The sequence below is a fragment of the Streptomyces sp. NPDC110618 genome (assembly GCF_055657065.1).
The window spans coordinates 109,901-167,571 of record NZ_JBVKBN010000006.1; the positions used below are offsets into that span (position 1 = coordinate 109,901).

At 71.8% G+C, this 57,671-nt stretch carries 35 protein-coding genes (2 of these 35 running past the window's edge); 17 read left to right on the forward strand and 18 right to left on the reverse strand.

The genetic code is table 11. The features are described 5' to 3' along the window. A protein-coding gene (abc-f, locus tag ACZ7L7_RS13770; RefSeq protein WP_285512511.1) for a ribosomal protection-like ABC-F family protein crosses the window boundary here: on the reverse strand, positions 1-392 show its start. 1,282 nt of this gene lie to the left of the window's left edge; the window shows 392 of its 1,674 coding nt (coding positions 1-392); its start codon is at positions 390-392; the stop codon falls past the left edge of the window. 321 nt (positions 393-713) lie between these two features. Here abc-f and ACZ7L7_RS13775 point away from each other — a divergent pair, with 321 nt between their 5' ends. After that, positions 714-3,686 (forward strand): carbohydrate binding domain-containing protein, encoded by a 2,973-nt coding sequence (locus ACZ7L7_RS13775; protein WP_472075882.1) that lies wholly within the window; start codon positions 714-716, stop codon positions 3,684-3,686. 67 nt (positions 3,687-3,753) lie between these two features. On the opposite strand, the gene ACZ7L7_RS13780 is transcribed toward ACZ7L7_RS13775, so the two are convergent. Next, positions 3,754-4,014: a GlsB/YeaQ/YmgE family stress response membrane protein gene (locus ACZ7L7_RS13780; protein ID WP_285512513.1), complete on the reverse strand. Its 261-nt coding sequence runs from the start codon at positions 4,012-4,014 to the stop codon at positions 3,754-3,756. 272 nt (positions 4,015-4,286) lie between these two features. Here ACZ7L7_RS13780 and ACZ7L7_RS13785 point away from each other — a divergent pair, with 272 nt between their 5' ends. The 5 genes from ACZ7L7_RS13785 to ACZ7L7_RS13805 all read left to right on the forward strand — a co-directional run bounded on the left by ACZ7L7_RS13785 (position 4,287) and on the right by ACZ7L7_RS13805 (position 13,811). Further along, the gene (locus ACZ7L7_RS13785) at positions 4,287-5,159 is read left to right on the forward strand and encodes a hypothetical protein (RefSeq protein ID WP_285512514.1); all 873 of its coding nucleotides are present in this window, start codon (positions 4,287-4,289) and stop codon (positions 5,157-5,159) included. Then, entirely contained in the window at positions 5,152-7,347 is a 2,196-nt protein-coding gene (locus ACZ7L7_RS13790) for a bifunctional serine/threonine-protein kinase/ABC transporter substrate-binding protein (RefSeq protein WP_471429734.1), read from the forward strand. Before ACZ7L7_RS13785 ends, ACZ7L7_RS13790 begins: the two co-directional genes overlap by 8 nt. Before the next feature lie 40 nt (positions 7,348-7,387). Beyond that, positions 7,388-9,505 (forward strand): bifunctional serine/threonine-protein kinase/ABC transporter substrate-binding protein, encoded by a 2,118-nt coding sequence (locus ACZ7L7_RS13795; RefSeq protein WP_472075885.1) that lies wholly within the window; start codon positions 7,388-7,390, stop codon positions 9,503-9,505. A 243-nt stretch (positions 9,506-9,748) separates the two neighbouring features. Then, on the forward strand, positions 9,749-13,021 hold the full coding sequence (locus ACZ7L7_RS13800) for a LamG-like jellyroll fold domain-containing protein (RefSeq protein ID WP_285512517.1): 3,273 nt from the start codon (positions 9,749-9,751) through the stop codon (positions 13,019-13,021). 181 nt (positions 13,022-13,202) lie between these two features. After that, positions 13,203-13,811: a rhomboid family intramembrane serine protease gene (locus ACZ7L7_RS13805; RefSeq protein ID WP_285512518.1), complete on the forward strand. Its 609-nt coding sequence runs from the start codon at positions 13,203-13,205 to the stop codon at positions 13,809-13,811. A 337-nt stretch (positions 13,812-14,148) separates the two neighbouring features. Here ACZ7L7_RS13805 and ACZ7L7_RS13810 read toward each other — a convergent pair whose 3' ends face one another. From ACZ7L7_RS13810 to ACZ7L7_RS13830, 5 genes are all read right to left on the reverse strand, one after another. Then, the gene (locus ACZ7L7_RS13810; RefSeq protein ID WP_471429730.1) at positions 14,149-15,183 is read right to left on the reverse strand and encodes an ABC transporter permease; all 1,035 of its coding nucleotides are present in this window, start codon (positions 15,181-15,183) and stop codon (positions 14,149-14,151) included. Further along, complete coding sequence (locus ACZ7L7_RS13815) at positions 15,180-16,142, reverse strand: ABC transporter permease (RefSeq protein WP_285512519.1); 963 nt, start codon at positions 16,140-16,142, stop codon at positions 15,180-15,182. The genes ACZ7L7_RS13810 and ACZ7L7_RS13815 overlap by 4 nt, the downstream gene beginning before the upstream one ends. Continuing rightward, positions 16,135-17,676, reverse strand: a complete 1,542-nt coding sequence (locus ACZ7L7_RS13820; RefSeq protein ID WP_285512520.1) for a sugar ABC transporter ATP-binding protein — start codon at positions 17,674-17,676, stop codon at positions 16,135-16,137. Before ACZ7L7_RS13820 ends, ACZ7L7_RS13815 begins: the two co-directional genes overlap by 8 nt. A gap of 1 nt (position 17,677) precedes the next feature. Continuing rightward, positions 17,678-18,769 carry an ABC transporter substrate-binding protein gene (locus ACZ7L7_RS13825; RefSeq protein ID WP_285512521.1) on the reverse strand — a complete coding sequence of 364 codons (1,092 nt, stop codon included), beginning with the start codon at positions 18,767-18,769 and terminating at the stop codon, positions 17,678-17,680. 301 nt (positions 18,770-19,070) lie between these two features. After that, a complete protein-coding gene (locus tag ACZ7L7_RS13830; RefSeq protein ID WP_471429727.1) occupies positions 19,071-20,105 on the reverse strand; it encodes a LacI family DNA-binding transcriptional regulator in 1,035 nt (344 codons plus the stop codon). A 167-nt stretch (positions 20,106-20,272) separates the two neighbouring features. Here ACZ7L7_RS13830 and ACZ7L7_RS13835 point away from each other — a divergent pair, with 167 nt between their 5' ends. Next, complete coding sequence (locus tag ACZ7L7_RS13835) at positions 20,273-20,500, forward strand: hypothetical protein (protein ID WP_285512523.1); 228 nt, start codon at positions 20,273-20,275, stop codon at positions 20,498-20,500. A 159-nt stretch (positions 20,501-20,659) separates the two neighbouring features. Here the strand turns inward: ACZ7L7_RS13835 and ACZ7L7_RS13840 are convergent, their stop codons facing one another. Next, positions 20,660-21,160: a PaaI family thioesterase gene (locus ACZ7L7_RS13840; RefSeq protein WP_285512524.1), complete on the reverse strand. Its 501-nt coding sequence runs from the start codon at positions 21,158-21,160 to the stop codon at positions 20,660-20,662. 105 nt (positions 21,161-21,265) lie between these two features. Here ACZ7L7_RS13840 and ACZ7L7_RS13845 point away from each other — a divergent pair, with 105 nt between their 5' ends. Beyond that, positions 21,266-21,739 carry a winged helix-turn-helix transcriptional regulator gene (locus ACZ7L7_RS13845; RefSeq protein WP_285512525.1) on the forward strand — a complete coding sequence of 158 codons (474 nt, stop codon included), beginning with the start codon at positions 21,266-21,268 and terminating at the stop codon, positions 21,737-21,739. A 64-nt stretch (positions 21,740-21,803) separates the two neighbouring features. Next, positions 21,804-22,688: a PhzF family phenazine biosynthesis protein gene (locus ACZ7L7_RS13850; protein ID WP_472075889.1), complete on the forward strand. Its 885-nt coding sequence runs from the start codon at positions 21,804-21,806 to the stop codon at positions 22,686-22,688. A 197-nt stretch (positions 22,689-22,885) separates the two neighbouring features. Here ACZ7L7_RS13850 and ACZ7L7_RS13855 read toward each other — a convergent pair whose 3' ends face one another. Continuing rightward, positions 22,886-23,962, reverse strand: a complete 1,077-nt coding sequence (locus ACZ7L7_RS13855) for an ABC transporter substrate-binding protein (RefSeq protein WP_285512527.1) — start codon at positions 23,960-23,962, stop codon at positions 22,886-22,888. A gap of 165 nt (positions 23,963-24,127) precedes the next feature. Here ACZ7L7_RS13855 and ACZ7L7_RS13860 point away from each other — a divergent pair, with 165 nt between their 5' ends. The 6 genes from ACZ7L7_RS13860 to ACZ7L7_RS13885 all read left to right on the forward strand — a co-directional run bounded on the left by ACZ7L7_RS13860 (position 24,128) and on the right by ACZ7L7_RS13885 (position 28,059). Continuing rightward, positions 24,128-24,358 (forward strand): DUF5133 domain-containing protein, encoded by a 231-nt coding sequence (locus tag ACZ7L7_RS13860; RefSeq protein ID WP_285512528.1) that lies wholly within the window; start codon positions 24,128-24,130, stop codon positions 24,356-24,358. Positions 24,359-24,473: 115 nt separating this feature from the next. Continuing rightward, positions 24,474-25,151, forward strand: a complete 678-nt coding sequence (locus ACZ7L7_RS13865) for a hypothetical protein (RefSeq protein WP_285512529.1) — start codon at positions 24,474-24,476, stop codon at positions 25,149-25,151. A 110-nt stretch (positions 25,152-25,261) separates the two neighbouring features. Continuing rightward, a complete protein-coding gene (locus ACZ7L7_RS13870) occupies positions 25,262-25,597 on the forward strand; it encodes an antibiotic biosynthesis monooxygenase family protein (RefSeq protein ID WP_285512530.1) in 336 nt (111 codons plus the stop codon). 79 nt (positions 25,598-25,676) lie between these two features. After that, positions 25,677-26,270 (forward strand): DUF4291 domain-containing protein, encoded by a 594-nt coding sequence (locus ACZ7L7_RS13875; protein WP_285512531.1) that lies wholly within the window; start codon positions 25,677-25,679, stop codon positions 26,268-26,270. Between the two features lie 56 nt (positions 26,271-26,326). Beyond that, positions 26,327-27,172 carry a S1 family peptidase gene (locus tag ACZ7L7_RS13880; RefSeq protein WP_453601547.1) on the forward strand — a complete coding sequence of 282 codons (846 nt, stop codon included), beginning with the start codon at positions 26,327-26,329 and terminating at the stop codon, positions 27,170-27,172. Beyond that, the gene (locus ACZ7L7_RS13885) at positions 27,172-28,059 is read left to right on the forward strand and encodes a GNAT family N-acetyltransferase (RefSeq protein WP_472075891.1); all 888 of its coding nucleotides are present in this window, start codon (positions 27,172-27,174) and stop codon (positions 28,057-28,059) included. The genes ACZ7L7_RS13880 and ACZ7L7_RS13885 overlap by 1 nt, the downstream gene beginning before the upstream one ends. On the opposite strand, the gene ACZ7L7_RS13890 is transcribed toward ACZ7L7_RS13885, so the two are convergent. Next, the gene (locus ACZ7L7_RS13890; RefSeq protein ID WP_472075893.1) at positions 28,037-29,233 is read right to left on the reverse strand and encodes an erythromycin esterase family protein; all 1,197 of its coding nucleotides are present in this window, start codon (positions 29,231-29,233) and stop codon (positions 28,037-28,039) included. The genes ACZ7L7_RS13885 and ACZ7L7_RS13890 overlap by 23 nt on opposite strands. A 59-nt stretch (positions 29,234-29,292) precedes the next feature. On the opposite strand from ACZ7L7_RS13890, the gene ACZ7L7_RS13895 reads away from it, so the two are divergent. Both ACZ7L7_RS13895 and ACZ7L7_RS13900 read left to right on the forward strand, forming a co-directional pair. Continuing rightward, the gene (locus ACZ7L7_RS13895) at positions 29,293-30,006 is read left to right on the forward strand and encodes a TioE family transcriptional regulator (protein ID WP_472075895.1); all 714 of its coding nucleotides are present in this window, start codon (positions 29,293-29,295) and stop codon (positions 30,004-30,006) included. A 97-nt stretch (positions 30,007-30,103) separates the two neighbouring features. Then, positions 30,104-30,748, forward strand: coding sequence for a DNA alkylation repair protein (locus ACZ7L7_RS13900; RefSeq protein ID WP_285512752.1), 645 nt, complete (start codon positions 30,104-30,106; stop codon positions 30,746-30,748). On the opposite strand, the gene ACZ7L7_RS13905 is transcribed toward ACZ7L7_RS13900, so the two are convergent. From ACZ7L7_RS13905 to ACZ7L7_RS13940, 8 genes are all read right to left on the reverse strand, one after another. Next, positions 30,714-31,946, reverse strand: a complete 1,233-nt coding sequence (locus ACZ7L7_RS13905) for an MFS transporter (protein WP_285512536.1) — start codon at positions 31,944-31,946, stop codon at positions 30,714-30,716. The genes ACZ7L7_RS13900 and ACZ7L7_RS13905 overlap by 35 nt on opposite strands. Positions 31,947-31,950: 4 nt before the next feature. Beyond that, entirely contained in the window at positions 31,951-33,141 is a 1,191-nt protein-coding gene (locus ACZ7L7_RS13910; RefSeq protein ID WP_285512537.1) for a cytochrome P450, read from the reverse strand. Between the two features lie 189 nt (positions 33,142-33,330). After that, positions 33,331-42,546 (reverse strand): amino acid adenylation domain-containing protein, encoded by a 9,216-nt coding sequence (locus tag ACZ7L7_RS13915; protein WP_472075898.1) that lies wholly within the window; start codon positions 42,544-42,546, stop codon positions 33,331-33,333. A gap of 82 nt (positions 42,547-42,628) precedes the next feature. Continuing rightward, positions 42,629-43,363 (reverse strand): 3-oxoacyl-ACP reductase FabG, encoded by a 735-nt coding sequence (fabG, locus tag ACZ7L7_RS13920; protein ID WP_285512539.1) that lies wholly within the window; start codon positions 43,361-43,363, stop codon positions 42,629-42,631. Further along, the gene (locus ACZ7L7_RS13925) at positions 43,360-48,828 is read right to left on the reverse strand and encodes a type I polyketide synthase (RefSeq protein ID WP_472075900.1); all 5,469 of its coding nucleotides are present in this window, start codon (positions 48,826-48,828) and stop codon (positions 43,360-43,362) included. Before ACZ7L7_RS13925 ends, fabG begins: the two co-directional genes overlap by 4 nt. Positions 48,829-48,832: 4 nt before the next feature. Then, positions 48,833-52,162, reverse strand: coding sequence for an amino acid adenylation domain-containing protein (locus tag ACZ7L7_RS13930; RefSeq protein ID WP_472075902.1), 3,330 nt, complete (start codon positions 52,160-52,162; stop codon positions 48,833-48,835). Then, positions 52,159-55,428 (reverse strand): type I polyketide synthase, encoded by a 3,270-nt coding sequence (locus ACZ7L7_RS13935; protein ID WP_453607709.1) that lies wholly within the window; start codon positions 55,426-55,428, stop codon positions 52,159-52,161. Before ACZ7L7_RS13935 ends, ACZ7L7_RS13930 begins: the two co-directional genes overlap by 4 nt. Continuing rightward, positions 55,425-57,671: the end of an SDR family NAD(P)-dependent oxidoreductase gene (locus ACZ7L7_RS13940; RefSeq protein WP_472075904.1), read on the reverse strand. The gene runs 6,348 nt beyond the window's last position; the window shows 2,247 of its 8,595 coding nt (coding positions 6,349-8,595); its start codon lies off the right edge, out of view; the stop codon is at positions 55,425-55,427. The genes ACZ7L7_RS13935 and ACZ7L7_RS13940 overlap by 4 nt, the downstream gene beginning before the upstream one ends.

Sequence of the window (57,671 nt, forward strand, 5' to 3'; positions counted from 1 at the left end):
TGTTCGTCGGAGGCGTCCGCGAGGGACTGCTCCGCCGCCCGGAGCCGGCGCTCCATGTCCCGGAGGTCGGCGAGGGCGAGGTCGACGGCGTCCTGCACGGTGCGGGCCGGGTCGAGGTCGAGGGTCTGGGCGAGGTGGCCGACGCCGCCGGGGAACTCGACGGTGATCTCACCGGCGTCGGGCTGTTCGGCGGCGGCCAGCAGCCGCAGCAGGGTGGATTTGCCGCTGCCGTTCTCTCCGATGACGGCGGCCTTCTCGCCCGGCCGGACGGTCAAGGTGGCCTGGTCGAGGACGGTGCGGGTGCCGTAGGACTTGGTGACGTCCTTGACGGACAGCTGGGCCACGGCGGCGGGCGTGACGGTGGGCAGGACGGTTCGGGCGCGGTCGCGCATAGGGCTTTCCCCAGGGCATGCGAAGGGTCGACGGGCGGCGAGGACGGCGCGGGGGCCGTGCCCGGACTCAGACGAAGAAGTAGAGGAAAGCCATGCCTCCACCATAACAAAACGAACCGTCTCGTCTCTACTCCATAAAGCCCCCAGCCCCCTGAGTGGCATGAACCCGCCACAGAAGGCCGTGTCAGATCTCTTTACGCCGACTTCACGCGGCAGTAATTTCCAGCCCCGCAAGGACTTGCAGCAACTTTCTGACGATTCTTGCGCCAGTGTGTGCGGCGGCCTCCGCGGCCTGGCGCGGCCTGCAATCGAGGGAGTCTCATGGAACGCAGTCCCGCCCGGCGGCTGAGACGGCCGCTGACGGCGATGGTGATCACCGGCTCGCTGCTGAGCCTGGTGCATGCCGTGCCCCGACCGGGCGACCTGCCCGCGGAGCAAGTCGCGGAGACGGCCGGCACGGCGACGGTCTTCTACTACACGAAGACCAGGAACTGGTCCCAGTACAACCTCCACTACGCCCCGGACGGCGGCTCCTGGACGTCCGTTCCGGGCGTGGCGATGGAGGCGGCCTGCACGGACTGGGTGAAGAAGACGGTCGACCTGGGTTCGGCCACCGGTCTCCAGGCCACCTTCAACAACGGCAGCGGCACCTGGGACAACAACGCGGGCGCCAACTACGCGCTGGGCACGGGGAACATCACCGTCAAGGACGGTGTCGTCTCGCACTCCGATCCCTGCGCCGATCCGGGGACGCCGTCCGACAACACGGCCACCGTGTACTACTCCACCGAGGCGTTCGGCTGGTCGACGGCGAACATCCACTACCAGCCCGCGGGCGGGAGCTGGACCACCGTCCCCGGGATCGGCATGCAGGCCGCCTGCACCGGGTGGTGGAAGCAGACCGTCGCCCTGGGCTCGGCCACCTCGCTGAAGGCGGCCTTCAACAACGGCAACGGCACCTGGGACAACAACAACGGCGCCGACTACACCATCCCGGCCGGTACCAGCACGGTGAAGAACCGTACGGTCGTCGAGGACGCCGACGACCCCTGCGAGGCCGAGACCCCCGACACCGAGGCTCCCACCGCCCCCACTGCGGTGAGTGCCAGTGCGGACGGTGTCTCGGTCATCCTGACCTGGGAGGCCTCCACGGACAACGAGGGCGTCGCCAAGTACCAGGTCACCCGGAGCGGCGGCGCCGGCTCGACCGTCACGGATGTCTCCTCAACCGTCCTCACCGACACCGGACTTGAGGAGCGGACCGAGTACACCTACACGGTCCGGGCGGTCGACGCGGCCGGGAACGTCTCCCCCGCCTCCGACCCGGTCCGCGTGACCACGGGCGACAAGCCCGACGAACCCGCGCCGGGCACGCCGCTGGGCACCGACCCGCGCAAGGACCCCATCTACTTCGTGCTCACCGCCCGCTTCCACGACGGCGACAGCTCCAACAACCGCGGCGGCAGCCAGCACGTGAAGTCGGGCAACGCCGCCAACGACGACCCCATGTTCCGCGGCGACTTCAAGGGCCTGATCCAGAAGCTCGACTACATCAAGTCCCTCGGCTTCTCCGCCGTGTGGGTCACCCCGGTGGTCCTCAACCGCTCCGACTACGACTACCACGGCTACCACGGCTACGACTTCTACAAGGTCGACCCCCGGCTGGAGTCGGCGGGCGCCTCCTACCAGGACCTGATCAACGCCGCGCACGCCAAGGGCATGAAGATCTACCAGGACGTCGTCTACAACCACTCCTCCCGCTGGGGCGCCAAGGGGCTGTTCACGCCGAAGGTGTACGGCGTCCGGGACGCGCAGTGGAGCTGGTACTACGACGAGAAGAACGACGGCTTCGAGTACGACGGCCTCACCGTCGAGCCCAAGAGCGGCAAGTCGTACTACAACGGCGACCTGTGGTCGACGGCGGAGCCGTCCGGCAACACCTGCGTCAACTGGGGCAAGCCGACCGGCGGGAAGAGCGCCGAGGGGTACACCCTGTACAACTGCCAGTGGCCGAGCCCCACTTCGGGCATGTTCCCCAGCTCCTTCTACCACCGGTGCTGGATCGGCAACTGGGAGGGCGAGGACTCCCGTTCGTGCTGGCTGCACGAGGACCTGGCCGACTTCAACACCGAGAACACGGCCGTGCAGAACTATCTGATCGGCGCCTACAACAAGTACATCGACATGGGCGTCGACGGCTTCCGCGTGGACACCGCCGTGCACATCCCGCGCACCACCTGGAACCGGCGCTTCCTGCCCGCCATCCAGGAGCGGGTCACCCAGCGGTTCGGCGCCGGGGCGGCGAAGAACTTCTTCGTCTTCGGCGAGGTCGCCGCCTTCGTCAACGACAAGTGGAACCGCGGCTCGGTCAACCACTCCGCGCAGTTCTACACCTGGAAGGAGCGCAAGGAGTACGACGCCGACGACGCGAAGGCGGCGCTGGAGATGTACGAGTACGAGCAGCAGTTGGGCACGGCCAACCAGCCGACCTCCACCAACGCCTTCCTCCAGGGCAACAGCTACCACACCCCGGACCACTCGAAGTTCTCCGGCATGAACGTCATCGACATGCGGATGCACATGAACTTCGGTGACGCCCACAACGCCTTCTCCAACGGAAAGGACTCGGACGACAGTTACAACGACGCCACGTACAACGTCGTCTACGTCGACAGTCACGACTACGGCCCCAACAAGTCCAGCGAGCGCTACACGGGCGGCACCGACGCCTGGGCCGAGAACATGTCGCTGATGTGGACCTTCCGTGGCATCCCGACGCTGTACTACGGCTCGGAGATCGAGTTCCAGGCCGGGAAGAAGATCGACTGCGGTCCTTCGTGCCCGCTGGCGTCCACGGGCCGGGCCTACTTCGGCGACCACCTCGCCGGTGAGGTGAAGGCGGCCGACTTCTCGCAGGTGGAGTCCGCCTCCGGGGCCGTCGCCGGCACGCTGGACAAGCCGCTGGTCAAGCATGTGCAGCGGCTGAACCAGATCCGCCGGGCGATACCGGCGCTCCAGATGGGCCAGTACTCCACCGAGAACATCTCCGGCGGCATGGCCTTCAAGCGCCGCTTCACCAGCGGATCGACGGACAGCTTCGCGCTGGTCACCGTGACCGACGGGGCCACCTTCTCCGGTGTCCCCAACGGCCGTTACGTGGACGCCGTCACCGGGGACGTCCGGCAGGTCACCGACGGCACCCTCACGGTGGCCGCGCCCGGCAAGGGCAACCTGCGGGTGTACGTGCTCAACGGCACGGGGCGGATCGGCGCCCCGGGCCCGTACCTGAAGTGACCACGGCTGTCCGAGCAGGCCGTGCGCGCGTGCGACCCGGGTTCCCGGGAAGCCGCGCGCACGGTCGTCAGCGCAGCTTGATCTTGTGGACCGCGGCGACGCCCAGGGCCGCCAGGGCGATCTGGATCAGCCACTCCACCCAGTCGACGCCGTCGGTGTCGGCGACGTCCAGGCCGGAGGCGATGGCGGTGCCCACCAGTGCGGCGACGATGCCGATCGTGATCGTCCACAGGATGCCGATGCGCTGACGCCCCGGGACTGCGAGCCGTCCCAGAACACCGATCACGATGCCGATGACGATCGCGCTGAGGATGCCTGATATCTCCATGTGCGTACACCGCCCCTCACTCGTTGTTGACCAGGCGAGTGCCCGTTCGAATCGGTTTCAGTCGGGCCGCCGGGAACGGGCGGGGTCGCGGATGTGAGAGGGATCATGGCGACATGCCGGAACCGTTCCGCATGCGGCCGGTGGCAATGTGTCAAGTCCGTTCCAGACGAGTCGAGTTGGAGTTCGAACGCCGTACGGTGCGCCACACTTCCTTCACATGCGTGTCGCCATGGGGCGGGCGCGCGCTTCGATACCTGTGAGGGGGGGCTGCGATGACCGAGTGGAGACCGGTCGTGGCAGCGGTGGCGGGGACGCTACTGCTGGCCGGGTGCACCAGTGGGGCGGACGGGACGGACGGCGACAAGAAGCCGACGGCTCCGGCGCGGGACGCGAAACCGTCCGGGAGCGCCGCTCCGTCGGCGCCGGAATCCGCCGAGGAGGTCAACGAGCCGTACACGATGGCCGAGGAGCGGGCGCCGCGTACCCGGGCGGAGGCGGTCGAGTTCGTACGCGGGCTGGATACGCGACCGGACCACTTCGGCACCGGCTTCCGCAAGGCGAGCCCCTACGAGAGCGATCCGGGCGAGTGGGCCGTACTCGACGAGGAGTGTGTGTGGCAGCGGGAAACGCTGCCGAAGACCGTGCTGGCCAGCCTCACCCGGAGGTTCGTCCTCCCGGCCAAGGACGGCAAGGGGGCGGTACAGGTCTCCCTCACGGTCACCGTGCACCGGGACACCAAGGCCGCGCGCCGCGACATGGCCGCCTCCCTGCAGGAGGCGCTGCGCTGCCCGGACCAGCGGCTGAACGCCACCGAGCGGGTGCGCGGGCTGTTCTCACGGGCCGATCCGTTCGCCGAGGGCCGCAACGGCGTCACCGACGACGACCTCGTCGAGACCGGGACGTATCTCGTGGACGGGGTGAAGGGCGAGTTCGTCTTCGACTGGTTCAAGTACCGGCTCGGCCCGGTCACCGTGGCCGCCACCGACCGGATCGGAGCGGGCCACAGCAAGGAGGAGGCGCGGCAGCTCGCCTCGGACGTGGCGCAGGGAGTCACGCATACCGCGGCCGAGATCGACAGCATCGGCGGCAGCGAGGGCAAGGACAGTACCGGCGACAGTGACGGGAAGGGGGCAGGCGATGAGTGAGCCGCTGATTCCCTCCGACCCGTCCCGTATCGCCGCCTTCCGGCTGCTGCGGCGGCTGGGCGCGGGCGGCATGGGTGTGGTCTACCTCGGCCGGGACTCCGACGGCACGCTCGCCGCGGTCAAGGTGATCCGCGGGGAGAGCACGGGCGACGACGAGTTCCGGGCGCGGTTCGCGCGTGAGGTCGAGCTGGCGCGGCGGGTGACCAACCGCTGGGTGGTGCCGGTGCTCGGCGCGGACGCCGAGGCCGCCGAGCCGTGGCTGGCCACCGCGTTCGTACCCGGGCCCTCCCTGGTCGAGGCCGTCGCGGAGCACGGCCCGCTGCCGGTCACGACCGCGCGCTCCCTGGGCCGTCTGCTCGCCGACGCCCTCGTCGACCTGCACGCGGCCGGGCTGGTCCACCGCGACGTAAAGCCCGCAAACGTGCTGCTGGCTCTGGACGGGCCCCGGCTGATCGACTTCGGCGTGGCGCGGGCCGAGGACGACACCGCGCTGACCGCCTCCGGGATGGTCGTCGGCAGCCCCGGCTTCCTCTCCCCCGAACAGGCCCAGGGCCACACCGCGACCTCCGCCAGCGATGTCTTCTCGCTCGGCGGTGTCCTCGCCTACGCCCTGACCGGCCGCCCGCCCTTCGGTACCGGCGCGCCGGAGGCCCTGCTGTACCGCACCGTCCACGACGAGCCCGCGCTCGACGGGATCGAGGACGACGACACACGTGCCCTGGTGGCCCGCTGCCTGTCCAAGGAGCCGGACGAGCGGCCCGGCGCCGAGGAACTCAGGTCGCTGCTGACCGAGGACGGCCAGGACGACGGCCTGCGACTCCCCGACCCGGTCACCCGCATGATCGCCGCGCGCTCCGCCGAGGGCCTGGCGCTGCCCGACATCGAACCCACCGAGGTGGACCAGTCCGCCGCGGTGACCCTGCCCGCCGACCCCCGGGACGAGGAACGGGGCCGCCCGAGCCGGCGCCGACTGCTGCTGGCCGGCGGGGGGCTGCTGCTCGCCGCGTCCGGCGCGGGCGCCGCCGTATGGCTCACGGGCCGCGACGACGATGACGACAAGCCCACCGCCTCCCCTCCGACGTACGTCCTTGGCGTGCACACCTCCGAGTCCGCCGACCTGGTCAGCCGGGTCAGCGAGCGGGCCGCCCGGCTCGCCGTCGCCCGGCACAACGCGACCCGCGGCCGCGCGTACGACCTGAAGGTCCGGGTGCTGCGGGACAAGGGTGACGCGGCCAGTGCCCAGCAGGTGGCGTCCCGGTTCACCGCGGACCGGGACGTGATGGCCGTCCTCGGCCCGGTGACCGAGCTGCCGATGCGGTCGGCGGCGAAGGTGTACGGGCAGGCCGGGCTGGCGCACGCGTCGAGCACGACCGGTCAGCAGGACTACTACGTCACCTCGCCCAAGGTGTCGTTCCAGACCGGAGTCGCGCACGCCTCGCTGGGGGCGTGGATCGCCTTCCACGCCCAGATGACCGGGCGGCTGGGGCGTCTCGGCGTGGTGCTGGACCGCTCCGGCGGCACGACCATCCAGGACCAGGCCACCCTGCTCATCCAGCAGTGGCGGGACGGCTTCGGGGCCGAGGTGGTGCCGCGGGTGGTGGCCGAGGAGACCGGCGACGGCCCGGTCGCGGTACGCGAACTGCTCGCCGCCGACGTGACCGCCTTCGCCTACCTCGGCCCCCTGGACGCCACCGTCACCGCCGCCGAACGACTGGCCGAGGCCGGGTTCGACGGCCCGCGCTGGATGCAGCACCTGCTGCACGGCTCGGACTTCCCCACGTCGGCGGGGGCGGCGGGCGAGGGGTGGTACGTCGTTGACGCCGCCGTCGATCCCTCCGCCCTGACCAGCAAGGAGGCACGGGAGTTCACCACCGCGTGGCGCAAGCGCTACGGGGCCGCTCCGGAGCCCTACGCCGCGGAGGCGTACGACACCGTCCGGCTGCTGCTCGCCGAGTTCGAGCGGACGGTGCCGAAGCGCAAGGGGCGCCGGCCGGCGCGGGCCGAACTCGGTGAGCGGCTGGCCGAGGCAACGTACCAGGGCATCGCCCGGACGTACGCTTTCGGTGACTACCACCAGTTCACCACCGACAACAACGGCTGGCTGAGCGGCACCTACATCCACGAGGTGCGCGACGGGCGGTTCCAGCAGCTCGGGTCGCTGGCGGATCTGAGCTCCGCCCGGGGCTGAGGCGGGGTCGGACGGTTGGGCACACAGAGGGGGGCGTGGCGTGGATCGGCTGCTGCCGTCCGACCCGTCCGCGATCGGTGAGTACCGGCTCGCGGCACGGCTCGGCGCGGGCGGGATGGGCGTGGTGTACCTGGCGCGCTCCCCGCACGGCACCTGGTGTGCGCTGAAGTCGATCCGCGCCGAGCACGCCGACGACCCGGGGTTCCGCGCCCGCTTCCGGCGCGAGACCCAGCTCGCCGAGCGGCTCGGCGGGCGGTGGACCGTGCCGGTGGTGGCGGCCGACGCCGAGGCCCGCTCCCCCTGGCTGGCCACCGCCTATGTGCCGGGGCCCTCTCTCGCCGAGGCCGTCGCCCGGTACGGGCCGTGGCCGGTGGCGCATCTGCGCAGCCTGGGTGCCGCGCTGGCCGAGACGCTGGAGGAGGTGCACGCCGGCGGTCTGGTGCACCGGGACGTGAAGCCGGGCAACATCCTGCTCGCCGCCGACGGCCCGCGTCTGATCGACTTCGGTATCGCGCGGGCGGTCGGGGTGACCGCCCTGACCACCGACGGCTCGGTCATCGGCTCCCCCGGCTACCTCTCACCGGAGCAGGCGCGCGGCCGTACGGTGGGGCCGCCGAGCGACGTGTTCTCGCTGGGCTGTGTCCTGGCCCACGCGGCCACCGGCCGCCCCGTGTTCGGGCACGGCGGTGTGGCGGGCGTGCTGTACCGGACGGTGCACGAGGAGCCCGATCTGGAGGGCGTACCGGAGGCGCTGGACGGGATCGTACGGCGGTGTCTGGCGAAGGAGCCCGAGGAGCGGCCCTCGGTCGGTGAACTCCGGGAGTTCTTCGAGGAGTTCGACGAGCGGACCTGGCTGCCGGAAGGGCTGCCGGCGCTGGTCGCGGCGCGTGCCGCGCGGGTGCTGGACCTGCCGGTGCCGCAGGGCACGGTGCTCGACGCGTCCCCGGTGACGGCCGAGACCGTTGCCCCGGAGGCGGTGCCCGCCACACGGCGCCGGGTACTGGCCATGGGCGGCGCGGCACTGGGCGTCGGCTCGATCGGCGTGGGCAGTTGGTGGCGCTGGGGGCGCTCACAGCCGTCCGGCACGACAGGTTCCGGCACACTGCCGCGCCGCGTCGTCGGGCTGCTCGGCGACAAGGCGGACGACGTGTTCACCGCCCACGAGCGCGGGGCGCGGCTGGCGGTCGGCGAGCACAACGCCCGTGCGGGGCGGGCCTTCGACCTCGTCCTGCGCATCGCCGACGGCGGCGGCACCGCGAAGGGAGCGGTCGCGGCCGTCGGCCGGCTGGTCGAGGACCCGGGGGTGGCCGTCGTGATCGACGCGGGCGGCAACGCCACGGCGCCCGCCGTGGTGCAGCCGTGCGCCCAGGCCGGGGTCGCCCACCTCGTGGTGCGGGCCGACACCAACGAGCTCGACACCATCAACGTCACCTCCACCCTGCTCATGCGGCCCACGAAGACGGCCGGGCCCCCGGCGATCGTGCGCTATCTGAACCGGGTGGTGAAACCGGGCCGCACGGCGGTCGTGCACGATCTCACCGACGCCGACGCGACCCTGCCCACGGTCCGCAGCGTCACCGTGTACCAGAAGCTCACCGGCGAGGTCGCGGTGGAGGAGGTCGCCGAAGGACGGGGCTTCGACGCCGCGGCCCGGCGGATCGCCGACCGGGGCGACGACGCGGTGCTCTTCGCGGGCGCCCACCCCGACCGGGCGGCGGCCTGCGCCCGTGCCCTGCGCAAGGCGGGGTACCGAGGGCCGTGCGTGACGGACGAACACGCGCTCGGCACCCGGTTCCTGGCGGAGGCGGAGGGCTGGCTGATCGGGACGGGGTACACGGACACCAGCGCCGACCCGCGTGGCAAGGCCTTCGCCAAGGCGCACCGCGACCGCTACGGCACCGCCCCCGCACCCTGGGCGGCGGAGGCGTACGACACCGTCCGCTTCGCCGCGTACGGCCTGACCGCCGCGGGCGACGACGCGCGTTCCACCCTGCGCTCCGAACTCCTGCGCAAGCCCTGGCAGGGCATCACACGCCGGGTCAGCTACGACGCCGACGGCGAGTTCTTCGAGGCTCTCGACGACCCCGGCTGGTTCCTGTACCGGGTGAGCGACAACACCCTGCGTTTCGTCTCGGCGGCGGACGACATCGGGCGCTGACGGCGGGCGGGACGGGGTCGGCGTTTCGCCGTGCCGAGGGCCGTCCCCTCGTGGCGGCCGGGGACCCGTCTGTCGCCATGGCCGGGATCGCGCCTTTCGTGATGCCCGTTCAACTGTGTGCTGCGCGAGGTCTGGACAGCCCTGTGAGGCCGTGCTGTCATACCGCTGTCACCGGGTTTCCAACGTTGAAAAGGCGGTGCCGGGCACCCCACCGGTCACGGCCTCTGCACGAGGAAAGGTTCCATGACAGAACACCGCACCCGCCCCAGAGCCATATGGGCGCTGCTCACGGCAGCCGCCCTGACCCTCCCCCCGATGGGCCTGATGCCCAGCGCGGTCGCCGCCGAGCAGTCGGCGGGCACATCCGCAACAGCCGCCGCGCAGGCCGCCGTTCAGACCCACGGTCTGAAGGGCGAGTACTTCCGGATGTCCGCCCCCGGCGCCCGTGACTTCGCCGAACTGGGCGGCACCCTGCTCGATCCGCAGATCAATTTCTCCGGACTGACCAGCACCTTCGAGGAGTTGACCGGCCGGAACGAACACACCACCGCCCGCTGGACCGGCAAGCTGACCGCGCCCACGACCGGCGACTACACCTTCTACGCCATCGGTGACAACGGTTTCCGCCTCTTCATCGACGGCGAGCCTGTCATCGACCACTGGGTCGGCGACTGGGACCGCGAGCAGACCAGCCGGCCCGTGCGGCTGACGGCCGGTGAACCCCACGAGTTCCGGCTGGAGATGTTCCAGGACACCGGCGGCGCCAACATGTTCCTGCGCTGGTCGACCCCGACACTGCCCAAGCAGCTCGTGCCGATGTCGGCGTTCACCCCGCCCGACGACTTCGAGGTCTACCCGGTCGAACCGTCCGTCAAGGAGGACGGCAAGCGGGTGCGCCTGCGCTTCGACGGCCGCGTCGGCGGACTCGCCTCGGTCAAGGAGCACCTGAAGATCGAGGCGGACACCACCGCCATGCCGGTCCGCTCGGTCGCCGCCTACCCCGGGGACCGCGACTCCGTCCTCGTCACCCTCTCCGAGCCGATCCAGACGAACCAGCAGGTCCGCGTCTCCTACGACGGACAGGGCGGCCTGAGCGTCGGCGGCGAGGGCGTGCCCAAGCTCATCCGCTACGCCGAGAACGACTCCGCCCACCGGCTCACCACCCCCTGGGGCGACAAGGTCGACACCAAGCACCCGCTGCCGGAGTACCCGCGCCCCCAGCAGGTGCGGTCCCAGTGGAAGAACCTCAACGGGCCCTGGCAGTTCAGCGGTGCCAAGGAGGGCGAGCAGCCGGTCTTCGGCAAGAACCTCGACGAGAAGATCATCGTCCCGTTCCCGGTCGAGTCCCAGCTCTCGGGCCTGGAGCGGCACGAGGACCACATGTTCTACCGCAAGCTCGTGGACGTACCGGAGAGCTGGAAGGTCGGCAAGGGCGACCGGGACCAACGGCTGAAGCTCAACTTCGGTGCCGTGGACTACAAGTCCCGCGTCTACGTCAACGGCAAGAAGGTCGCCGACCACACCGGCGGCTACAACGCCTTCAGCGTCGACATCACCGACGCGCTCAAGGGCAGCGGCAAGCAGGAGATCGTGGTCGCGGTCACCGACACCGGCGGCGCCGACCAGCCCATGGGCAAGCAGACCAACACCCCGGGCGGCATCTTCTACACGCAGACCTCCGGCATCTGGCAGACCGTGTGGATGGAACCCGTGGCCGCCTCGTCCATCGACGACATCGTTGCCACGCCCGACATCGACACCTCCACGCTCGCCGTGAAGGTCCGCTCCGAGGAGGCCTCGTCCACCGCCCGTGTGGAGGCCGTCGCCCGTGACGCACGCGGCAAGGTCGTCGGCCGGGTGAGCGGCCCGGCCAACAAGGACCTGCAACTGCCGGTGGCGAAGCAGCACTTGTGGACCCCGGACGACCCCTACCTCTACGACCTGGACGTCCGGCTCACCGACGGACGCAGCACCGACCGGATCAGCAGCTACTTCGGCATGCGTGAGGTCGGCATCAAGAAGGTCGGCGGCTTCAACAAGCTCGTCCTGAACGGCAAGCCGATCTTCTCCCTGGCCACCCTCGACCAGGGCTTCTGGCCCGACGGCCTCTACACCGCGCCCAGCGACGAGGCCCTCGCCTTCGACCTCAAGGCGCACAAGAAGCTCGGCTTCAACGCGGTCCGCAAGCACATCAAGGTCGAACCGGACCGCTGGTTCTACCACGCCGACAAGCTGGGCCTGCTGGTCTGGCAGGACTTCGTCTCCGGCAACATCACCAACGAGACCGGTCAGAAGGCCTTCGTCGACCAGGGCCGCGAGATGATGCGGCAGCATCACAACTCCCCGTCCGTCATCGGCTGGATCGTCTTCAACGAGGGCTGGGGCGAGTGGAACCGCGAGGAGACCGGCCGGATCACCGACGCGGTCAAGGAGGCCGACCCGTCCCGCGTCGTCAACGCCCACAGCGGGGTCAACTGCTGCAACTCCAAGGGTGATTCGGGCCGCGGCGACATCATCGACCACCACGACTACAACAACACCGACCCCGCCTTCCCGGACGAGCGGCGGGCCGCCATGGACGGCGAGCACGGCGGCTTCACCCTGCGCACCCCGGGCCACATGTGGCCGGGCGCCCCGACCGTGATCTACAGCGGCGTCACCACCAAGGCGGAGCTGACCCGCAAGTACGTGGAGAACACCGGGCAGTACTACCTCGACCAGGCGGGCGCCGAGCTGTCCGGCTCGGTCTACACCCAGATCACCGACCTGGAGAACGAGCTGAACGGCCTCTACACGTACGACCGGCGCGAGATCAAGGTGGACCCGGATCCGGTACGGGACATCAACCGCAGGATCATCGCGGCCGGCGCCGCCGCGGGCGACAGGAAGCCGCTCACCGGCGGCGGGCACTGGAAGCTCGACGAGAACACCGGCACCACGGCCGCCGACGAGGGCCCGAACGACCGGCCCCTCACCCTGCGCGAGGGCGCGACCTGGACACCCGGCGTCAGCGGCAGCGCGCTGAAGTTCGACGGGCAGAAGCAGTACGCCGAGACCGCCGGCCCGGTGCTGGACACCGCGGGCAGCTACTCGGTGGCCGCCTGGGTCCGCCTGGACCAGCTCCCCGGCAACTACGCCACCGCGGTCAGCCAGGACTCCCGCGCCACCGCCAACTCCTTCTACCTCCAGTACGGACACGGCAACTTCGCCTTCAGCACCCCCGACGAGCGCCGCGCCACGGCTCCGGTCAGTGTGGAGCGGGGCCGCTGGTACCACCTCGTCGGCGTCCGGGACGCCACGACCAACCAGATCCGCCTCTACGTCGACGGTGAGCTCACGGCAACCAACACCGGCGGCGCGGCCCTCCCGAGCACCGGGCCACTGACCGTGGGCCGCGCGCACTGGGACGGCTCGAAGGTCGACTTCTGGAACGGCGCCGTGGACGAGGTCCACGCCTTCGACAAGGCGCTGACCGCCGAGGAGGTGGGCGACCTGTACGCGGACGAGAAGCCCTGATCCGCGGGACCTCTGAAGCGGCCCCGGTGGCGGGAGGTGCACGGCTCCCGCCACCGGGGCCGTTGCCGTCTCTTGTGGCTCGACCGGGTTCGGGGCCCGATCCTGTCCGGCCGCGCGGGGCGGGAACCGGCCAAGGGGTGCCGTGCGTTTCCCCGAGGGACGAGTGATTGCGGGGGTTGCCATGTCCGATGCGCCGGTGCAGTGGTCGCGCGGCGACCGTGTGAGGGTCGCGGCCGGGCTGATGCTGGGCTGGGTCGCGCTGTTGTGGCTGCTCGAAGTGGTGGACGCGGCCACCGGCCATGCCCTCGACGACTTCGGCATCGTCCCCCGGGACCCCGCGGAGCTGACGGATGTCGTCCCGGCCGCGTTCCTGCACTTCGGCTTCGGTCATGTGGCCGCGAACAGCGTGCCCCTGCTGGTTCTCGGCTTCCTGGCGGCGCTCGGCGGGCTGCGCCGGTTCGCCGCGGTGTGCGCGCTGATCATCGTGGCGGACGGGCTGGGGGTGTGGCTGCTCTCCCCGGCACACAGCAATACGGCGGGCGCCTCCGGTCTGGTCTTCGGTCTCTTCGGCTTCCTGCTGGCCACGGGCTTCGTCGAACGGCGGCCGCTCGGGGTGCTGGTCGCCGTGCTGATAGCCGCGGTCTGGGGAGGCTCGATCCTCACCGGGATAGCCCCCACCCAGACCGGTGTCAGCTGGCAGGGCCATCTGGTCGGCCTGATATCGGGCGTGGCGGCGGCGTTCCTGTTCCGCCGCAGGCCGCCCGCCGGGACGGCCACGGCGGGGCTCTGAGCTGCTCGCGGAACACACAGCCCGAACGACGCACAGCGTCGCCCTCCGGCGCCCGCGACGAGCGCGTCGGACCGTTCGAGGCCGGCGACCGCGGTGACAGGGTTTTGGCAGAAGGAAGGCCCGAATCCGGCGACAGATCGCACGCCACACGGGCCTCCGCGCTCACACTCACCTCGGTGAAGCCGGCCGACTGCAGCAGTCCGCGACCGGCGATGCCCGCCAACGCCCCGGGCAGGCTCTGGGCGGGACAGGGGAAAGCGGCCGACGCGTGTGCGTTCGGCCGCCCGGAACCGGACAGGCGGCAGGGCTCTCGCGCCCGCCGCCTGTCCGGGGTCCGTCACATCAGTTGCCGTCTGCGGCCCAGCCAGGTCTGGGCGATGACGACCACGGCGAGGAAGGCGCCGCTGACCACCTGCTGGTAGGAGGAGTCGAGCGAGCCGATCTGGTTGATGACGTTCTGGATCACCTTCAGCAGCAGGACACCGACCAACGAGCCGCTGACGTAGCCGAGTCCGCCGGTGAGCAGGGTGCCGCCGATGACGACCGCCGAGATCGCCTCCAGTTCCATGCCATTGCCGAGGATGGTCACACCGGACGCCAGCCAGGCCGCGTTGAGCGCGCCCGCCAGTCCGGCCAGCAGTCCGGACAGGGTGTAGACGAGGATCTTCGTACGGGCCACGGGGGCGCCCATCAGGGCCGCCGCGTCCTCGTTGCCGCCGACGGCATAGACGTGCTGCCCGAACCGGGTGCGGCGCAGCACGACGGCGCCCACGACGAACAGACCGAGCGTGATCCACACCGGGTTGCCGAGGCCGAGGGTGGTGCCCTGGCCGAGTTCGGCGAGGAAGGAGCCCTTGGTGACGAGGTAGGTCTCGGCGCCCTCGTCGGTCAGGGCCAGCATCAGTCCGCGCGCACCGAGCATGGCGGCGAGGGTGACGATGAAGGGCGCGAGCCGGGAGCGGGCGACGAGCAGTCCGTTGACGACGCCGATGAGCCCGCAGACCGCGAGTGGCAGCAGCAGGGCCACCAGGGTGCCGTGGCGTGATCCCCAGGCGGCCAGGACGCCGCCGAGCGCGAACAGGGAACCGACGGACAGGTCGATCCCGCCCGTGATGATCACGAACGTCATGCCGAGGGCGACGATGGCGAGGAACGCCGAACTGGTCGCCATGTTGGTGATGTTGTCACCCGTGGCGAAGGTGTCGAAGGAGAACGACGCCACCAGGGAGACGATCACCAGGACGGCCAGGGCACCGTGCTGCTGGAGCAGGGCGCTGATCCGGTCGGCGCGACTGGGCCCGGTCTGCTCGGTCTTCTCGATGGGCCCGGTGGGCGCAGGGGTCATGGGGGCGTCCGTGTGCGTGGTGGTCATCGCTTCCCCCGTCCCCGGGCCGCGTAGACGGCGGCCACGATCACGACGGCCTGGGCGATCTGGGTCCAGGACGGTGGCAGGTCGTGCTTGATGAGCGTGGCGGTCAGGAGCTGGATCAGGACGGCTCCGGCGACCGTGCCCGCGATGTTCACACGGCCGCCGGTCAGCGGGGTGCCGCCGACCACCACGGCCGTGATGGCGGACAGTTCCATCAGGTTGCCGAGCGAGGTCGGGTCGCTGGCCTGGAGCCGGGCGGTGGCGAGGACGCCCGCGACGGCGGCGAGCAGCGCGCTCACCACGTACACGATGATCAGCACCCGGCGCACGGGCAGTCCGGCGAGCTGGGCGGCCGGGCGGCTGTCGCCGATGGCGAGGAGCTGGCGTCCGAAGGTGGTGCGGCGGACCACGAACGCGACGATCAGGGCCAGTAGGGCGGCGACCAGGATCAGGTACGGGAAGCCGAGCACGTCGCCGGAGCCCAGGGAGGCCAGGGTGGGGTTGCGCAGGTCCTCCAGTTGCGGGAGCAGCACCAGTGCCAGGCCTCGGCCGCCGACCATCAACGCCAGGGTGGCGACGATGGGTTGGACTCCGATGAACGCCACCAGCGCCCCGTTGGCGAGTCCGACGCCGGCCGCGAACAGGGCCACCACGAGGAGCGCGGGCAACAGGCCGTAGCCGAGGTAGAGGGCGATGACGGAGGCGGACAGGGCCATCACCGCGCCGACGGACAGGTCGACGCCCTCGGTGCCGATGACCAGGGCCATGCCCAGGGCGACGATGATGACGGGGGCGACCTGGACGGCCTGGGTGCGGAAGTTCTCCGCGGACAGGAAGTGCGGGGTGATGGCGATGTTGACCACCAGCAGCACGGCAACGCCGGCGTAGACGCCGTACCGCTGGAGCCACTGCAGAACGCGGTCCTTGTCCAACGAGGGGGTGCGCAGGGCGAGTTCAGCCATCGGCGGTCACCCCCCGGAGGTTGTCGCTGCCTGCGATGGCGCGCATCAGGTTGTCCTCGGTGACGTCGTCGCCGCTCAGCTCGCCGACGACGGCGCCGTCCTTCAGTACGACCACGCGGTCGGACCCTTCGATCAGTTCCTCCAGGTCGGAGGAGATGAGCAGGACACCCAGGCCGTCGGCGGCCAGTTCGTCCACGAGCTTCTGTACCTCGGCCTTGGCTCCGACATCGATGCCGCGGGTGGGTTCGTCGAGCAGCAGCACCTTGGGGTTCATGGCGAGCCAGCGGGCGAGGAGCACCTTCTGCTGGTTGCCGCCGGAGAGTTCGCCCACCTTCTGCTGCGGCGAGGAAGCCTTGATCCGCAGCCGTTTGATGAAGGTGTCCACGATCGAGTCGACCTTGGCCTCGGAGACCAGGCCGAAGCGGGAGAGCCGGGGCAGGACGGCCAGGGCGATGTTCTCCCGTACTGACAGGCCGGGGACGATGCCCTCGCTCTTGCGGTCCTCGGGCAGCAGGCTGATCCCGGCCCGGATGGCGGCCGGGGTGGAGCCCGCGCGCAACGGGACTCCGGCCACGGTGACCGAGCCCGAACCGAGCGGCAGGGCACCGGCGATGGCCTTGGCGGTCTCGGTGCGGCCGGAGCCGAGGAGGCCGCCGAGTCCGACGACCTCGCCGGGGCGGATGCTGACCGAGACGCCGTGGAGCTGGTGCGTGGCGGTCAGCTCCTTGGCTTCCAGCACCGGTTCGTCGGTGGCGGCGCTGTGGTCGCCGCTGAACTTGGTCAGGCCCTCGCTGCGGACCTCGCCGAGGTCCCGGCCGAGCATCGTCGACACCAGCTGGAGGCGGTCGAGTTCGGCGAGCGGTCCGTGGTGGACGCGGCGGCCGTCGCGGAGCACGGTGACGGTGCTGCACACGGCGTACAGCTCGTCCAGCCGGTGGCTGACGTACACCACCGCGATACCGGCGTCGCGCAGGCGTCGTATGACCGAGAAGAGGGTCTCCACCTCGCGGGGTTCGAGGGAGGAGGTCGGCTCGTCCATGATGACGATGCGGGCGTCGGTGGCCACCGCGCGGGCCAGGGCGACCATCTGCTGGGCGCCGACGCCGAGGGTGCGCAGGGGCCTGCGCACGTCCACCCGCACTCCGTAGGTGGCCAGGGTCTCCTCGGCCTCCCGGTTCATCCGGGCCATGTCCAGCACGCCGAACCGGTTCCGGGGCTCGCGGCCCAGGAAGAGGTTGCGGGCGACGCTGAGCAGGGGGATGAGGTTGACCTCCTGGTAGATGGTGGAGATGCCCGCCTTCTGCGCCTCCAGCGGGGTGGCGAAGGAGACTTCGCGGCCCTCGAAGACGATGGTCCCGGCGTCCGGGCGGTAGACGCCGGTGAGGAGCTTGATGAGGGTGGACTTGCCGGCGCCGTTCTCCCCTATGAGGGCGTGGACCTCACCGGCGTGCAGGGTGAGGTCCACGCCGTCCAGGGCCCGGACGCCGGGGAAGGTCTTGCCGAGTCCGCGGACGGCCAGGACTTCTTCGGGCATGTCAGTACGCCTTGCCGAGATCACTCTTCGCGTTGTCCTTGGTGTATGCGCCGTCCTCGATAACGATGTCCTGGGCGACTTCCTCACCCTGCGTGAAGGTGTCGAGGGTCTGGAAGGCGAGCGGGCCGAAGCGCGGGTTGGACTCGATGACACCGCTGATCCAGCCGTCCACGATGCCCTGCACGGCGTTGCGGGTACCGTCCACGGTAACGATCTTGACGTCCCCGGGCTTCTTGCCCGCGCCCTTGAGGGCGGCGACGGCGCCGAGGCCCATCTCGTCGTTCTCGGCGTAGATGCCCTTGATGTTCGGGTTGGACTGGATGAGCTGCTCGGTGACCTGCTGGCCCTTCTCGCGGGCGAAGTCGCCGGTCTGCTCGAAGACGACCTTCAACTCCGGTGCCTTCTCGGCGATACGGTCCTTGAAGCCCTTGGTGCGTTCGGTGGTGACGTTGTTGCCGGCCGCGCCGAGCAGGATCGCCACCTCGCCCTTGCCGCCGGTCGCCTCGATCATCTGGTCCGCGGCGCGCTTGCCCTGCTCGACGAAGTCGGAGGCGATGAAGGAGACATAGTCCTTGCAGGCGGTGGCGTTGATCTTGCGGTCGATGGTGACGATGGGCACCTTCTTGGCCGCCGCGGCCTGCAGGACCGGGTCCCAGCCGTCGGAGTTCAGCGGGGCGATGACCAGCAGGTCGGCTCCCTTGGCCAGCAGGTCCTGCACATCGCTGATCTGCTTGGAGAACTGCGACTGTGCGTTGGCCGTCAGCAGTTTGACGCCCCGCTTCTTGGCCTCGTCCTTGATGGACTGCGTCTCGGCGATACGGAACGGGTTGGCTTCCTTCTCGGACTGCGAGAAGCCGACGGTGGCGTTCTTCAGGTCGATCTTCTCGGCGCCGTAGGCGTCGACGGTGCAGGTCTTGGAGCCCGGTGCGGGCGAGGCGACCTTCTGTTCGGCGCCCGCGGCGGTCGCGGAGGAGTTGCCGCCGGCCGCGTCGTCCTCCGACTTGGCGCAGGAGGTGGCGGTGAGAACCACCGCGGCCGCCAGGGAGACGGCCACTGGACGGGCGAGGGAACGACGGTGCGTGGTGCGCTGCATGGTGACCCCGATCCGGGTGACGCTGGAAGGGAACTGGGGAGGTGTGAACGGGCAGAGATCAAGCAATCGAACGAACGTCGAGCAGAGTGGCGCTTCTCCCCTGGCGGCAGAGGTTGTTCGACCCGCCGCACGAAGGTTTTTACATCGTTGGAAGGACGCTGTAAACCCCCCGTGCACGCACCGCACGGGGGACAGCGAGGCAGCGGGCACAACAAGAAGCGCCGCAGGCAACAAGCTTGCGGCGCCAAAGATCAACAGGGTTCGGGCAACGGTGGGCAACAGGGCCCGCGCGGCGGGGTGTTCAGCCCTGGGCGGATCTCTCCCCCGCCGCGCGTCCGAGGGTGCTCTCGCGCTGCACCAGGCGGTAGTCCGCCCACACACGGCGCGGTTCGGGCAGTTCGCCGCCGCCGCTCAGCCGGGCCAGCACCGATTCGACCGCCAGCCGGCCGATGGCCTCCTTGTCCGGTGACACGGAGGTGAGGGTGACCGCGCCGAACCGCCCCTCGACCACATCGTCGAAGCCGACGACCGCGATGTCCTCGGGCACTCTGAGCCCGCGTTCGTGCAGGACGCGCATGGCGCCGATGGCCATGGGGTCGTTGTAGGCGAAGACCGCGTCCGGTTGGCGCCCCGATTCCAGGATGCGCGCCATGGCGTCGGCGCCGTCGGCGTGCCCCCATCCGTCGGTGGCGGCCACCAGCCCGTCGTCCGCGGGGAGTCCGGCGGCCGCCAGCTCCTCCCGCCAGCCCCTGACGCGCAGTTGGGCGGGCTCGCTGCGACCGCGCCGGGCGCCGATGAACGCGATCTCCCGCCGCCCCAGGTCGATCAGGTGCCGGACCGCGGCCCGGGCGGCGGCCACGTTGTCGATGGCGATGTGATCGTAGGGCAGGGCGTAGTCGCGCTCGCCGAGCAGGACGAGCGGCACTTCGGCCTGGTCGCGCAGGTCCTCGGGCTCCAGCTCGATGGGACTGAGGATGAGCCCGTCGATGACCCTGGCCCGGAACCCCTGGCTGACCAGCACCTCCTGCTCACGGCGCCCGCCGGTGTGGTCCAGCAGCACGATGTAGTCGTGCGCGGCGGCGGCGTCTATGACGGCGGCGGCGAGTTCGGCGAAGTAGGGGTTGCCCAGTTCGGGCAGGGCGAGGGCGATGATGCCCGTGCGCCCCTTGCGCAGATGGCGCGCGGCGAGGTTGGGTCGGTAGCCGAGCGCGTCGATCGAACGTTGGACTCGCTCGCGCATCGCTGGCGTGACGTGCTGGTAGTTGTTCACCACGTTGGAGACGGTCTTGATGGAGACCCCAGCATGCGCGGCGACATCCTTCAGGCTGACCCGCACGGCAATCCCTTCACGGACGTCGATTTACAACGTTATACAGCCGCCCGCCTCGGCTGACAAGGTGAGGGAAGACTGTATGCCGTACATACGGGGACGGTCCTGCCGGGTTCCCCGAATGCCCGTCCGTCGGCGGTCCGTGACGCCGAAGGGACGGATAAGGTTCGATCGTGACCAGGAAGCGCCCGCCCTCCGTCCCCGGCCCGCACACGGCCGCCTCCGCGGCGGCCTTCCTCAACGCGCAGGAGATCACCACCACGGACTGCCGCGGCTGCGGCGCCGAGGTCTCGGGGGTCAACGGACGCTATGCGTGCGGGGTCTGCGGATGGACGAACCACTGGTCCGAGGGCCACAACGAGCTGCCGGGCGCCGAGGAGGACCCGGACGCGCGGGGGTAGGCCCCTCGGTCCGGGCTCGGGCCCTCAGGCCGTCGGTCCGGGCTCGGGCCCTCAGGCCGTCGGTCCGGGCTCGGGCCCTCAGGTCATCGATCCGTGCTCGCACCCTCAGGCCGTCAGCCCGTACTCGCACCCTCAGGCCGCCAGTCCGTGCTCGCGTTCTCAGGCCGCCGGAGGAGTCACCGGGAACAGCAGGCAGCTGCTGGTGGCGTGGGCGAGCAGGCGGTCGTCGGCGTCGACCAGTTGGGCCTCGGCGAGGGCCGTGGTGCGGCCACGGTTGACGACGGTGCCGATCGCGCGGACCCGGCCCGTGTCCGACGTGATCCGCCTGAGGAACTTCACGTTCAGGTCGAGCGAGGTGTACCCCACTCCGGGCGGGAGCGTGGACTGCACGGCGCAGCCCGCCGCCGAGTCGAGCAGGGTGGCGTAGACGCCGCCGTGCACGCTGCCGATGGGGTTGTAGTGCTCCTCCCCCGGCACGATCGAGAACACCGCCCGGCCCTCCGCCACCTCGTCGAGGGTGAAGTCGAGGGTCGCGGCGATCGGTGGCGCGGGCAGCCGGCCCGCCTGTATCTCCCGCAGGAAGTCCATGCCGGAGGCGGCGCCCACCGCCGCGGCGCTGGTCGCGGGGTCGTCCCACTCGTAGGTACGTGACCGTCCCATGTTCCGGTGTCCTCTCCGCTGACCCGCTCGGCTGACTTCGTCATTCGAAGCTAGCTGGGCGAGCGCCTGGCTGTCAAAGAAAAAGTCAGCCCGTAGCATGGGGGCATGGAATGGCTTGAGGTCAGCACGGAGAACTGTCCCGTCCAGACCACGCTGGATCTGGTCGGCGAGAAGTGGACACTGCTGATCGTGCGGGACGCCGCCAACGGCGTCCGCCGGTTCGACGACTTCCGGCGCCACATGGGCCTGTCGGACGCGGTCCTGAGCGACCGGCTGCGCAAGCTGACGGCCGCCGGCATTCTCCGCACGGTTCCCTACCAGGAGCCGGGCAGCCGGGCCCGCAACGAGTACCGGCTCACCCGCAAGGGCTGGGACCTGTGGCCCGTCCTCGTCGCCCTGCGCCAGTGGGGCGAGACGTACGCACCGGATCCCGCGGGGCCGGTCCTGGACATGCGGCACGCGGAGTGCGGGGCGCCGGTCCGGGTGGTCGTCGAGTGCGCGGAGGAGCATGTCGCGCTGGCTCCGAGGGATGTGTCGGCGCGGCCCGGTCCGGGGGCGCGTCCCAGGGCCGCGTCCTGAGACGTACGACGACCTGGTGGGACCGCTGGGAATTGACACCGGCCCGCCCTGTGTTGGCTCGCACATGACCACACAGTTCGTTCAGCCCGCTCAGCCCGAAGTACTGCGCTACACCGCCTTCTCCAACTCCCCCGAGGGCGGCAACCCCGCCGGTGTCGTCCTGGACGCCGCCGGCCTCGGCGACGACGACATGCTGGCGATCGCGGCGCAGCTCGGATACTCCGAGTCCGCGTTCCTGACCGGCCCGCCGGAGGGCGTCGAGGGGCCGGAGGGACGGACGTACGGCATCCGCTACTTCAGCCCCAAGGCCGAGGTACCGTTCTGCGGTCACGCCACTGTCGCGACCGCCGTCGCGCTCGCCGAGCGGATCGGCACCGGGGAGCTGGTCTTCGCGACCCGGGCCGGGACCGTGCCGGTGCTGGTCACGGAAGAGGGCGGGGCGGTCAGGGCGACGCTGACCAGTGTCGAGCCAAAGGTGGAGCCGGTGGGTGAGGGCGACCTGGCCGAGGCGCTCGCCGCGCTGGACTGGCCGGCCGCCGATCTCGACCCGGCCTTCCCTCCCCGTATCGCCTTCGCCGGTGCCCGGCATCTCGTGCTGGCGGCGGCGACGCGGGCGCGCCTGGCGGATCTCTCGTACGACTTCGCGCGCCTCGAAGCGCTGATGCACCGGTTGGACCTGACCACGGTCCAGTTGGTGTGGCGGGAGTCGGACACCGTGTTCCATGTCCGGGACCCCTTCCCGGTCGGCGGTGTCGTCGAGGACCCGGCGACCGGGGCCGCTGCCGCCGCCTTCGGCGCGTACGTCCGTGAACTGGGGCTGGTGCCCGAGGAGTCCGTCCTCACCCTGCATCAGGGCGAGGACCTCGGGCGGCCCGGGGAGCTGACGGTGACCTTGCGGGCGGGGGACCGGCGGGTGCGCGTGGGTGGTACGGGCGTACGGATTCCCTGACCTCCCCTGGGGCACGTCCGCAAGGTTGCGTGTCCTTGCGTGTCCGTCCCGAGGGCGGGCCTGGCGGCGTCCGGTGCGGCGAGTCGGGGTCTTGGCGGGTCGAAGGCCAGGGAGAGCGTGCCGGGCGGCAGACAGCAAGCAGCAGGCGGCAGGCGGCAGGCGGCACACGAGACATCGCGGACACCGCCCAGGGCCGGTCAGCCCGTGTGGCGGACCCTGAATCGGTCGGGTGCCGTCGGATCCCGGTCCACTACCTGGACCGGCGGCCACGCCCACTGCCACACGCCGATCCCGGGTACGCGGGAGAAACGGATGCTCCCGCGCGTGCCTTCCACGGCGATGTCCGCCCAGGGCGCGGAGGCTCCGCCGGTACGGAGCAGTTCGGCGAGGACGACGATCGTGTCGTAGCCCTCGAAGGCCACGAAGGACGGGGCCACGGCGAGTCGTTGGCGCAGGGCCGCCTCGACTTGGGTGCCCAGTGGGGTGAGGCGGTCGGGCAGGTAGCGCAGGAACGGGATCGCGGTGCCGTCGCGGCCCAGCTCCTTCGCCCACTCCGGGAACTCCGGCTGTCCGGCCGGTGCGCCGATCAGGAGACCGGCGAGGCGCTCGTCGCGGCGGACCGCGTTCACGATCGGCACCGCCGGGTCCGGGGTGCCGACCAGGAGCAGGAGGGCCGTGGCCTGTTCGGCGGCCAGTCCGTCGCACACGGCCCGCGGGGAGAGCGCGGTGGCGTCGAGTTCGACGAGCGTGCCGCCGTGTGCGGCGAGGTGGTCCCGCAGGATGCGGGTGCCGGAGGCCCAGTAGACGCTGTGCTGGGCTACGACGGCGATACGGCTGTGGCCCTCGGCGAGGAGGAAGTCCGCGTAGATCCGCCAGCCGTGGGACTGCGCGGGGCACAGGCGGGCCACCCAGTGGCTCGGCTCCTCGGTGAGCGCGTCGAGCACGGCGGAGGAGCACAGGTACGGCAGTCCGCGGGCGTCGGCACGGGCGGCGGCGCAGCGGGCGACCACACTGTGGTACTCCCCCGCCAGGGCGGCGACGCCCAGGTCGGCCAGTTCGTCCACGGCGGCCTCGGCGCGCCGCGGGTCCGCCGCTGTGTCCCGGACCAGCAGCTCGATCCGGCGTCCGCCGATTCCGCCCGCCTCATTCACGTCCTCAACGGCCAGTTCGAGCCCCGTGAGCAGGTGCCGGCCCGCCTCGGCCCAGCCCGGCCGGGTCAGTGGGGCGAGGGCGCCGATCCGGACGGCTTCTCCCGACGATGCCGGCGTGTTCATACGTCGTCGCCTCCTGGCAGGCCCGCCTCGGTGATCACGCGGGACATTGCACCCGTGCGCGTGACTGTCCGGCAAGCGATTATGCGGCAGGCACGCATGATCGACGGTGGTCGGGGCACACGGGGGCGGGACAGCGGTTGAACAGCGACGACCAGGAGGCCCTCCATGCTGATGGCACACCCCGCCGTGCTGAAGAACCTGCTCGCGCAGTACGAGACACTGCGCGTGCTGCACGCCGAGAACGGCAGCGCGGAAGCCCGCCAGAGGATGGACGACCTCGCGTACACCCTCTGCGTGACCACCGGCACCAAGGACATCGACGCGGCCCTGATCGCCGCCCGCCATCAACTGCCCGGCGCCCGCCCGGAGGACGACTCGCTGCTCACCACGCCCTGACTTCTTTCCCATTGCCCGTCCAGCGCCCCAATTCCCCTTCCCCGCCCGGTATTTGACCCCGCAGCGGGTATCCACTCCACAGGTGGCATCGGGGAGTCATGGGGGGGCTGACACTGTGGCGCGCCTGTCTTCGTCGTACGGTCCCTCGCCGTCGCGCCGCGCTCAACGGCGGGAGGCCGTACGGCTGTTACGGGCCGGTGGTCTGTACGGGCCGCGGTTCCGGGAGGTGCTGCCCGCGCTCGTTCTGGTGGTGGCGTCGGTGTGCGCCCTGGTGGCCCTGCTCGCCTGGGGCTACCGGGCCGCGGGGATCGCGGTGCCGGTCGCGGGTGTGGTGGTGGTCGTCGGTGTCCTCGTGCTCTGGGTGCGCCGTCGGCGGCCGGGCGCGCGGCGGCGGACCGGGTACTACACGCCGGACGACCTCCTCGAACTCGACACCCAGGGGCTCGCGCTGGCCGTGGCGCGGATGCTGCGACGGGACGGCTGGCGGGTACGCCTGATCCCCGCCCCCGACCGGCCGCGCGTCCGGGCCCGCAACACCGACGGCTACCACTTGGACGTGGCGTTCCGGCCGGTCGCCGAGCCTCTGCCCGACGAGGAGCCGCCGCTCCCCCGTGCGGTCCGCGGAAAGCCGGATCAGGAGGTGCTCCGCGTGGTCGTGCACCGGGGCACCTTCGCCGCCCGTGACATGCAGTGGGCGCGCCGGGACGGCCGCACCCGGCTGCTCGACGGCACCGCGCTGCGCCGGTGGGGCGCGGGCGAGGAGCTGCGGGTCCTGCTCGCCGAGGACCTGTGACGGGGGGTTGTGTCCCGGTGTGCGGGGCAGTGCACGGCCCGGGGTGTCGTTGGGCGCCCGGTGTGCGGGGCGGTGCCCGGCCACGGGGTGCGGTGGGGCAGGATGAGTCCATGAGCGTAGTCAAGATCAACGTACTGACCGTTCCCGCCGAGCAGCGCGAGACCCTGGAGAAGCGCTTCGCGCACCGGGCGCACACCGTGGACAGCTCCGACGGGTTCGAGTGGTTCGAGCTGCTGCGGCCCGTGGAGGGCACCGACCAGTACCTCGTCTACACGCGCTGGCGCGACGAGGAGTCCTTCAAGGCGTGGATGGAGGGCCCGATGAAGGCGGCCCACCAGGGTGGCGACCACGCGGAGGGCGGCGAGCGGCCCAAGCCCGCGGCCAGCGGGTCCACGCTGTGGTCGTTCGAGGTGGTGCAGCAGTCGGGGCCGAAGGCCGCCGAGTAGCGGCCGCGGCAGGGGGCGGCGCCGCCCGGCGGGGAAAATCGGTGGCCGCCCCTTCCCGCACTCCGCCACGCTGTCCGGCATGAACGAACCGCAACGCGCGATCCGCGCGGCCTACGCGGAGTCCACGATCACCGTCTACCAGGCGTACTCCCCCGAGATCGGCCTGCCCGCGGCCCGCGACGGGCGCTTTCCCGCCGTGTGGAAGCGGGACCGCATGACCTGGGTCAAGCCGTCCTTCCTGTGGATGATGTACCGCTGCGGCTGGGGCGCGAAGGCCGCGCAGGAGACCGTGCTCGCCGTCGAGATCAGCAGGGACGGCTTCGAGTGGGCCCTGCGTCATGCGTGCCTGTCCCACTACGTGCCCGAGCTGCACCCCGACCGGGCCGCCTGGCAGCGCCGGTTGAGGCAGGCGCCCACCCGAGTGCAGTGGGACCCCGAGCGGGACCTGCGCCTGCGGCCCCTGCCGTACCGGTCCCTGCAGCTCGGGCTCTCCGGGGAGGCCGCGCGGCGCTACGCCGACGAGTGGACGGTGTCGATCCGCGATGTGACCCCGCTGGCCCACGAGATCCACGCGCTGGTCGGCGCCGGGGACTTGGACTCCGCGGCGCGCCTGCTTCCCGAGGAGCACCCGTATCCGGTGGACGACGGGCTTCTCGCGCACCTGCGTGGCTGACGAGCGCGCCCGTTCGCGCCCTACCCGCGCCCGTACCGGACCGGCACAATGCCGCCATGGGACGCTTACGGCCGATCGCCTGCGTACTGGGCCTGCTCGTCGGGCTCGCCGTCACCTCCTCGGGAACGGGTTCGGCCGCCGAACCCTCGGCGCCCGCCGTCTCCTCCGTCGCGAACCTCGATATCGGCGGTACGGCCTGGGTCGTGGACCGGGGCACCGGGACGGTGCGAGTGCGCGTCGACTCCACTGTCTCGGCCGGCGACCTCGCCCGGCTCCGCCGCGTCGCCGAGCGTTCCGAAGGCAGCGTAGTCCTGGAGCGCGAAAGCGGACGGCTGCGCACGCTCGTGTCGGGCGGTGACGGCGTGTACGGCTCCGCCGTGCGCTGCTCGGCCGGGGTCAACGTACGCGGTGGCAGCACCTATTACTTCGTGACCGCCGGTCACTGCACCGCGTCCACGTCCACCTGGTTCACCGACTCCGCCCGGACCACCACGATCGGGCCCACGACGGCCAGCAGTTTCCCGGGGAACGACTTCGGTGTCGTCCGGTACGCCAATACGGCCGTGCCGCGCCCCGGCACCATCGGAACCGTCGATGTCACCGGCACCACCACCGCCTATGCGGGGCAGAGCGTATGCCGCCGGGGTGCGACAACCGGGGTGCGCTGCGGTGTGGTCACCGGGCTGAACGCCACCGTCAACTACGGGGACGGCAGCGTCGTCCACGGCCTCATCCGCACCAACATCTGCGCCGAGCCCGGCGACAGCGGCGGCCCCCTCTACGCGGGCGACAAGGTCATCGGCATCCTCTCCGGCGGCTCCGGCAACTGCACGAGCGGCGGGGTGACTTACTACCAGCCCATCCAGGAAGTACTCGCCACTCACGGGCTGTCCGTCTACTGATGGGGGCGGGCGGCTGGCAACTCACCGAGAGCGTCGATCACTTCCTCGCCCGGGGTGGTGACTTCCTGCGGTCGCGGCCCGCTCTGCACACCATGCCGTTGACCGTGGTCGAGAAGCTCCGGGCCGACGGGACGGCCGAGTTCGGCGGAGGGGCCGCCCTCTTCGGCCGGCTGGAGGAGGGTGGCGAGGTGCACGGTGTCTTCTACCGGCTGCCCTCCCGCGGGGTCTGCCCGACCCCGCTCTCCGCCGGGCAGGCCGACCGGCTTGCCGCCCGGCTCGCCGGTCTCGGGCAGTCCCTTCCCTTCGTCAGTGCCGAACGCGCCACCGCCACCGCCTTCGCGGAGGCCTGGGAGCGGTACACGGGGGCGGCGGCGAAGCTCACCACACGGATCCGGTTGTACCGACTCGGCGCCCTCACCCCGCCGAAGCGGCCTCCTTCGGGGCGGGTCTCGCGGCATCGGGACCACGGGCAGGTCGTGGACTGGTGCCGCCGGTTCTGCGTCGAGGTCGGGGAGCAGCCCTCCATCGATCTCATCGACGCCGGGAGGTGGGAGGAGTCACGCTTCGCCGACCGGCACTTCACCTTCTGGGAGTCCCCGGAGGGCACTCCCGCCTCCATGGCCGCCGTGACCACGATGGTCGCCGGAATGGTCCGGGTGGACCCCGTCTACACCCCGGCCCACCTCCGGGGACGCGGCTACGCGGGCGCCGTGACCGTGGAGGTGAGCCGGGCCGCGCTGGACGCGGGCGCCACGGATGTCGTGCTGTTCGCGGACCCGGACAACCCCACCAGCAACGCGCTGTACCGGCGCATCGGGTACGAGCACATCGCCGACTGGGCCGTCTACGAATTCACCGAGGACGTCAGCACCGCCGGACGTCCTTGACGTAGACGAGGGCGTCGGTGTCCTCCAGATGGGCAGGGTCCAGGGGTGCGTAGCCGAACCACGGGGACTCGCGTCGTATGAGGGTGGTGCTCAGGGCGGCCGACGGTGCCAGGAGCGTGCGGTCCTCGGGGAGTTCGTACAGCCGGCCTTCGAGTGTGGCCGGGGGCGGGGTGTCCACGCCCCGGTGGGGGATGGTGCCGACGGCCGTGGCCGCGTAGGCGTACGCGTCGCCGAGGTGGGCGTGTACGAGGGCGCCGGCGCTCCACCACTCCAGCACCTTCCCGGCCATGTGCATGCTGCTCTTCCTTCGCTGGAGATGGGCGTTGTGGGCGTGGGCGAACACCGGTCCCCGGGCGGTGAGGGCCAGGAGGTTGTCGGCCATCATGTGGTCCCGTATCGCGGTGAGTTGGGCGAAGCGGGCGGGTGAGGTGTCGGCCATCCAGTGGTGGTAGCGGAGCAGGCCCGAGGCGCTTCGGGCGTACAGGCGCGCCCGTTCCCACGCCTCCCTGGAGGTGGCCGCGATCAGGTGCGGGGTCCGCGTGTCCAGCAGGGACGTCAAGTCGTCTGCCAGCACTCGGAGTTCGCGCGCCTCCGGCGTTCGGCCCACCGACCGTACCGGGTCCATCATCACTGCCGGGTCGCTCCAGCGGTCGTCCGCGCCGAGCAGGGAGTCGAGGGTATCGGCTGTGCAGGGGAGCCGGTGGGCGTCGGCATGGGAGGCGAGGTAGTCGTACAGGGCGGTCAGGGACTGTCGGGGGCTCGATGCCGCTTCCATCTCCAGCGGGCCGTCGCATCCGGCGAATCGGACGTGGGCGGATGGCGGCCGGTCCTGGTTGTGGGCGCGCATCCAGCGGATCAGGTCACGGTTGGCCGCCGAGGCTCCCCAGCCGTGGCTGAAGCCGGTCCGCATGACCTCGTCGAGGGTGCCCTTGCCTGTGGTGACGTAGGCGTCGACGGTCAGGGCCTTGATGCAGTCGCTCTCGATCGCGATCGTGCGGTAACCCTCGCGTTCGGCGAGTTCGCGGAAGAGGTCGTTGCGGAGGGTGAGAAGGGCGTCCTCGCCGTGGGTGGGCTCGCCGAGGGCGAGGAGTCGGGGGCGGGCGGGGAGCAGTTCCAGGAGGGTGGTGGCTTCGAGGGGGTGGGCGGCTTCCTTGAGGGTGGTGTCTGTCGCCATGCCTTCAACGGTATCGTTGAACCATCGGTTGAAACTTTTGCGCGATATCGGCCAGGAGCATGGGGAGACACCTTCAAAGCGGGGTGCGGCTGCGGCCGGTCGACCTGGCCCGTCGGCACGGGCTCTCCACTCAGGCCGTCCGCAACTACGAGGAGGCGGGGATCCTCCCGGCGGCCGAGCGCACGCCCAGCGGCTACCGCACCTACACCCCGCTGCACGCCGGTGCCCTGCGTGCCTTCCTCGCCCTGATGCCGGGGCACGGCCATCGGACGGCGGCGTCGATCATGCGGGCCGTGAACGAGGGCTCGGACGACGAGGCGTTCCGTCTTCTCGACGCCGGCCACGCCGAGCTGCTCGGCGACCGGCGGACACTGCGGGCCGTGGAGAACGCACTGCGGGATCTGGAGCCCGTCCCGGACCTCGGGACCGGCACGATGTTCGTCGGGGCTCTCGCCCGTGAGCTGGGTGTACGGCCCGCGACGCTGCGGAAGTGGGAACGGGCCGGGCTGGTCCGCCCGCGCCGCGATCCGCGTACCGGGTACCGGGTCTACGACGAGGCCGACGTTCGGGATGTCCGGCTGGCCCACCAGCTCCGGCGCGGCGGGTATCTCCTGGAGCAGATCGCGCCGCTGCTCGACCAGGTGCGGGCGGCCGGAGGTCTTGAGCCCCTGGAGGCCGCGCTGGACGACTGGCACGGGCGGCTGTCGGCCCGGGGGCGGGCGATGCTCAGCGGGGCCGCCGAGCTGGACGCCTATCTGCGCCTGCGCGGCTGAGGCTCCCCGACGGGCGTCGTAGGGTGAAGCCGCACGCGAGGGACAGGAGGCTCAGGTGGCCGGGACGACAGGAACCGACACGCAGGTCGCCGGGGTGATGGCCGAGCTGGCGGCGCTGGAGGACCCCCGGACGCGGGCCGTGAACGAGAAGCACGGCGACGACCACGGGGTGAACCTCAGCAAGCTGCGCGCCGTCGCCAAGCGGCTGAAGACCCAGCAGGAGCTGGCGGAACAGCTATGGGAGACCGGGGACACCGCGGCGCGGCTGCTGGCCCTGCTGATCTGCCGGCCCAAGGCCTTCGAGCAGGCCCGGCTGGACGCCATGCTCCGGGAGGCCCGCGCGCCCAAGGTGCACGACTGGCTGGTGAACTACGTCGTGAAGAAGAGCAGGCACTGCGAGGAGCTGCGCGTGCTCTGGTTCTCGGATCCGGACCCGGTGGTCGCCAGTGCGGGATGGGCGCTGACCACCGATCGCGTCGCGAAGAAGCCCGACGGCCTGGACCTGCCGGGGCTGCTCGACCTCATCGAGGCCGGGATGAAGGACGCCCCGGACCGGCTCCAGTGGGCCATGAACCACTGCCTCGCCCAGATCGGCATCGAGCATCCCGAGTACCGCGCCCGTGCCCTCGCCATCGGTGAGCGGCTGGAGGTGCTGAAGGACTATCCGACATCCCCGGGGTGCACGTCCCCGTACGCGCCGGTCTGGATCAATGAGATGGTGCGTCGGCGGGAGGGGCAGTAGGTCTCCGCGCGAGGTTCACCAGGATCAGCGCGCACAGGGTCGCCCCGACCGCGACGCCCGCGAGCACGGCGCCGATCGGGTAGTGCTCGAAGAGGAGCCCTGCGATGGCGTAGGCGATCGGGCTGGCGATGAAGACGGCCGCGCCGAAGACGGGCAGGACGTGCGGGCGCAGGTGTTCGGGTGGGCGCAGGGTCAGCAGGGCCACGGCCGGGGCGGTCACCGCGGGCAGGAACATGCAGGCCGCCGCCACGGTGAGGGCGGTGGTGGTGGCGGGCTGGTCCCAGGGCAGCAGCCACAGGACCAGGGCCGCGCCGACGCCGCCGCAGGCCGCGAACCGGGTCGGGGTGACCCGGCGGGCGAGGCGGGCGACGATCACGGTGCCGATGGCGGTTCCGCCGCCCCAGGCGGCCAGCAGCAGGCCCGCCACTTGCGGCTCGGCGTCGTACCGGGTCTTGGCCATGATGGGCAGGGCGAGCAGGACGACGGGCATGAGGGTGCCGTAGCCGAGGGTGGCCAGGGCCATGGTGCGCAGGACCCGGTCGCGGAACAGGTAGCGGGCGCCCTCGGTCATCCGGTTCGCCGACAGCGGTTCGGGCTTCTGCTCGCGGCGCGGCAGGCCGGTGAGCAGGGCTGCGGACAGGGCGAAGGTGGCGGCGTCGATCCACAGCACGTGCAGTGCGCCGACGTGCGCCATCAGCAGACCGGCGATCGCGGGGCCGAAGAGGCGGGCCGAGGAGGTCGCCGTCTCGAAGAGGGCGTTGGCCGCGGTGACGGCGCCTTCGTCGGTACCGACGGCCTCGGTCAGGAGCATGCGTTGCGCGGACAGGTAGGCGGACGCCACACTGCCGATCAGGGCGACGATCACCAGCAGCAGCCAGAACGGCAGCATGCCCGCGAGGTACAGCGCCGGTACGGCGGCCACCAGCACCGTGTCCGCGATGTCGCCGACGACGGTGACCCGACGTGCTCCCCACCGGGCCACCAGCAGTCCGGCCGGCATGCTCAGCAGCGGCACCGGCAGGATCTGGATGACGAACACCAGCCCCATACGGGCCGGTGAACCGGTCGTCATCAGCACGAACCACGGCAGCGCCAACGTGGTCATCTGGGTGCCGACCGAGGAGACGAACTCCGCGGCGAGGACCCTGCGGAACCGCCAGCTCCGCAGGGGCCGTTGCACCGCCGGCGCTGTGGTCACCGGGTCACCACGCCACCGGCAGCCGGTGCACGCCGTAGACAGTCATGTTGGACCGCATGGGGATCTCCTCCGGCGGTACGGCCAGGCGCAACTCGGGGAAGCGGCGCAGGAGTTCGGTGTAGCCGATGCGCAGTTCCAGGCGGGCGAGCTGCTGGCCGAGGCACTGGTGGATGCCGTGGCTGAAGGTGAGGTGGCTGAGGTTGCCCTGGGTGACGTCGAGGCGGTCGGGGTTCTGGAACTGCTCCGGGTCGCGGTTGGCGGTGGGCAGGTGGATCAGCACCGTGTCGCCCTTGCGGAGCAGCACCCCGTCGATCTCGACGTCCTCGGTGGGGCTGCGCTGCACACCCACGTGGACGACGGTGAGGTAGCGGAGCAGCTCCTCGACCGCACCCTCGATCAGCGACTCGTCGGCACGCAGCAGGGCCAGCTGGTCGGGGTTGCTGAGCAGGGCGTAGGTGCCGAGGGAGAGCATGTTGGCGGTGGTCTCGTGCCCGGCGACCAGCAGCAGCAAGGTGGCGCCGATGGCCTCCGGCAGGGTCATGTCCTCGCCGTTGACCAGCACGCTCAGTACGTCGTCGGCGGGTTCGGCCTGCTTGCGCATGAGGAGTTCGCCGGTGAGGCCGGCCAGGTCCATCAGCGCGGCCTGCGCCTCCTGCGGGTCGATGTCCAGGCGCAGCAGCTTCGCGGAGTTGCCCTCGAACCGCTCCCGGTCACTGACCGGCACGCCGAGCAGTTCGCAGATCACCTGCGAGGACACCGGCACCGAGTAGTCGGCGACCAGGTCGGCGGGGGCACCCTTGGCCAGCATCGCCTCGGCGTGCTGGGCGGTGATCTCCTCGATCCGCGGGGTGAGGGCGCGCATCCGGCGCAGGGTGAACTGTCCGGCCAGCAGCTTGCGGAACTTGGTGTGCTCGGGCGGGTCCATGTGCTCGAACAGGCCGGGTATCCCCTCCCCCATGTCCTGCGCGCGGTCGGAGGGGAACGCCAGGTGCTTGTGCGCGGCGGCGGAGCTGAAGCGCCTGTCGGAAAGGATCTCCCGGCCCTGCTGGTAGCCGGTGACGAGCCAGCCCTCCGCGCCGTCGGGGAAGGTCATCCGGCAGATCGGTCCCTGGGCGCGCAGCACCTGGGGTGGGTCGAACGGGCGCTCCCGGAGCGTGGGCAGTCCGTTGGTGATGGGGCAGGTCTTCTCCGTCATGTCGTCCTTCATTCGGCGGTGGATGAACCGGCGAGTGGGCCGGTGGATGAGCCGGTACATGGGCCTGGGGATCGGGTCGGTGGGTCTGGTCGGTCGATCGGGTCGGTGGATCTGGCCGGTGGATCAGGTCGGTGGATCTGGCCGGTGGATCAGGTCGGTGGATCAGGTCGGTGGATCAGGTCGGGCAGGTCAGGACCTGAGGCGGTCGCGGAGCTGGGAGACCGTCAGTTCGGGGTGGCGTACGACGAGTTCCAGGGCTGTCGGCCATTGGCGCACCAGGGCGCCCATGACCGCGGGCGGGACGCGGTCCGGGTGGTACACCCACAGTCCGCGCAGTTCGCCTTCGACCTCGCGGGCCACCAGGTAGAGGTCGAGGTTGTGCGGTTCGATGGCGAGGAAGAGGCCCGGCAGCGGGCTCTCGTCACCGACCTGGACATCGAGCGGTTCGACCTGGAGCCCCTCCATGGCGAGGGCGCCGCTCGGTACGCCGAGCAGGTTGAGCATGACGCGCAGGGGCAGGTGGTTGCCGTCGCCGATGACTCCGTCGTGAACCAGGGCGCGCAGGGGAACGTTCTGGTGGGCGTAGGCGTCGAGTTCGCCGCGCAGGACGCGCTGGACGAGTTCGCCGACGGTGGGATCGTCGGCCAGCCGGGAGCGGTTGACGACCACGTTGATGAACGGGCCGACCATGGATGTGGTCTCCGGGCGTTCCCGGCCGGCCAGGGGGTGGCTCACCGCGATGTCCGTCGCGCCCGAGTAGCTGTGCAGCAGCACATGGAAGGCGGACATCAGCATCATGAAGAGCGTCACGCCCTCCCTGCGAGCGGCCTCCCGCACTTCCTCCATCAGTTCGGTGCCGATGACCGCACCGTGGCTGTAGCCCTGGACGAAGTCGTCCAACTGGTGGTCGGGCGCGTCGAAGTCGAGGGTGCGGGCGGCCCCTTCCAGCTCGCCGCGCCAGTGCGCGATGTGCTCGTCGAGCGCACCGGAGGTCAGCAGGCCCTGTTCCCAGGCCGCGTAGTCCAGGTGCTGCACCCGTACCTCGGGAAGTGACGGCTCGCGACCCGTGGAGTGGGCCGCGTACAGCTCCGCCAGCTCCTCCACGATGACCAGGAAGCCCCAGTGGTCGACCAGGATGTGGTGGGCGACGAGCACCAACGCGTGCTCGGTGTCGGAGAGTCGGATGAGCTGTCCGCGCACCAGGTTGCCGTCCTCGATGCGGTAGGGCACCCGGGTCTGCGCGGTGAGCAGTTCGCGCAGCGTGTCCTCCTGGGCGTCCTGTCCGCGCAGGTCGACAGTGTCGAGCGGCCAGGTGGGCCGGCCGTCGGCGAACTGCACGGTCGCCGAGCCCTGTTGGACGTAGCGGGTGCGCAGGATGTCGTGCCGTCGGACGAGGTCGTCGAGGGAGCGGCGCAGGGCGGCCACGTCCAGGTCGCCGCGCAGGCGCCAGGCGGTGACGACGCCGTGGTGGGGGTGGTTGGGGCCCACCGGCTGGAGCAGGAACTCCAGTTGCCCGAAGGAGAGGCCGGTGCCGTCGGTGTGGTCGGCCTTGGGGATGGGTGCGCGGAGCAGGTCGGCGGCTTTCTCGGTGCGGGCGGTGTCGGTCCGGGGCAGGTCTATGACGCCGTCGCGCACCGAGCGAGCGCAGCGGCCGAGGGCTCGCAGCGCCTCGAACCAGGCGTCCGCGAGGTCCCGTACGTCGTCCTCCGTGAGAAGGGAGGGCGCCCAGCTCCAGTGGGCGGTGAGCCGGGGGCCGTCCGGCCCGTCCTCGGTGACGGCGTTGACTTCGAGCGGGTACGGCAGGGGGCGGGCGCCCGTGGTGCCGGGCGGGGTGTTGTCGCGCACCGGGTGCCACGGGGTCTCCCGGTCGGTCACCGGGACCCGGCCGAGGTAGTTGAAGAGGGCCTGGGGTGCGGGGAGTTGGGCCAGCTGGGGTGCCGTCTCGGGGTCGAGGTGGCGAAGGAGGCCGTAGCCGAGGCCGCGTTCCGGGAGCGCCGCGAGGTCGGTGCGGGTGCGGATGACGGCGGACGCCAGTGCGGGGCCCGCCGACGTGACCTCGTCCCAGGTCAGGTCGGTCGTGTCGAGGCGGACGGGGTGGATCGCGGTGAACCAGCCCACGGTGCGGGAGAGGTCGACGCCGTCGGCCAGGTGCTCGTGGCGGCCGTGGCTCTCCACGTCCAGGACGACCGGGGCGCTGCCGGTGCCGTGCCGGCGGGCACGCCAGCGGTCGGCGGCGACGGCGAGGGCGGTCAGCAGGACGTCCTGGATGCCGCTGCGGAAGACCGCGGGTGCCTGGCCGACGAGGGGTGCGGTGTCCTCCGTGGGCAGGGTCAGGGTCAGCCGCCCCTCGGCTCCGGTGACATCGCGGTCCGGGTCCGGCTCGCCGGTCACCAGGGGGACGGCGCCGCGCAACACGTCCTGCCACAGCGGGAGTTCGGCGCGGTGCCGGGCGAGGCTCTCCTCGGAGGTCATGCGGGTCGCCCAGCCGCGCAGCGAGGTCACCACGGGTGCGAGGGCGGGCTCCCTGTCCTCGCTCACGGCGTCCCAGGCGGCGGCGAGGTCGGTGAGCAGGACGCGCCAGGACACCCCGTCCACCGCGAAGTGGTGTGCGGCGAGCAGGAGTCGGCCCGCGCGTCCGGGGCCGGCGTCGAACCACACCGCCTGGAGCATGACGCCCCGGGTCGGGTCGAGACGCCGCTTGGCGGCGGCGGTCTCCTCGGCGATCACGGCTTCGTCCCGGCCGGAGATGTCCACGCGGCGCAGCAGTTCCGCGACCCGCACCGAGCCGGGCTCGTCCGCGAACAGGGACCACTCGCCCTCAGGACCGGTCACAAGCCGCATGCGCAGGGCGTCGTGCCGGTCGACCACCGCCTGGAGCGCGGCGACCAGCCGCCGCTCGTCCACGTCGACGGGCAGCGCGACGGTAGCCGACAGGTCGAAGCCGACGACCGAGCCCCCGAGTCGCCGCTGCCGTTCCATCACCGGCAGCAGCGGGATCTCGCCGGTGCCGGTGTCGGCGACGCCCGGCGCGCCGCTCTCGTCGGCCGACCGGGCGACCCCGGCGATGCCCGCCACGGTCTGGTGCGTGAAGACGTCCCGGACGGTGAACACCAGCCCCGCCGTCCGGGCCCGGGCGACGAGCTGGGTCGCCTGGATGCTGTCGCCGCCCAGCTCGAAGAAGCCGGTGTCCGCGCCGACTTCGGGCACATGCAGGATCTCGGCGAACACCTCGCACAGGATCCGCTCGGCCGGCGACTCCGGTTCCCGGGAGCCGCCGCCCGCGCCGAGGTCCGGGGCGGGCAGGGCGCGGCGGTCGATCTTGCCGTTGGAGGTCATGGGGAACGCGTCGAGCAGGACGACGGCGACCGGCACCATGTAGCGCGGCAGCCGTTCGGCGACGTACGCCTTGAGCGCGGCGGGTTCGGCGTCGGTGCCCTCGGCGAGCACGGCGTACCCGACGAGTTCCTTGCCGCCGGACGGCTTCTCCCGTACCACCACGGCGGCGTCGGCCACGGCCGGGTGGGCGGCGAGGGTCTTCTGGATCTCGCCGGGCTCGATGCGGAAGCCGCGGATCTTGACCTGGTCGTCGGTCCGCCCCAGGTACTCGATCAGCCCGTCCGCCCGTCGGCGCACCAGGTCGCCGGTCCGGTACATCCGCTCCCCCGGCGCGCCGTACGGGCACGGCAGGAAGCGCTGCGCGGTCAGCTCGGGCTGTCCGAGGTAGCCGCGGGCCACGCCGGCGCCCGAGAGGTACAGCTCTCCGGGGACGCCGACCGGTACCAGGCGCAGCCGCTCGTCCAGGACGTAGGCGCGGGTGTCGTCCATGGGCAGGCCGATCGGCAGGCTGCCGTCGGTGACCTCGCCGATGTTCTGCAGCAGGGCGAAGGTCGTGGTCTCCGTCGGGCCGTAGATGTTGTAGAACACGGTGTCCGGGCAGGCCGCCCGCGCCTGGGCGAACACATGGGGTGCGTGGGCCTCGCCGCCGGAGAGCACCTCGCGCAGTCCGGACAGAGTCGCAGCGTCGCGTTCGACGAGAAGGTTGAACAGGGCGGTGGTGAAGAAGGCGGCGGTCACGTCGTGTTCGCGCAGGGTGCGCACGAGCACGTCCGGGTCGAGGTCGCCGGGCGGTGCCACGACGACGTGGCCGCCGGTGAGCAGAGGTGCCCACAGTTCGTAGGTGGAGGCGTCGAAGGCGATCGGCGAGTGCATCAGGACGCGGGTGTGCCGGCCGTTGCGCCACTGGCGGTCGGCGGCGAGGCTCGCCACATTGCCGTGGGTGACGGCGACGCCCTTGGGACGCCCGGTGGATCCGGAGGTGTACATGACGTAGGCCAGGCGGTCGGGGCCGCCCTCGGGGAGCTCCGGGGAACCGACGTCCGTGCCGTCGTCGGCGGACACGTCCAGGACGTGCTCGGCGCCGATGCCGGGGATCTCCGGCCGGTCGACCAGCAGGACCTTCGCCCCCGTGTCCTCCCTGATCATCCGCATGCGGGAGTCGGGATAGCGGGGGTCGAGCGGTACGTACGCGCCGCCCGCCTTGATGACGGCCAGGATGGCGACGGGCAGCCGCAGCGAGCGTTCCAGCAGGAGGCATACGGCGTCGTCCACACCCACGCCGAGTGCGCGCAGGCGTGCGGCGAGCCGGTCGGCGGCGGCGTCGAGTTCGGCGTAGCTCAGGCGCTCGTCGCCGTGGCTCACCGCGACGGCGTCCGGGGTGCGGGCCGCCTGAGCCCGGAACAGCTCGCCCAGCCCGGCCGTCGGCGCCTTGGTGACCGTGCCGTTCCACTCCTCCAGCAGGCGGTGGCGTTCGGCGGGGGTGAGGAGGTCGAGGTCGTCGACCCGCCGGTCCGGGTCGCTGATCATGGCGAGGAGTACCTGGCGGAGCCTGCGCGCCATGGTGCGTACGGTCTCCGGGTCGAAGACATCCGCGTTGTACTCGATGCCGCCCTCCACGCCGGCCGGCGCGCCGTCGCCCGTGAGGCGTTCGTGCAGCAGGAACACCAGGTCCATACGGGCTGTGCCGGTGCCCCGGACCAGGGGTGCCGACTCGATGCCGGGCAGGTCCAGGGTCTCGTCGGCGCCGGTCTGCCAGGACAGCATGACCTGCACGAGGGGGTGGTGGGACATCGAACGGGTCGGGCGCAGGCTGTCCACCAGGGCTTCGAAGGGGATGTCCCGGTGCGCGAGCGCGTCGAGGGTGGTCTCCCGCACCGCGGCGAGCAGGTCGCGGAAGGTCTGGCGCTCGTCCCACCGGGTGCGCAGGACAAGGGTGTTGGCGAAGAAGCCGATCAGGTTCTCGGTGGCCTCGTCGTCGCGGCCCGCGTTCGCCACCCCGATGGGGATGTCCGTGCCGGCGCCGAGGCGGCCGAGGAGGACGGCGAGGGCGGCGTCGAGGACCATGAACAGGCTGACGTCGCACTCCCGGGCCAGGCGGGTGAGTCCTTGGTGCAGTTCCCTGTCCCAGCGGAAGGTGAGGGTGTCACCGGCGTGCGACGCCTCGGCCGGGTGCGGCCGGTCGACCGGGAGGGCGATCCGCTCCGGGAGGCCGTCCAAGGTGGCCCGCCAGTGGGCGAGTTGGCGTGACCAGACGCTCGCCGGGTCGTCCTGCTCGCCGAGGTACTGCCGCTGCCAGAGGGTGTAGTCGCCGTACTGCACGGGTAGCGGCGCCCACTCGGGTGCTTCGCCGGCCAGGCGCGCCCGGTACGCGGTGGCCAGGTCGTGCCGCAGCGGGGCGAGCGACCAGCCGTCGGCGGCGATGTGGTGGACGACCAGGGCCAGGACGTGCGTGTCCGCTGCCGTCCTGAACAGCTCGGCGTGCAGCGGGGGTTCGGCGGTCAGGTCGAACGCGTGGCGTACGGCGGCGGCCACGGCGGTGTCGAGACCGTCGTCGTCGACCTCGGTGACCGGGAGCGCGGGGCGCGCCCGTTCGGGGTCGAGGACGTGCTGGTGCGGTGTGGCGCCGGTGTCCGGGAAGACCGTGCGCAGCGCCTCGTGGCGGGCGACGACATCGGCGAGCGCGGCGCGCAGGCTGTCCACGTCCAGCGGTCCGCTCAGGCGCAGTACCAGCGGCAGGTTGTACGTCGGTGACGGGCCCTCCACCTGGTGCAGGAACCACAGCCGCCGCTGGGCGAAGGACAGCGGCAGCGGGTCGGGGCGGTTCTGCGGGGTCAGGGCGGGCCGCTGCTCTCCGCTCTCCTCCCGGAGCAGTTCCGCGAGTCGGGCCACGGTCTGCCGCTCGAAGACGGCGCGCACCGGTATCTCGGTGCCGAGCGCGGCGCGGATGCGTGCCGTCAGCCGGGTGGCGAGCAGCGAATGGCCGCCCAGGGCGAAGAAGCTGTCGTCGATGCCGACCTTCGGCACGTTCAGCACCTGCGCGAACAGGGCGCACAGGGCCTTCTCCTCGGGGTCGCGGGGTGCGACGTACGGGGTCGTCGCGTGGCTGCCCTGTCCCGGCTCGGGTGCGGGCAGCGCGGCGCGGTCGGTCTTGCCGCTGGGGGTGCGCGGCAGCGCGTCGAGGAAGACGAAGGCGGCCGGGACCATGTAGTCCGGGAGCTTCTCGGCGAGCGCGGCCCGCAGGCGTCGCCGCAGTTCGTCGGTACTGCCCGCCTCCGGGTCCGGGACCGCGTACGCGACCAGGCGCCGGTCGCCGGGCCGGTCCTCGCGCACCACGACGACGCAGTCCCGGATGTACTCCTGCCACAGCAGCACCGACTCGATCTCCCCGAGTTCGATGCGGTAGCCGCGCAGTTTGACCTGGTGGTCGAGGCGGCCGAGGTAGTCGACGGTGCCGTCCACCCGGCGCCGTACGAGGTCGCCGGTGCGGTAGAGCCGGTCGGCGAGGTCGGATTCGAAGGGGTTGGGGATGAACTGGCGTGCCGTCAGCTCGGGCCGGTCGAGGTAGCCGCGGGCCAGTCCGGCGCCGCCGATGCACAGTTCGCCGGGGACGCCGGGCGGGACGGGGCGGCCCTCGGGGTCGAGGATGTGCACCTCGGTGTTGGCGATGGGCCGGCCGATGGTGATGGTGTCGTCGACGATCCGGGTGCCCAGCGAGTAGATGGTGGTCTCGCTCGGCCCGTACATGTTCCACAGGTCGACGCCCTTGGCGCGCAGCCGTCGGGCCAGGTCGGGCGGGAGGGCCTCGCCGCAGATCAGTCCGCGCAGTCCGGGGCGGCCGGGCCAGCCCGCGTCGAGCAGCATCCGCCAGGTGGACGGGGTGGCCTGCATCATGGTCGCCCCGGTGGCGGCCATCTCCTCGGCGAGCAGCTTGCCGTCGGTGGCGACCTCGCGGGTGGCGAGGACCACGCGGGCGCCCTCCACCAAGGGCAGGAGGAGTTCGAGGGTGGCGATGTCGAAGGAGAGGGTGGTGACGGCGAGGAGGCTGTCGCCGGCGTCGATGCCCGGCCACTGCTTCATCGCCCAGAACAGGTTCCGCAGGGCGCGGTGCGGCAGTTGGACGCCCTTGGGGCGGCCGGTGGAGCCGGAGGTGTAGATGATGTACGCCAGGTCCTCGCCGTCGACCGGCTCGTGCGGCGGCTCGGCGGACTCGGCGGCGATCTCGTCGCGCTGCCCGTCCACGCTCACCACCGTCGCCGGGGACTTCGGCAGGCCGGGCACGACGGAGTCCTGGGTGACGAGGACGGGCAGCCCGGAGTCCTCGATCATGAACGCGACGCGGTCCTCGGGCAGTTTGGGGTCGATGGGCACATAGGCGCCGCCCGCCTTGAGCACGGCCAGTACCGCGACCACCATGTCGAGCGAGCGTTCCAGGCAGATCCCGACCGGCACGTCCCGGCCGACGCCGAGCGTCTTCAGACGCCGGGCCAGCCGGTTGGCACAGGAGTCGAGTTCGGCGTAAGTGAGGGTGTTGCCCTCGCAGTGGACGGCTTCCTTGTCGGGGCGCAGGGCGGCCTGTTCCTCGAACCGTTCGTGGGTGAGCAGGGTGTTGGGCCACTCGGTGCGGGTGTCCTCCCGCTCCCGGCGCTCGGCACGCCGCTCTTCCTCGGTCAGCAACGACACGTCCAGGACGCGCTGTCCGGGGTCGGCGAGGAGGTTGTCGAGCAGCGCCTTCAGGTGGCCGCCCATGCGGTCGACGGTCGCCGCGTCGAACAGCTCGGTGTTGTACTCGAACCAGCCGTCCAGCTCCTCGCCCCGTTCGAACACCTGGAGTTCCAGGTCGAAGCGGGCGGTGGAGCTGTCCACCTCCAGCAGCTCGAAGCGCAGTCCGGCGATGTCGAACTCGGGTACCGGGATGTTCTGGAAGACGAACGACACCTGGAAGACCGGGGAGCGGGACAGGTCGCGTTCCGGGGCCAGTTCCTCCACCAGCCGTTCGAAGGGCACGCTCTGGTGGGCGAAGGCGTCCAGGGCCGTACCGCGCACCCGGCCGAGGAGTTCGGTGAAGGTCGGGTTGCCGGAGACGTCGTTGCGCAGCGCGAGGGTGTTGACGAAGTAGCCGATGAGCGGCTCGATCTGGGACTGTCCGCGGTTGGCGACCGGCACGCCGACCACGATGTCCTCCTGCCTGCTGTACCGGTGCAGCAGGACGACGTAGGCGGCGAGCAGCGTCATGAACGGGGTGACCCCGGCGCGGCGGCTCAGTTCGCGCACGCCGTTCATCACCGGGGCGGGCAGGCGGAAGGGCCGCGAGCCACCGGCGGAGCCGAGCACGGCGGGCCGCGGCCGGTCGGTGGGCAGTTCCAGCACCGGCGGGGCGCCCGCCAGCGTCGTACGCCAGTGCTCCAGTTCGGCGGTGAAGGCGTCGCCCGCGAGCTTCTTGCGCTGCCAGGCCGCGTAGTCGGCGTACTGGACGGGCAGCGGGGGCAGTTGGGCAGGCTTGCCGGTCAAGTGGCCCTCGTAGAGGGCGATCAGCTCGCCGAAGAGCACGGAGGTGGACCACAGGTCGGCGACGATGTGGTGCATGGTGAGCAGCAGGACGTGCTCGTCGGGGGCCAGCCGCAGGAACCTCATGCGCATCAGCGGGCCGGTACCGAGGTCGAAGGGGCGGGCGAACTCCTGCCGCGCCAGCTCCTTGATGGTCTCCTCGCCCTCGGGTCCGCGCAGATGGCCGCACTCCTCGACGGTCAGCTCCAGTTCGCCGGTGTCGTGGACGACCTGTACGGGTTCGCCGTCGACCTCGTCGAAGGTGGTCCGCAGCGATTCGTGGCGCCGCACGATCTCCGCGAGGCTGCGTCGCCACAGCTCCACGTCGAGCGGACCGTGCACGCGTGCCGCGGCCGGGATGTTGTAGGCGGCGCCGCCCGGGTTGAGCTGCTCCAGGAACCACATGCGCTGCTGGGGGAACGACGCGGCGAAGCGCCGCTTTCCGGCGCCCTTGCGCCGCAGCCGCTGTGCCAGCAGCTCGCGCTTCTGTTCCGGCGTGAGGCCGGTCAGGTCGATGTCGGTCATGCGTCGTTCTCCTGCTCGTCGGTCTCGGCGGCGGACGCCGCGCCGGGTGGCTCGTGGTGGTCCCTGGGTGCGGGCGCCGGGGTCAGCCCATGCCGCCGTCGATCCGGAAGGTGGCGCCGGTGATGTACGCGGCGCGGTCGGACACCAGGAAGGAGACGAGGTCGGCGACCTCCTCCGGGCGCCCGAACCGGCCGAGCGCGATCCGCCTCGCGAACTCCTCCCGTGCCTGCTCGGGCAGGGCGAGCACGGGATCGGTGGCGATGAAGCCGGGCGCCACGACGTTCGCCCGGATGCCGTAGCGGCCCGCTTCGCGGGCGAGGGAGGTGGTGAAGCCGATGATCCCGGCCTTGGAGGCGGCGTAGTTGGTCTGACCGGCGTTGCCGTGCAGTCCGGCGACGGAGGACAGGGTGACGATCGCGCCGCGGCGGCGCCGGACCATGCCCTCGATCGCGGAACGGCACACGTGGTAGACGCCGTCGAGGTTGGTGCGCAGCACCTCGTGCCAGTCGTCGTCCTCCATCACGGTGAGCGGGGTGTCCCGCAGCACGGCGGCCGAGGCGACGACTGCGTCCAGCGGGCCGAGGGTCTGCTCGGCGTCCTCGACGAGCGCGTCCACGGCGTCCGGGTCGCGGACGTCAACGCGGCGGACGCAGGTGCGCCGGCCCAGCCCGGTGATCTCCTTGTCCAGCTCCCGTGCGGCATCGTCACTGGCGGCGTAGCACAGGGCGATGTCGTATCCGTCCTGTGCCAGTCGTACGGCGACGGCGCGGCCGATGCCTCGGGAGGCACCGGTGACCAGGGCGACCGGGGCACTCATGACGGGTCCCCCTCGGCGGCCAGGAGGGCCCGCAGTTGGGCCTCCACTTCGTCGTCGGACAGGTCGTCGAGCGATGCGGGGGCGTCGCGGTCGAGGACTTCGATGGTGTCCTCGGGGGCTGGGACGGCTGGTCCCGCTTCGAGCAGGGTGACGGTGTGCGCCACGGTCGGGCGCTCGAAGAACGCCCGCAGGTCCAGGTCGGCGCCGAGCAGGTCCTTGACGCGGGCGCCGATGCGGACGGCGGCCAGCGAGTGCCCGCCGAGGGCGAAGAAGTCGTCGTCGACGCCGACGCGATCGAGTCCCAGGATGTCGCACCAGACGGCGGCGACGGTCTCCTCCTGCTCGGTGCGCGGCGCGACGTAAGGGGTGTCCAGGTCGGGACGCGGGTGGACGCCTCCGGGCGGGGCGAACTGCTCCATCTCCCGGGCGACCAGCTCGGGGGTGAGCGACCTGGCCAGTGCGCGCAGCTCGGCGGGATCCCGGTGGCTGACCAGGAGGTGGCCGGGCAGGTCCGGGGCGGCGAGGAGCCGGGCGAAGGCGGCCTGGCCCTGCTGCTCGCTGATCCCCTCGCCGAGGACGCTCAGCACGCTGTCGGGTTCCGGTCCCGGCTCCACGACGGCCCGGAGGATCTGTTCGCGCAGGCCCTGCGGGTCGTTGATCCGCTTGATGGTGAACTCGATGATCTCGACCAGGAGGCGGCCCTGCGGATCGAGGATCTCGAAGTCGCACGTCATGGTCTCACCGGTGGCGTCGGTGCCCTCCTTGAGGCGGGCGTGGCAGTGCAGGGTCGGGGTGAGGCCGTGGTGGACACGCAGGGTGCGGTAGCTGAAGGGCAGGTAGTAGGTGTCGGTGGCGTAGACGCGGGCGGTGCCGCCGACGGCGTCGAGCAGCGCGGGGTGCAGCGCGTAGTCGTCGAGGTCGGCGGGGTACTCGGGGGCGAGCCGGAGCGTGGCGAACAGTTCCTTCGGGCCGGCCTCGATCCTGCTCATGCAGTCCCAGCGGGGGCCGAAGGAGAACTCGATCGGGCCGCCCTTCCGGAACCGGTCGAGCCGCAGCCCCTCGGTGATCTTCTCCTGAGTGTCCAGGACGTGGGTGACCCCGCAGCCGGCGCGCAGCGCGTCCAGGTCGCGCACCGGGGCGGACCCGGCATCGGCGAAGTCCACCGTCCCCAGGGCATGGTCGGTCCAGGCGCCGTTCTCGCCACGGCTGCGTACCGTGAACCGCCACCGGCCGTCGCTCTCCTCGACGGTGGTGAAGACCTCGCGGCTCTGTCCGTCGGGCACGACGACGGGGGTGAGGTACTGGACGTCGGCGATCTCGATCACCCGGCCCGCGGCCTGCTCGGCGACAGCGGCGCGGACGAGCTCCAGGTACGCCGTGCCGGGGACCAGTCCGTGGCCCATGATGCGGTGGTCGTCGACGATCCAGTGGTCGGCGGTGCTGAGGGTGGTGGCGTACGTCCGTGCGCGCGGCCCGGTGTGCACCAGGCGCTGCAGCAGGGGGTGCCCGGTGGGGGTGCCGCCGCTGCCGAACCGGCCGGCGAGGTCCGCGGCCATCCCGGTGCCGCGCCAGGTGTCCCAGCCGACGGCGGTGACCGGCACGTCGCTCACCTGGCGTTTCCACTGGGCGTAGGCGTCGAGGAAGGCGTTGGCGGCGGCGTAGTCGCTCTGTCCGGGCCCGCCGAGCACGGCGGTGACGGAGGAGCACAGCAGGAAGAAGTCCAGCCGGTCGTCCCGGCAGACGCGGTCCAGGACGAGGGTGCCCCGCGTCTTGGCGGCGAGGACGTCGTCGGCCTCGGCGCGGGTCTTGGTGAGGATCATGCCCTGCGAGGGCCGTCCGGCGGCGTGCACGACACCGTGCAGGGCGCCTGCCAGGTCCCGTACTCGCTGGGCTGCTTGGGCGGTCCGCGTCTCGTCGGTGACATCACCCCGCAGCAGGACGACCTCGGCACCCAGGTCCCTCAGGTGGCGCAGTCGGCGGATACGGGTGCTCACCGGGTCGTGTTCGTCGTGGTCGGCGAGCCAGGTGTCCCAGGTCTCCTCGGCGGGGAACTCCGAGCGGCCGAGCAGGCCCAGCACGGGCCGGTCGGCGCTGCGGGCGAGGTGCTCGGCGATCGCCAGGCCGAGTCCGCCCAGTCCGCCGGTGATCAGGTAGCCGCCGCCGTCGCGCACTCCGGTGCCGTCGGCGCCCTCGACGGTCACCGGGTCGAAGGTGCGGCGCCACCAGTGCCGTCCGCGCAGGGCGAGTTCGGGTTCGTCGGGGGGAGCGGCGCGCAGCGCGCCCAGCAGCGCGTCCGGGGCGGCGCCCGTGACATCCAGGGCGCGGCAGGTGATGCCGGGGATCTCCTGCGGGATCACGGTGCAGGGGCCGAGCACGGTGGCGTTCTCCGGGCGCAGTTCCTCGTCGCCGGTGACCGCGAACACGCCCCGGCACAGGACGTCCAGCGTCACGGGGGCGGCGGGGCGTACGTCGGCCAGGGCCTGGGCCAGCGTGATCAGGCTGTCGAAGCCGAATCGCCGGGCGTCGCGGTCGGCCGTGCTCCACAGGTGTACGAGGCGCAGGGACTCCGCGTCCACGACGGCCGGGGACCGCAGGAGCGCGGTCAGTGCGTCGCGGTCGGCGGGCTCCCCTGTCACGGGGACGACGCTCGCGCCCTCGGCGGTCAACCGGTCGTTCAGGGCCCGCCCGAGCGGCTGGTCCGCCCCGAGCAGTACCCAGACGGCAGGTGTCCCGCTGTCCTGCGGCACGGGCGTGTGGGGCAGGCGGACCCAGCCGGGGCTGGTGAACCACTCGGTGGCCTGCGCCGCCCGCCGGGGTGCCTTGGACTCCGGCTCGGGTTCCACCCAGTACCGCTGCCGCTGGAAGGCGTACCCGGGCAGGCGTACCGCGCGCCGCTGCCCGGCGCCGTGGAACGCCGCCCAGTCCACCTCGGCCCCCGCGCTCCAGAGAGTGCCGAGGTGGGACAGGAGGTAGGTGGTGTCGTCGGTACGGTCACCGGGGTGCGGGAGTGAGCCCGCGACCGTTCGTCCGGTCGTCCAAGAGGCGTGGCTGCGGGCGAAGTTGGCCAGGGTGTGTCCGGGGCCGACCTCCAAGGGCACCAGGGTGGGGTCGGCGAGGAGTACGTCGAGGTCGTCCCGGAAGCGGACGGGCAGGCGCAGGTGGGTGCCCCAGTACTCGGGGTCGGTGGCCTGTTCGTCGGTGATCCAGGTGCCGGTGACGTTGGAGAGGAAGGGGATGCGGGGGGCGTTCAGCGTGACCCTGCGGACTTCCTCCGTGAAGGGCGCGACGGCGTCGGTCATGTCGGGCGAGTGGAAGGCGTGGGAGGTGTGGAGCCTGCGGCAGGTGACGGAGGCCGCCCGCAGTCGCGTCTCCAACTCGTCGATGGCCTGCGCGCTGCCGGAAACGACGGTCAGCGCACTGGAGTTGACGGCGGCGACCGACAGCCCCTCCCCCAGCCATCCGGACACCTCGGTCTCGGGCAGGAAGACCGACAGCATGGCGCCTTCCGGCCTGGCCTGGACCAGCCGCCCACGGGCGGCCACCAGGCGCACCGCGTCGGGCAGCGAGAACACCCCGGCGACCGTGGCCGCGACGAACTCTCCGATGCTGTGCCCCGCCATGGCGCGCGGCGTCACACCCCAGGACATCCACAGCCGGGCGAGGGCGTACTCGACGGCGAACAGGGCCGCCTGCGCGAACTCGGTGCGGGTGAGCCGGTCAGGCGCGCCTTCGGCGGCGAACACCAGCTCCCGCAGATCCGGATACGGGGCGAACAGCTCGGCGCACCGGTCGAACTCCTCGGCGAACACCGGTTCCCGTTCGTACAGTTCACGGCCCATTCCCACGTACTGGGCGCCCTGGCCCGGGAACAGGAAGGCGACCGGCGCCCGTTCGGCCGCCGGTGCCGCCGGGGCGACGCCGCGCAGCGCCGTCACCGCGTCCTTGGTGCTGTGGCAGACCACAGCGGCGCGGTGCCCGAAGTGCTGCCGACGGCACGCCAAGGTGTGGGCGGCGTCGTCGAGGTCGGTGTCCGGGTGCCGTTCGAAGTGGTCGGCCAGGCGGTGGGCGTTGTCGGTGAGCGCCTGCGGTGTCTTCCCGGAGAGGGCGAGCAGCCGTATTGGGCGGCCGGATGACGTCCGGGTCTCCGCGGGTGCCTCCTCCAGCACCAGGTGCACGTTGGTGCCGCCGATCCCGAAGGAGCTGATGCCCGCACGGCGCGGTTCTTCCCCGCGCGGCCAGGGCCGCAGCTCGGTGTTGACGTAGAACGGGCCGGCGTCCAGCGCCAGTTCGGGGTTGGGGGCGGCGCAGTGCAGCGTCGGCGGTATGGCCCCGTGCTTCAGCGCCAGCACTGTCTTGATCAGACCGGTGACACCCGCCGCCGCGTCCAGATGGCCGACGTTGCTCTTCACCGAGCCGATCGCGCAGAAGCCTCGCTCGTCGGTGCCGTCCCGGAAGGCCCGGGTGAGGGCCGCGATCTCGATCGGGTCCCCGAGCGGCGTACCGGTGCCGTGGGTCTCGACGTAACCGATGCTCGCCGGGTCCACGTCGGCCAGCGCCAGCGCCTCGGCGATCACCTCGGCCTGGCCGTCGACGCTCGGAGCGGTGTAACCGGCCTTCAGGGACCCGTCGTTGTTGACGGCCCCGGCGAGGATGACGGCGTCGACCGGGTCGCCGCTCTCCCGGGCCTCGGCGAGCCGGCGCAGGACGACGACCCCGGCGCCGTTGCCGGGGACGGTTCCGGAGGCGTCGGCGGCGAAGGCGCGGCAGTGCCCGTCGGGCGAGAGGATGCCGCCGGGCTCGTACCGGTAGCCGCCGCGCAGGGGCGCCGACACCGCGACTCCGCCGGCGAGCGCGATGTCGCACTCCCCGTTGAGCAGGCTCTGGCAGGCCAGGTGGACGGCGGTCAGGGAGGTCGAGCAGGCCGTCTGGACGGTGATGCCGGGGCCCTTCAGTCCGAGCTTGTACGCCGTGCGGGTGGCCAGGAAGTCCTTGTCGCCGCCGAGCAGGACCTGGTACATGCCGGCCGCGTCCAGGACCTGTTGGTTGTTCATGAGGTTGAGCGCCAGGTACGAGTTGAAGCCCGCCCCGGCGAAGACGCCGATGCGCCCCTGGTAGCGGTGCGGGTCGATGCCCGCGGACTCCAGGGCGTGCCAGGCGCATTCGAGGAAGACCCGGTGCTGCGGGTCCATGATCTCCGCCTCGCGGGGGCTGTAGCCGAAGAAGCCCGCGTCGAACAGGTCGGAGTCGGCGAGGAACCCCTTGGCCCGGACGTAGTCGTCCCGCTTGAGCAGTGCGGGGTCCACCTCGGTCAACTCGTCGTCGGTGAAGGCGGTGATGCCCTCCCGCCCCTGCGTGAGGTGGGTCCAGAAGGTGTCGATGTCCGGGGAGCCCGGGAAGCGGCCCGCCATGCCGATGACGGCGACCCGCTCCAGGTCTCGGTCCTGGTCGTGCTGCGGCTCTGTCACGTGATCACCTGTCCTCGCGGGAGAGAGCCCGGCGTTCGGCGGCGCGGCGGCGCCGGCCGCGGGACTGACGGCGGTTCTCGGCGCGCTCACGGGCGCCGTCGACGGCCCCTGTGGTGCGGTCGCTGCCGAGGTATTCGGCGAGCGTGGCCACGGTGGGGTGCTGGAAGAGTTCGACCATGGTCAGCTCGTGGCCGAGACGGGCGGCGAGAAGCGTGCGGAACTCGGCCAGGAGCAGGGAGTGCCCGCCGAGGTCGAAGAAGTTGTCGTGGCTGCCCACGCGTTCCACGCCGAGCAGTTCCCGCCAGAGTTCGGCGAGGGCGTGCTCGCGCTCGCCGCGCGGGGCCACGAAACGGGCCCGGAGGTCGGGGCGGGCGCCCGAGGGCTCGGGGAGGGCCTTGCGGTCGGTCTTGCCGCTCGGGGTGAGCGGCAGCCGCTCCAGCGTGGTGAAGCTCGCCGGGACCATGTACTCCGGCAGGCGGAGCCGCAGGTGGGCGGCCAGGTCGGCGGCCTCCGGAGAGCTGTCCCCGGCGGGGGTGACGTAGGCGGCGAGGCGGGTGTCGCCGGGTGCGTGCTCGCGGGCGACCACCACGGCCTCGCGGACCTTCTCGTGCGTTGTCAGCACGGCTTCGATCTCGCCGAGTTCGATGCGCAGCCCGCGCAGTTTGATCTGGTGGTCCAGGCGGCCGAGGAACTCCAGTGCGCCGTCGGCCCGGTACCGGACCAAGTCGCCGGTGCGGTAGAGGCGTTCACCGGGGGCGAAGGGGTCGTCGATGAACCGTTCGGCGGTCAGGTCGGGGCGGCCCAGGTAGCCGCGGGCCAGGCCCCGGCCGCCGATGTGGAGTTCGCCGGGCACGCCGATCGGCACCGGGCGCAGGCGCCGGTCCAGGACGTAGAGGCGGGTGTTGGCGATGGGGCGGCCGATGGGCACCGGGCGCCGGTCGGTGTCGTCGGGGCGGCAGTGCCAGGACGTGACGTCGATGGCGGCCTCGGTGGGACCGTACAGGTTGTGGAGTTCGGCCCGCGAACGGGCGAGGAAGCGGTCGTGCAGGTCGCGGGTGAGTTCCTCGCCGCTGCAGATGACCCGGCGCAGGCTGGTGCACTTCTCCACCGGCTCGGTGAGGAAGACCTGGAGCATCGAGGGCACGAAGTGCACGGTGGTGACGGCCTCGTCCTCGATGGTCCGGGCCAGGTAGCCGCTGTCGCGGTGGCCGCCGGGCCGGGCGACGACGAGGGTGGCGCCGGTCATCAGCGGCCAGAAGAACTCCCACACCGACACGTCGAAGGAGAACGGCGTCTTCTGCAGCACCCGGTCGGAGGCGTCCAGGCGGTAGGTGTCCTGCATCCACAGCAGGCGGTTGCGCAGGGCGGCGTGGACGTTCATGACGCCCTTGGGGCGGCCGGTGGAACCGGAGGTGAAAATGACGTACGCCAGGTCCTCACCGTCCACGGTCACGCCCGGGTCGTGGTCGGGCTGTGCGGCCAGGTCGGCGGAGAGGGCGTCGACGTCGAGGACCGGGCAGTCGAGCGGGGGCAACCGGTCCTTGGCCGGGCCGTGGGTGAGGACCACCGGGGGCCGGGCGTCCTCGGCGATGGCGGCGAGTCGGGCCGGCGGAAGGTCGAGGTCGAGCGGCGTGTAGGCGCCGCCCGCCTTCAGCACCGCCAGCAGGCACACCACCAGCTCCACGGAGCGTTCCACGGCCACGCCGACGACGACGTTCGGACCGACCCCGTGCTCGCGCAGGAGGTGGGCGAGTCGGTTGGCGCGGCGGTTGAGCGTGTCGTAGCCGACGGACCGGCCGTCGTACTGGAGGGCCACCGCCTGCGGATGACGGCGGACCTGCTCCTCAAAGCACGCGTGGACCCAGCCTGCCGTCCCCCAGTCCCGCGCGGTGGCGTTCCACTCGGTGAGCACCAGGTGCCGTTCGGCGTCGTCGAGCAGGTCGAAGTCGTCGACCGGGGTGTCCGGTGCGGCGGCGGCCCGCTCGACCAGGCGGCGGAAGCGGTCGGCGATGCGTACGACGGTGGCCTCGTCGAACAGGTCCCGGTCGTACTCGAACCAGCCGGTGAGACCGCCGTCGGTGTCGAAGGCCTGGAGTTCCAGGTCGAAGCGCGCGCCCTGGCTGTTGACCGGGACCCTGGTGACCTGGGCGCCGCCGAGGGCGCGGGGCGGTACCGGTTCGCGGCCGTAGCTGAAGCTGACCTGGGCCAGCGGCGGGCGGCTGAGGTCGCGGGGCAGGTTCCGGCCCGCCACCACCAGCTCGAACGGCACCTCCTGGTGGGCGTAGGCGCCCAGGCAGGCGTCCCGGACCCGGGCGAGCACGGTGGTGAAGGTCGGGTTGCCGCCCACGTCGGTCCTGATCGCCAGGGTGTTGACGAAGTAGCCGATGAGCGGCTCCACTTCGGCGCGGTCGCGCTGGGCGACCGGCACGGCGACGACGAGGTCGTCCTGGCCGGTGTGCCGGTGCAGCAGGATCTGCAGGACGGCGAGCAGCGCCATGTACGGGGTGGCGCCGTGCCGGCCGGCCAGGGCGCCCAGCTCGCGCATGAGGGCCGGGGGCAGTTCGACGGGGACGAAGCTGCCGTTGAAGCCCTGGACGGCGGGGCGCGGCCGGTCGGTGGGCAGGTCCAGGGCGGACGGGGCGCCGTCGAGGTGGTCCAGCCAGTACGCCAGGTCCTTGTCCCAGGCCCCGTCCTCCAGTCGGCGGTGCTGCCATTCGGCGAAGTCTCCGTACTGGATCTCCAGTTCGGGCAGCGGGGAGGGGCGCCCGGCGGCGAACGCCTCGTACAGGTCGGTGAGTTCGGACAGGAAGACGGCCGTGGACCAGCGGTCGGAGATCAGATGGTGCATGGCGGTCGCGAGCACCCACTCCTCGTCGCCGGTGCGCAGCAGCCGTACCCGCAGGAGTGGTCCGGTGGCGATGTCGAGGGGTTCGGTGAGGGCCCGTTCGAGGTGGCGCCGCTGATCGGCGGCGGTGAAGGCGTCGCCGCGCAGGTCCGTCTCCTCGAAGTCGACGACCGGGTCGGGGTGCACGACCTGGACCGGGGTGCCGTTGTCGACGCGGAACGTGGTGCGCAGCGCCTCGTGCCTGCGGACGATCTCGGTGACGGCGGCCCGCAGGACCTCGGCGTCGAGCGGGCCGTCGACGCGGACGGCGCCGGGCACCAGGTAGCCGGGGTTGTGCGGGCGGAGCTGCTCCAGGAACCAGGTGCCGCGCTGCAGGACGGACAGCGGGAAGGTGTCCTCGGTGGCCTGGCGCCGGGCCATCAGTTCGGCGAACCGGGCCCGCTGCTCCGGGGTGAGGGCGGCGAGCCGCGCGTCGAGGTCGTCGGTCACGGTCGGTCCTCTCCGGACGGACTCTCCTCACCGAGCTGCGCCAGTACGTCGGCGGCGGCGCGGTCCTCGGCCCGCCGTCGGCGGCGGATCGGGGAAGGCCGCACACCCGGAGTCTCCTCGGCGGGCCCGCCGTCCTCACCGGACGTCAGCCGTTCGAGTACGGTCCGCGCGACCGAGCGGATGGTGGCGCCGCCCAGGAAGTCGGTGATCTGGAGCGTCACATTGAGCTGGTTCTGGAGGTCGTTGCGGAGTTCCACGGCCATCAGGGAGTCCAGGCCGAGCCCGGTGAGGGGCTCGTCCAGACCGGTGGAGGCGGATGCGGAGCCGAGTACGTGCTGGACCGCGTGCAGGAACCGGTCGGTGAGCGTGGGCAGCCGCTCGGCCTCGGGCAGACCGAGCAGTTCCTCGGCCGTGGGGACGGGGCTGTTGCGGCGCCTGCCGCGGCGCCGGGCGGGGGCCGCCGTGGCCGCCTCCTGCCGGGGTTCCTCCGCCCCGGCGACGGCGGGGGTCTCGGTGCGGTGCCAGGGGCGGGGCGGTTCCCAGCAGTCGGTGGGGTCGAAGGGGTAGGTCGGCAGTGCGGTCCTGGCCCGGGTGTAGTCGCGGTCGAATCCGGCCCAGTCGACCGTGGCGCCGCGCGCGTACAGCGCGGCGACCGTGGGGAGCAGCACCTCCCAGTCGTCGGTCCTGGGGCGCAGGCTGGGCAGCAGGAGGTCGTCGTGGTCGGGCGGCAGGGCGTCGCTGACCAGTCCGAGCAGGGTGGGCGCGGGGCCGACCTCCAGGAAGGCCCGGTATCCCAGGTCGTGCAGGGTGCGTACGCCGTCTGCGAAACGGACGGTCCGCCGGACGTGCCGGCACCAGTGCTCGGCGTCGGGCGCCTGGTCCCAGGGCCACAGTTCGCCGGTGACGTTGGAGACCAGCGGGATGGCCGGGGCCTTGAAGGTGATGCGCCGGGCGGCCTTGCGCAGGGGGTCGAGGACCGGGTCCATGAGCGGGGAGTGGCCCGCGGAGGCGATGTGCAGGGACTTGGTGGTGATGCCGCGGGCGGTGAACTCGGCGCAGATCTCCTCGACCAGGTCCCGCTCCCCGGAAATGGTGGTGTTCGCGGGGCCGTTGACAGCGGCGACGGAGATGCGGTCGAGGTCGTCGGCGATCCGCTCCGCGACCTCGGCCTCGGGCGCGAACACCGCCGCCATGGTGCCGGGCTTGCAGAACTGCTCGATGATGCGGGCCCGTTCGACGGTGAACGCCAGTCCGTCCTCCAGCGACATGGCGCCCGCCACGCAGGCGGCCACGCACTCACCGAAGCTGTGCCCGAGGACAGCGGCGGGTTCCACGCCCCAGGACCGCCACAGCTGGGCCATCGCGTACTCGACGGCGAACGTGGCGGGTTGGGCGTAGGCCGTGTCGTTGATCTGCTTGTCCGCCGGGTCGGCCGGGAACAGCACGGACAGCAACGGCCGTTGCAGCAGCGGGCGGAGGATCTCGTCACAGGTGTCGAGCGTCCGCCGGAAGGTGGGCTGGGTCTCGTAGAGGCGGGCCGTCATGCCGGGGCGCTGGGCGCCCTGGCCGGTGAAGAGGAAGGCGACGTCGGTGTCCTCGGCCTCGTCCTGCACCAGGCCCGGGTCGCGGTCGCCGCGCAGGAAGGCGTCGAGCCGTCCGGCGACCTCCTCGCGGCTCGCGCCGACCGCGGCGAGCCGGTGCCGGAAGTGCGCGCGGCCGGTGCCCGCGGAGTGGCACAGGTCGGCGAGCGGGGTGTCGTCCGGTGCGCGGAGCCGGTCACGGTGGCGGCGGGCCAGCTCCTCCAGGGCGGTCTCGGTGCGGGCGGACAGCGGCAGGACCGAGGCGGGGCGGCGCTCGTCGGGAACGGTCGCGGGAGCCGGGTCGGCCTGCTGGAGGATCAGATGGGCGTTGGTGCCGCTGAGGCCGAAGCTGCTCACGGCCGCGAGGCGCCGTCCGCCCTCCGGCTCGGGCCAGGGGGTGACCCGTGTGGGCACGGTGAACGTCGTTCCCTCGAAGGAGATGTTCGCGTTCAGGCGGGTGAAGTGCAGGTTGGGCGGGATCTCGCCATGAGCCAGGCAGAGCGCGGCCTTGATCAGTCCGGCGGCGCCCGCGGCGGCCTCCAGGTGACCGAAGTTGGTCTTCACGGCGCCGAGGTACACCGGGCTGCCGGTGGGCCGTCCGTACACATCGGCCAGCGACTCGGCCTCGATCGGGTCGCCGAGCCGGGTGCCGGTGCCGTGTGTCTCGATGAGGCCGACCTGGTGCGGTTCGACGCCACTGGTGGCGAGGGCGGCCCGGTACACCTCGCGCTGGGCGGCGCCGTTGGGCGCGGTGATACCGGAGCTGCGGCCGTCCTGGTTGACCGCTCCCCCGCGGACCAGCGCCAGCACCCGGTCGCCGTCGCGCACGGCGTCGGAGAGCCGCTTGAGGACGACGATCCCGCACCCCTCGCCGCGCACATAGCCGTCCGCGTCGTCGGAGAAGGACTTCGCCCGGCCCTGCCGGGACACCGACCCGAACTGCGACTGGGAGATCAGCAGCACCGGGGAGAGCACCACGTTGACGCCCCCGGCCAGCGCCGCGTCGCACTCCCCGGCGCGCAGGCTCTGGCACGCCTGGTGCACCGCGACCAGCGAGGACGAACAGGCGGTGTCCACGGCGACGTTGGGGCCGCGCAGGTCCAGGAGGTAGGCGATCCGGCCGGGGATGAAGCTGAGGGCGGCACCGGAACTGGTGTAGGCGGTGACATCCTCGGGGCCCCGGATCCGGGCGGTGACGTGGTCGGAGCTGGCCACGCCCATGAACACGCCGGTACGGCTGCCGGCCAGCCCGGTCGGCGCCTGCCCCGCGTTCTCCAGTGCCTCCCAGGCCACCTCCAGCGTCAGCCGCTGATGCGGGTCCATGGCGAGGGCCTCGCGGCGCGAGATGCCGAAGAAGTCGTGGTCGAACCGGTCGATGCGGTCCAGGAACCCGCCGCTGCGGGTGTTGATGACCCCCGGCTTGCCCTGCTCCTCGTCGTAGAAGGCCGCGTTGTCCCAGCGTTCGGCCGGGATGTCCCGGATGGCGTCGACCCCGTTGACCAGCAGCTGCCAGTAGGTCTCGGTGTCGGTGACACCGCCGGGGAAGCGGCAGCCGACGCCGACGACGGCGATCGGCTCGCTGCGGGCGCGCTCGTACTCCTCGATGCGGCGCTGGAGCCGCTCCATGGTCAGATAGGCCCGCTTGAGGGTGTCGGCCGAAGTGCCGCCCTGTCCCGGTCCGGTCATCGCTGACCCCCTTCGTCGATCTGGTTCGTCTTGGCCAGCAGCAGGGCTTCGAGCTCGGCGGCCGACATGGTGTCGAGGTCCGGCAGACCGTCGTCCTCGACGACGGGTTCCGGCACTTCGGGGGCGGGCGCGGCGGTCGGCTCCAGCTCGATCTCCATGCGTTCGGCGAGATAGGGCACGAGCTTGTCGATGGCCGGGAACCGCCAGGTGACGGTGGTGGGCAGGGACACCCCGAGCGAGGTCTCCAGGCCCGTGCGCAGCTCCAGGGCGAGCAGCGAGTCGAAGCCCATGGCGGTGAAGGGGGCGCTGGTGTCGACCGTGCCGGGTTCGGCGCCCACCACCCGGGCGGCCAGGGTGCGGCAGTGCTCGGTCAGCACCGCCCGGCGCCGGCGCCCGGGTTCGACGGCGAGCATTCGGCGCCGTACGTCGTCCTGCCCCCGTGGCGCCGCCTCGGCGCCGCCGGATTCCTGGACCAGGGTCCCCAGCAGGCCACCGCCGAGGTGGCCGCGGAGCTTGTCGCGGTCCACCGGCAGGACGCACAGCTGGGTCGCCGTGCCGCGCAGCAGCAGGTCGAGGGTGGCGATGCCGTCCGCGGGGCGGATGCTCTGCACACCGCGCGCGGCCAGTGCGGCGCCGCGCTCCGGGTGGGCCGCGAGTCCGATCTCGGCCCACGGGCCCCAGTCGATGCTCAGCGCGGGCAGCCCCAGGGACCTGCGGTGGTGGGCGAGGGCGTCGACGAAGGCGCTGGCGGCGGCGTAGTTGCCCTGGCCGGGCGAGCCGAGCACGGCCGCGGCGGAGGAGTACAGGACGAAGAAGTCCAGGTCGCGTCCGGCGGTGGCGCGGTGCAGATGCCAGGCCGCGACGGACTTGGGCGCGGCGACGGCCCGGAACCGGTCCCGGTCGAGCCCGGTGAGCAGCCCGTCGTCGAGGACACCGGCCGCGTGGACGACCCCGGCGAGCGGCGGCATCGTGGCGTCGATACGGTCCAGTACGGCGGCCACCTCCTCGGCTCGGGAGAGGTCGGCCCGCACGGTGTGCACCCGCGCCGACTCCCGCAGGGCGGCCACGGCGCGCTCGGCCTCGGGCGACGGGGCGCTGCGTCCGGCCAGCACCAGGTGGCGGGCGCCCTGGGCCACCAGATAGCGGGCGGTCTCCATACCGAGGGCGCCCAGACCACCGGTGATCAGGTAGCTCGCGTCGGGCCGGACGGGCGCCGAGTCCGGTGCCCGGGAGATGAGTTGGCGCTCCTCGGGCCGCAGCACCAGTTTGCCGGTGTGCTGGGCCCTGGCCATGGTGGCGAACGCGGCCGGGGCCTCTCCGTACGAGTGGACCGTCACCGGAAGTGCGCTGAACTCCCCGCGCTCGAAGCCCTCTTGGACCTCGGTCAGCAACTCGGCGATCAGACCGTGCTGTTCGCGGATGCTGTGCTCCAGGTCGACGGCGAAGAAGGACCGGTTGTCCTTGAACAGGTCCAGCCCGATGGGGCTGCCGCCGTGGATGTCCCGCTTGCCGATCTCCACGAACCGGCCGCCGGGAGCGAGCAGTTCCATGCTGCGCACCAGGGCCTCGCCCGTGGTCGAGTTGAGGACCACGTCCACACCGCGTCCGCCGGTGACCCGCATGACCTCGTCGGCGAAGTCCAGCGAGCGGGAGTCCATCACGTGCTCCACGCCGAGCGAGCGCAGCAGTTGCCGCTTCTCCTCGCTGCCCGCGGTGGCGAACACCTCGGCACCCCGGCGCCGGGCGACCTGGAGGGCGGCGAGACCGACACCGCCGGTCGCGGAGTGGATCAGCAGCTTCTCGCCCTCGCGGAGCCGGGCCAGGCGCTCCAGACCGTGCGCGGCGGTGAGGAAGGCGATGGGCACGGCGGCGCCCTGGTCGAAGGTCAGCCCGCGCGGCAGCGGGGCGACCAGCGCGCCGCTGACGGTGACGTAGGCGGCCAGGGCGTTCCCGCCGACGGCCAGCACCTGATCCCCGACCCGGACGTGGGTGACGCCTTCACCGACGGCGCTGATCCGGCCCGCGCACTCGGCGCCCAGCGGCACCCGTCCCTCGGCTCCCGGGTAGGTGTTCATGGCCTTGAGCACGTCGCTGAAGTTCAGCCCGGCGGCGGCCACTTCGATCTCCACCTCGCCGGGTCCCGGCTCGCCGCGGTGCCACTGGGTGCAGCGCAGACTCGACAGCATGCCCGGACGCGCGGCGAGGATCCGGTGGTTGCCGTCGCGGTCGGGGTCGAAGGGCCA

What these genes read in the sequence shown, in the direction of transcription:
- ACZ7L7_RS13820 (WP_285512520.1), bottom strand. Translation starts at nt 17,676, where the DNA reads ATGCCCGAAGAAGTCCTGGCCGTCCGCGGACTCGGCAAGACCTTCCCC.
- ACZ7L7_RS13805 (WP_285512518.1), top strand. Translation starts at nt 13,203, where the DNA reads ATGTCCGATGCGCCGGTGCAGTGGTCGCGCGGCGACCGTGTGAGGGTC.
- ACZ7L7_RS13875 (WP_285512531.1), top strand. Translation starts at nt 25,677, where the DNA reads ATGAACGAACCGCAACGCGCGATCCGCGCGGCCTACGCGGAGTCCACG.
- ACZ7L7_RS13845 (WP_285512525.1), top strand. Translation starts at nt 21,266, where the DNA reads ATGGAATGGCTTGAGGTCAGCACGGAGAACTGTCCCGTCCAGACCACG.
- ACZ7L7_RS13880 (WP_453601547.1), top strand. Translation starts at nt 26,327, where the DNA reads ATGGGACGCTTACGGCCGATCGCCTGCGTACTGGGCCTGCTCGTCGGG.
- ACZ7L7_RS13800 (WP_285512517.1), top strand. Translation starts at nt 9,749, where the DNA reads ATGACAGAACACCGCACCCGCCCCAGAGCCATATGGGCGCTGCTCACG.
- ACZ7L7_RS13915 (WP_472075898.1), bottom strand. Translation starts at nt 42,546, where the DNA reads ATGACCGACATCGACCTGACCGGCCTCACGCCGGAACAGAAGCGCGAG.
- ACZ7L7_RS13850 (WP_472075889.1), top strand. Translation starts at nt 21,804, where the DNA reads ATGACCACACAGTTCGTTCAGCCCGCTCAGCCCGAAGTACTGCGCTAC.
- ACZ7L7_RS13815 (WP_285512519.1), bottom strand. Translation starts at nt 16,142, where the DNA reads ATGGCTGAACTCGCCCTGCGCACCCCCTCGTTGGACAAGGACCGCGTT.
- ACZ7L7_RS13785 (WP_285512514.1), top strand. Translation starts at nt 4,287, where the DNA reads ATGACCGAGTGGAGACCGGTCGTGGCAGCGGTGGCGGGGACGCTACTG.
- ACZ7L7_RS13775 (WP_472075882.1), top strand. Translation starts at nt 714, where the DNA reads ATGGAACGCAGTCCCGCCCGGCGGCTGAGACGGCCGCTGACGGCGATG.
- ACZ7L7_RS13910 (WP_285512537.1), bottom strand. Translation starts at nt 33,141, where the DNA reads ATGACGGAGAAGACCTGCCCCATCACCAACGGACTGCCCACGCTCCGG.
- ACZ7L7_RS13870 (WP_285512530.1), top strand. Translation starts at nt 25,262, where the DNA reads ATGAGCGTAGTCAAGATCAACGTACTGACCGTTCCCGCCGAGCAGCGC.
- fabG (WP_285512539.1), bottom strand. Translation starts at nt 43,363, where the DNA reads ATGAGTGCCCCGGTCGCCCTGGTCACCGGTGCCTCCCGAGGCATCGGC.
- ACZ7L7_RS13890 (WP_472075893.1), bottom strand. Translation starts at nt 29,233, where the DNA reads ATGGCGACAGACACCACCCTCAAGGAAGCCGCCCACCCCCTCGAAGCC.
- ACZ7L7_RS13825 (WP_285512521.1), bottom strand. Translation starts at nt 18,769, where the DNA reads ATGCAGCGCACCACGCACCGTCGTTCCCTCGCCCGTCCAGTGGCCGTC.
- ACZ7L7_RS13895 (WP_472075895.1), top strand. Translation starts at nt 29,293, where the DNA reads ATGGGGAGACACCTTCAAAGCGGGGTGCGGCTGCGGCCGGTCGACCTG.
- ACZ7L7_RS13780 (WP_285512513.1), bottom strand. Translation starts at nt 4,014, where the DNA reads ATGGAGATATCAGGCATCCTCAGCGCGATCGTCATCGGCATCGTGATC.
- ACZ7L7_RS13840 (WP_285512524.1), bottom strand. Translation starts at nt 21,160, where the DNA reads ATGGGACGGTCACGTACCTACGAGTGGGACGACCCCGCGACCAGCGCC.
- ACZ7L7_RS13900 (WP_285512752.1), top strand. Translation starts at nt 30,104, where the DNA reads ATGGCCGAGCTGGCGGCGCTGGAGGACCCCCGGACGCGGGCCGTGAAC.
- ACZ7L7_RS13810 (WP_471429730.1), bottom strand. Translation starts at nt 15,183, where the DNA reads ATGACCACCACGCACACGGACGCCCCCATGACCCCTGCGCCCACCGGG.
- ACZ7L7_RS13855 (WP_285512527.1), bottom strand. Translation starts at nt 23,962, where the DNA reads ATGAACACGCCGGCATCGTCGGGAGAAGCCGTCCGGATCGGCGCCCTC.
- ACZ7L7_RS13790 (WP_471429734.1), top strand. Translation starts at nt 5,152, where the DNA reads ATGAGTGAGCCGCTGATTCCCTCCGACCCGTCCCGTATCGCCGCCTTC.
- ACZ7L7_RS13860 (WP_285512528.1), top strand. Translation starts at nt 24,128, where the DNA reads ATGCTGATGGCACACCCCGCCGTGCTGAAGAACCTGCTCGCGCAGTAC.
- ACZ7L7_RS13885 (WP_472075891.1), top strand. Translation starts at nt 27,172, where the DNA reads ATGGGGGCGGGCGGCTGGCAACTCACCGAGAGCGTCGATCACTTCCTC.
- ACZ7L7_RS13935 (WP_453607709.1), bottom strand. Translation starts at nt 55,428, where the DNA reads ATGACCGGACCGGGACAGGGCGGCACTTCGGCCGACACCCTCAAGCGG.